At 63.9% G+C, this 56142-nt stretch carries 55 protein-coding genes (2 of these 55 only partly in view); 38 read left to right on the forward strand and 17 right to left on the reverse strand.

Annotated elements, in window-relative coordinates; all coding sequences use genetic code 11:
* The 3 genes in view from trpB to accD are tightly spaced (at most 8 nt apart) and all read left to right on the forward strand, a layout consistent with a single transcriptional unit that may run on beyond the window.
* On the forward strand, positions 1-329 hold the final stretch of the coding sequence (trpB, locus tag EPN31_RS03955; protein WP_291769821.1) for a tryptophan synthase subunit beta. It extends 871 nt beyond the left edge of the window; only the last 329 of its 1200 coding nucleotides appear in the window; its start codon lies beyond the left edge, outside the window; it ends in the stop codon at positions 327-329.
* An 8-nt stretch (positions 330-337) separates the two neighbouring features.
* Positions 338-1171 (forward strand): tryptophan synthase subunit alpha, encoded by an 834-nt coding sequence (gene trpA, locus EPN31_RS03960; RefSeq protein ID WP_291769824.1) that lies wholly within the window; start codon positions 338-340, stop codon positions 1169-1171.
* Positions 1168-2052 carry an acetyl-CoA carboxylase, carboxyltransferase subunit beta gene (gene accD / locus EPN31_RS03965; protein ID WP_291769828.1) on the forward strand — a complete coding sequence of 295 codons (885 nt, stop codon included), beginning with the start codon at positions 1168-1170 and terminating at the stop codon, positions 2050-2052. Before trpA ends, accD begins: the two co-directional genes overlap by 4 nt.
* A gap of 23 nt (positions 2053-2075) precedes the next feature.
* Here accD and EPN31_RS03970 read toward each other — a convergent pair whose 3' ends face one another.
* The 3 genes from EPN31_RS03970 to EPN31_RS03980 form a co-directional block, all read right to left on the reverse strand.
* On the reverse strand, positions 2076-3026 hold the full coding sequence (locus tag EPN31_RS03970) for a VOC family protein (RefSeq protein ID WP_291769831.1): 951 nt from the start codon (positions 3024-3026) through the stop codon (positions 2076-2078).
* An 87-nt stretch (positions 3027-3113) separates the two neighbouring features.
* Positions 3114-3950 (reverse strand): fumarylacetoacetate hydrolase family protein, encoded by an 837-nt coding sequence (locus EPN31_RS03975; protein WP_291769835.1) that lies wholly within the window; start codon positions 3948-3950, stop codon positions 3114-3116.
* A 216-nt stretch (positions 3951-4166) separates the two neighbouring features.
* The gene (locus tag EPN31_RS03980; RefSeq protein ID WP_291769838.1) at positions 4167-7040 is read right to left on the reverse strand and encodes an Rne/Rng family ribonuclease; all 2874 of its coding nucleotides are present in this window, start codon (positions 7038-7040) and stop codon (positions 4167-4169) included.
* Positions 7041-7519: 479 nt separating this feature from the next.
* Between EPN31_RS03980 and EPN31_RS03985 the strand changes: the two genes are divergently transcribed.
* Together EPN31_RS03985 and EPN31_RS03990 are read left to right on the forward strand one after the other, a co-directional pair.
* On the forward strand, positions 7520-8476 hold the full coding sequence (locus tag EPN31_RS03985) for an RluA family pseudouridine synthase (protein WP_291769842.1): 957 nt from the start codon (positions 7520-7522) through the stop codon (positions 8474-8476).
* A gap of 46 nt (positions 8477-8522) precedes the next feature.
* Positions 8523-9215: an HAD family hydrolase gene (locus tag EPN31_RS03990; protein WP_291769844.1), complete on the forward strand. Its 693-nt coding sequence runs from the start codon at positions 8523-8525 to the stop codon at positions 9213-9215.
* An 83-nt stretch (positions 9216-9298) separates the two neighbouring features.
* On the opposite strand, the gene EPN31_RS03995 is transcribed toward EPN31_RS03990, so the two are convergent.
* Both EPN31_RS03995 and EPN31_RS04000 read right to left on the reverse strand, forming a co-directional pair.
* Positions 9299-10006 (reverse strand): SAM-dependent methyltransferase, encoded by a 708-nt coding sequence (locus EPN31_RS03995; RefSeq protein WP_291769846.1) that lies wholly within the window; start codon positions 10004-10006, stop codon positions 9299-9301.
* Positions 10007-10016: 10 nt separating this feature from the next.
* The gene (locus tag EPN31_RS04000) at positions 10017-10604 is read right to left on the reverse strand and encodes a Maf family nucleotide pyrophosphatase (protein WP_291769849.1); all 588 of its coding nucleotides are present in this window, start codon (positions 10602-10604) and stop codon (positions 10017-10019) included.
* Between the two features lie 147 nt (positions 10605-10751).
* Here EPN31_RS04000 and EPN31_RS04005 point away from each other — a divergent pair, with 147 nt between their 5' ends.
* The 17 genes from EPN31_RS04005 to recO all read left to right on the forward strand — a co-directional run bounded on the left by EPN31_RS04005 (position 10752) and on the right by recO (position 25672).
* Positions 10752-11267, forward strand: a complete 516-nt coding sequence (locus tag EPN31_RS04005) for a DUF177 domain-containing protein (protein WP_291769852.1) — start codon at positions 10752-10754, stop codon at positions 11265-11267.
* 66 nt (positions 11268-11333) lie between these two features.
* A complete protein-coding gene (gene rpmF / locus EPN31_RS04010) occupies positions 11334-11516 on the forward strand; it encodes a 50S ribosomal protein L32 (RefSeq protein ID WP_291769855.1) in 183 nt (60 codons plus the stop codon).
* A 21-nt stretch (positions 11517-11537) separates the two neighbouring features.
* Positions 11538-12596 (forward strand): phosphate acyltransferase PlsX, encoded by a 1059-nt coding sequence (gene plsX, locus EPN31_RS04015; protein WP_291769858.1) that lies wholly within the window; start codon positions 11538-11540, stop codon positions 12594-12596.
* 21 nt (positions 12597-12617) lie between these two features.
* On the forward strand, positions 12618-13592 hold the full coding sequence (locus tag EPN31_RS04020; RefSeq protein WP_291769862.1) for a beta-ketoacyl-ACP synthase III: 975 nt from the start codon (positions 12618-12620) through the stop codon (positions 13590-13592).
* Positions 13593-13602: 10 nt separating this feature from the next.
* Positions 13603-14535 (forward strand): ACP S-malonyltransferase, encoded by a 933-nt coding sequence (gene fabD / locus EPN31_RS04025; RefSeq protein WP_291769866.1) that lies wholly within the window; start codon positions 13603-13605, stop codon positions 14533-14535.
* A gap of 1 nt (position 14536) precedes the next feature.
* The gene (gene fabG / locus EPN31_RS04030) at positions 14537-15277 is read left to right on the forward strand and encodes a 3-oxoacyl-ACP reductase FabG (protein ID WP_291769869.1); all 741 of its coding nucleotides are present in this window, start codon (positions 14537-14539) and stop codon (positions 15275-15277) included.
* Between the two features lie 128 nt (positions 15278-15405).
* A complete protein-coding gene (acpP, locus tag EPN31_RS04035; protein WP_291769872.1) occupies positions 15406-15645 on the forward strand; it encodes an acyl carrier protein in 240 nt (79 codons plus the stop codon).
* 139 nt (positions 15646-15784) lie between these two features.
* On the forward strand, positions 15785-17014 hold the full coding sequence (gene fabF, locus EPN31_RS04040; RefSeq protein WP_291769875.1) for a beta-ketoacyl-ACP synthase II: 1230 nt from the start codon (positions 15785-15787) through the stop codon (positions 17012-17014).
* A 34-nt stretch (positions 17015-17048) separates the two neighbouring features.
* Complete coding sequence (gene rpoE / locus EPN31_RS04045) at positions 17049-17648, forward strand: RNA polymerase sigma factor RpoE (RefSeq protein WP_291769878.1); 600 nt, start codon at positions 17049-17051, stop codon at positions 17646-17648.
* A gap of 9 nt (positions 17649-17657) precedes the next feature.
* Positions 17658-18155 (forward strand): sigma-E factor negative regulatory protein, encoded by a 498-nt coding sequence (locus tag EPN31_RS04050; RefSeq protein ID WP_291769881.1) that lies wholly within the window; start codon positions 17658-17660, stop codon positions 18153-18155.
* Positions 18155-19150: a MucB/RseB C-terminal domain-containing protein gene (locus tag EPN31_RS04055; protein ID WP_291769884.1), complete on the forward strand. Its 996-nt coding sequence runs from the start codon at positions 18155-18157 to the stop codon at positions 19148-19150. The genes EPN31_RS04050 and EPN31_RS04055 overlap by 1 nt, the downstream gene beginning before the upstream one ends.
* Positions 19151-19215: 65 nt before the next feature.
* Positions 19216-20670, forward strand: a complete 1455-nt coding sequence (locus EPN31_RS04060; RefSeq protein WP_291770092.1) for a DegQ family serine endoprotease — start codon at positions 19216-19218, stop codon at positions 20668-20670.
* A gap of 89 nt (positions 20671-20759) precedes the next feature.
* Positions 20760-22553, forward strand: a complete 1794-nt coding sequence (lepA, locus tag EPN31_RS04065) for a translation elongation factor 4 (RefSeq protein ID WP_291769887.1) — start codon at positions 20760-20762, stop codon at positions 22551-22553.
* A 12-nt stretch (positions 22554-22565) separates the two neighbouring features.
* On the forward strand, positions 22566-23453 hold the full coding sequence (gene lepB, locus EPN31_RS04070; RefSeq protein WP_291769890.1) for a signal peptidase I: 888 nt from the start codon (positions 22566-22568) through the stop codon (positions 23451-23453).
* Entirely contained in the window at positions 23453-24208 is a 756-nt protein-coding gene (gene rnc, locus EPN31_RS04075) for a ribonuclease III (protein WP_291769893.1), read from the forward strand. Before lepB ends, rnc begins: the two co-directional genes overlap by 1 nt.
* Entirely contained in the window at positions 24205-25089 is an 885-nt protein-coding gene (era, locus tag EPN31_RS04080) for a GTPase Era (RefSeq protein WP_291769896.1), read from the forward strand. Before rnc ends, era begins: the two co-directional genes overlap by 4 nt.
* Positions 25082-25672 carry a DNA repair protein RecO gene (gene recO, locus EPN31_RS04085; RefSeq protein WP_291769899.1) on the forward strand — a complete coding sequence of 197 codons (591 nt, stop codon included), beginning with the start codon at positions 25082-25084 and terminating at the stop codon, positions 25670-25672. Before era ends, recO begins: the two co-directional genes overlap by 8 nt.
* A gap of 86 nt (positions 25673-25758) precedes the next feature.
* Here the strand turns inward: recO and EPN31_RS04090 are convergent, their stop codons facing one another.
* From EPN31_RS04090 to EPN31_RS04100, 3 genes are all read right to left on the reverse strand, one after another.
* Complete coding sequence (locus EPN31_RS04090) at positions 25759-26463, reverse strand: Bax inhibitor-1/YccA family protein (protein WP_291769902.1); 705 nt, start codon at positions 26461-26463, stop codon at positions 25759-25761.
* A 154-nt stretch (positions 26464-26617) separates the two neighbouring features.
* Positions 26618-27040: a DNA polymerase III subunit chi gene (locus EPN31_RS04095; protein WP_291769904.1), complete on the reverse strand. Its 423-nt coding sequence runs from the start codon at positions 27038-27040 to the stop codon at positions 26618-26620.
* Entirely contained in the window at positions 27037-28533 is a 1497-nt protein-coding gene (locus EPN31_RS04100) for a leucyl aminopeptidase (RefSeq protein ID WP_291769906.1), read from the reverse strand. Before EPN31_RS04100 ends, EPN31_RS04095 begins: the two co-directional genes overlap by 4 nt.
* 49 nt (positions 28534-28582) lie before the next feature.
* Here EPN31_RS04100 and lptF point away from each other — a divergent pair, with 49 nt between their 5' ends.
* From lptF to EPN31_RS04115, 3 genes are all read left to right on the forward strand, one after another.
* A complete protein-coding gene (gene lptF, locus EPN31_RS04105) occupies positions 28583-29716 on the forward strand; it encodes an LPS export ABC transporter permease LptF (RefSeq protein WP_291769909.1) in 1134 nt (377 codons plus the stop codon).
* A 34-nt stretch (positions 29717-29750) separates the two neighbouring features.
* Entirely contained in the window at positions 29751-31244 is a 1494-nt protein-coding gene (locus tag EPN31_RS04110; protein WP_291769913.1) for a CoA-acylating methylmalonate-semialdehyde dehydrogenase, read from the forward strand.
* 118 nt (positions 31245-31362) lie between these two features.
* Positions 31363-32325 carry a CysB family HTH-type transcriptional regulator gene (locus EPN31_RS04115; protein WP_291769916.1) on the forward strand — a complete coding sequence of 321 codons (963 nt, stop codon included), beginning with the start codon at positions 31363-31365 and terminating at the stop codon, positions 32323-32325.
* 43 nt (positions 32326-32368) lie between these two features.
* Here the strand turns inward: EPN31_RS04115 and EPN31_RS04120 are convergent, their stop codons facing one another.
* The 5 genes from EPN31_RS04120 to EPN31_RS04140 are packed head-to-tail and all read right to left on the reverse strand — an operon-like array spanning position 32369 to position 36883.
* Positions 32369-33103 (reverse strand): ABC transporter ATP-binding protein, encoded by a 735-nt coding sequence (locus tag EPN31_RS04120; protein WP_291769919.1) that lies wholly within the window; start codon positions 33101-33103, stop codon positions 32369-32371.
* Positions 33100-33834, reverse strand: a complete 735-nt coding sequence (locus tag EPN31_RS04125; RefSeq protein WP_291769922.1) for an ABC transporter ATP-binding protein — start codon at positions 33832-33834, stop codon at positions 33100-33102. The genes EPN31_RS04120 and EPN31_RS04125 overlap by 4 nt, the downstream gene beginning before the upstream one ends.
* Complete coding sequence (locus EPN31_RS04130; RefSeq protein WP_291769925.1) at positions 33831-34778, reverse strand: branched-chain amino acid ABC transporter permease; 948 nt, start codon at positions 34776-34778, stop codon at positions 33831-33833. Before EPN31_RS04130 ends, EPN31_RS04125 begins: the two co-directional genes overlap by 4 nt.
* Complete coding sequence (locus tag EPN31_RS04135) at positions 34775-35638, reverse strand: branched-chain amino acid ABC transporter permease (RefSeq protein ID WP_291769929.1); 864 nt, start codon at positions 35636-35638, stop codon at positions 34775-34777. The genes EPN31_RS04130 and EPN31_RS04135 overlap by 4 nt, the downstream gene beginning before the upstream one ends.
* Positions 35639-35668: 30 nt before the next feature.
* Positions 35669-36883 carry an amino acid ABC transporter substrate-binding protein gene (locus tag EPN31_RS04140; protein WP_291769931.1) on the reverse strand — a complete coding sequence of 405 codons (1215 nt, stop codon included), beginning with the start codon at positions 36881-36883 and terminating at the stop codon, positions 35669-35671.
* 404 nt (positions 36884-37287) lie between these two features.
* On the opposite strand from EPN31_RS04140, the gene EPN31_RS04145 reads away from it, so the two are divergent.
* On the forward strand, positions 37288-37620 hold the full coding sequence (locus tag EPN31_RS04145) for a DUF2325 domain-containing protein (protein WP_291769934.1): 333 nt from the start codon (positions 37288-37290) through the stop codon (positions 37618-37620).
* Between the two features lie 84 nt (positions 37621-37704).
* On the opposite strand, the gene EPN31_RS04150 is transcribed toward EPN31_RS04145, so the two are convergent.
* Positions 37705-38637, reverse strand: coding sequence for a C40 family peptidase (locus tag EPN31_RS04150; protein ID WP_291769937.1), 933 nt, complete (start codon positions 38635-38637; stop codon positions 37705-37707).
* 359 nt (positions 38638-38996) lie between these two features.
* On the opposite strand from EPN31_RS04150, the gene EPN31_RS04155 reads away from it, so the two are divergent.
* The 4 genes from EPN31_RS04155 (at position 38997) to EPN31_RS04170 (ending at position 44665) form a co-directional block, all read left to right on the forward strand.
* On the forward strand, positions 38997-40883 hold the full coding sequence (locus EPN31_RS04155; protein ID WP_291769940.1) for a propionate--CoA ligase: 1887 nt from the start codon (positions 38997-38999) through the stop codon (positions 40881-40883).
* Positions 40884-40891: 8 nt separating this feature from the next.
* The gene (locus EPN31_RS04160) at positions 40892-42178 is read left to right on the forward strand and encodes an MFS transporter (protein ID WP_367188288.1); all 1287 of its coding nucleotides are present in this window, start codon (positions 40892-40894) and stop codon (positions 42176-42178) included.
* 172 nt (positions 42179-42350) lie between these two features.
* A complete protein-coding gene (gene acs / locus EPN31_RS04165) occupies positions 42351-44399 on the forward strand; it encodes an acetate--CoA ligase (RefSeq protein WP_291769943.1) in 2049 nt (682 codons plus the stop codon).
* Positions 44400-44461: 62 nt separating this feature from the next.
* On the forward strand, positions 44462-44665 hold the full coding sequence (locus EPN31_RS04170) for a hypothetical protein (protein ID WP_291769946.1): 204 nt from the start codon (positions 44462-44464) through the stop codon (positions 44663-44665).
* A gap of 45 nt (positions 44666-44710) precedes the next feature.
* Here the strand turns inward: EPN31_RS04170 and EPN31_RS04175 are convergent, their stop codons facing one another.
* Entirely contained in the window at positions 44711-46360 is a 1650-nt protein-coding gene (locus EPN31_RS04175) for an electron transfer flavoprotein-ubiquinone oxidoreductase (RefSeq protein ID WP_291769949.1), read from the reverse strand.
* 144 nt (positions 46361-46504) lie between these two features.
* Between EPN31_RS04175 and EPN31_RS04180 the strand changes: the two genes are divergently transcribed.
* The 8 genes from EPN31_RS04180 (at position 46505) to ftsB (ending at position 54442) form a co-directional block, all read left to right on the forward strand.
* The gene (locus tag EPN31_RS04180) at positions 46505-46942 is read left to right on the forward strand and encodes a thioesterase family protein (RefSeq protein WP_291769951.1); all 438 of its coding nucleotides are present in this window, start codon (positions 46505-46507) and stop codon (positions 46940-46942) included.
* Between the two features lie 84 nt (positions 46943-47026).
* Positions 47027-47725: a CoA transferase subunit A gene (locus EPN31_RS04185; protein ID WP_291769954.1), complete on the forward strand. Its 699-nt coding sequence runs from the start codon at positions 47027-47029 to the stop codon at positions 47723-47725.
* A gap of 11 nt (positions 47726-47736) precedes the next feature.
* Complete coding sequence (locus EPN31_RS04190; protein ID WP_291769956.1) at positions 47737-48390, forward strand: CoA transferase subunit B; 654 nt, start codon at positions 47737-47739, stop codon at positions 48388-48390.
* A gap of 10 nt (positions 48391-48400) precedes the next feature.
* Positions 48401-50200: an aminopeptidase P family protein gene (locus tag EPN31_RS04195; RefSeq protein WP_291769959.1), complete on the forward strand. Its 1800-nt coding sequence runs from the start codon at positions 48401-48403 to the stop codon at positions 50198-50200.
* 45 nt (positions 50201-50245) lie between these two features.
* Complete coding sequence (locus EPN31_RS04200) at positions 50246-51895, forward strand: CTP synthase (RefSeq protein ID WP_291769962.1); 1650 nt, start codon at positions 50246-50248, stop codon at positions 51893-51895.
* Between the two features lie 8 nt (positions 51896-51903).
* Positions 51904-52755 (forward strand): 3-deoxy-8-phosphooctulonate synthase, encoded by an 852-nt coding sequence (gene kdsA / locus EPN31_RS04205; protein ID WP_291769965.1) that lies wholly within the window; start codon positions 51904-51906, stop codon positions 52753-52755.
* A gap of 71 nt (positions 52756-52826) precedes the next feature.
* Positions 52827-54113 carry a phosphopyruvate hydratase gene (gene eno / locus EPN31_RS04210; RefSeq protein ID WP_291769967.1) on the forward strand — a complete coding sequence of 429 codons (1287 nt, stop codon included), beginning with the start codon at positions 52827-52829 and terminating at the stop codon, positions 54111-54113.
* Between the two features lie 17 nt (positions 54114-54130).
* Positions 54131-54442 carry a cell division protein FtsB gene (ftsB, locus tag EPN31_RS04215; RefSeq protein ID WP_291769969.1) on the forward strand — a complete coding sequence of 104 codons (312 nt, stop codon included), beginning with the start codon at positions 54131-54133 and terminating at the stop codon, positions 54440-54442.
* A gap of 95 nt (positions 54443-54537) precedes the next feature.
* On the opposite strand, the gene EPN31_RS04220 is transcribed toward ftsB, so the two are convergent.
* Both EPN31_RS04220 and EPN31_RS04225 read right to left on the reverse strand, forming a co-directional pair.
* Positions 54538-55509, reverse strand: coding sequence for a hypothetical protein (locus tag EPN31_RS04220; protein ID WP_291769972.1), 972 nt, complete (start codon positions 55507-55509; stop codon positions 54538-54540).
* 105 nt (positions 55510-55614) lie between these two features.
* Positions 55615-56142 carry the 3' portion of an Hsp33 family molecular chaperone HslO gene (locus EPN31_RS04225; RefSeq protein WP_291769974.1) on the reverse strand. 414 nt of this gene lie beyond the right edge of the window, so the window shows 528 of its 942 coding nt (coding positions 415-942); the start codon falls outside the window, past its right edge; its stop codon occupies positions 55615-55617.

Raw genomic sequence — 56142 nt, forward strand, 5'->3', positions numbered from 1 at the left:
TGTTGCAGGATGCCAATGGCCAGATTACCGAAACGCATTCCATCTCGGCTGGCCTGGATTACCCAGGGGTGGGGCCGGAGCACGCTTGGCTGAAGGACTCGGGTCGCGCCCAGTATGTGGGCATCACCGACCAAGAGGCCCTGGCGGCGTTCCACGATTGCTGCCACATCGAGGGCATCATGCCGGCGCTGGAATCGGCGCATGCCATTGCCCATGCCGTGAAGCTCGCGCCCACGCTCCCCCGCGACCAGATCATCCTGGTGAACCTGTCAGGGCGCGGCGACAAGGACATGCACACAGTCGCCGAATACAGCGGCATCACGCTCTAGGAGACGCCATGACTACTGAAAATGTTCGTCTGGCGACTTGTTTTGCCGGTTTGTCCGGACGGGCGGCGCTGATTCCGTACATCACGGCGGGAGACCCGCTGGGCGGGCCCACGCCGGTGCTCATGCATGCGCTCGTCGAGGCCGGTGCGGATGTGATCGAACTGGGCGTGCCGTTTTCCGATCCCATGGCCGATGGCCCCGTCATCCAGCAGGCTGGCGAGCGCGCCATTGCTGCAGGCACCAGCCTGTCTGGCGTCCTGGATATCGTCGCGCAATTCCGGCAGCAGGATGCCAGGACACCCGTGGTGCTCATGGGGTATGCCAATCCCATCGAATGCCTGGGGCGGGAGGCCTTCATCGCGCGTGCCGCCGAGGCCGGTGTGGATGGTGTGCTGGTGGTGGATTACACCCCCGAGGAATCCGCAGCCTTCGCTTCGCAGTTGAGCTCGGCGGGCCTGGATCCCATCTATCTGCTCGCGCCCACATCCACCGAGGCGCGCATGCTGGACGTGGCCCGCCTGGCGCGCGGCTACGTCTACTATGTGTCGCTGAAGGGTGTCACCGGGTCCGGGAATCTGGACACGGATGACGTGGCACATCACCTGGATGTGATCCGCCGTCACATCCGAATACCCATCGGGGTGGGCTTCGGCATCCGCGATGCCCAGAGCGCCGCCCGCGTGGCGCGTCATGCCGATGCTGTCGTGATCGGCAGCAAGCTGATCCAGGTCATCCAGGAAGCGTCCGCGGAAGGCGGCCCGCAGGCGGCCGTCCAGGCCGCCGCCCAATGGCTGGGCGGGGTGCGTCAGGCGATCGAACATGTTCGAGAGGGTCAGTCATGAGTTGGTTTGAAAAGATCCTCCCGCCGCGCATCCATCGCAGCGACTCCGGGGCCTCGTCCAAACGGGTCCCCGAAGGGCTGTGGGTGAAATGTCCAGCCTGCGAAGCGGTACTCTACAAGGAAGACCTGCAGGCCACGCTGAATGTGTGCCCAAAGTGCGGGCACCATATGCGTCTGGGCGCGCGTGCCCGCATCGATTCCCTGCTGGATGCCGAAGGCCGCGAGGAGATCGGTGCTCAGATCCGCCCCATGGACCCCCTGAAATTCAAGGATTCGCGCCGATACCCCGAAAGAGTCTCCGCGGCGGTCAAGCAGACGGGTGAGACTGAGGCGCTCATCGTGGTGAGCGGCACAGTGCTGTCGGTTCCGGCCGTCCTGGCCTGCTTCGAGTTTGCCTTCATGGGCGGCTCCATGGGGTCTGTGGTGGGCGAACGCTATGCCCGGGGAGTGCAGCACGCCATCGACAAGCGCATGGCCTTCGTCAGCGTCACTGCCACGGGCGGCGCGCGCATGCAGGAATCGCTGTTTTCGTTGATGCAGATGGCCAAGACCACGGCCATGCTGCACCAGCTCGCCGATGCGGGGCTGCCCTACATCAGCATCCTGACGGACCCGACCATGGGCGGCGTGTCCGCCTCGTTTGCCTTCATGGGCGACGTGGTGATTGCCGAACCCAACGCGCTGATCGGTTTCGCCGGGCCGCGCGTGATCGAGCAGACGGTTCGGGAGAAACTTCCCGAAGGCTTCCAGCGTGCGGAATTGCTGCTGTCCAAGGGCGCGATCGATCGCGTGGTGGACAGGCGCGAACTGCGCGCCGAAGTCGCGCATCTGCTGGCGTTGTTCACGCGCCAGCCCATCGAGGTCGTCGCGCAGGTCGCGTAGGCGCGCCTGGGCCCCGGCTGGGGTTACAGCTCGTAGTTGACGATGAAATCGTCCGGTACCGGCGGTCCCCAGGCGTACAGCGAGTCTTCTGGCGGGTAGTCGCCGGCCGGCCAGTCCACGTCGGCGGGTACATAGTCGATGTCGAAGGAGTATTCCGCATAGCCGCCCCAGGGGTCGCGTACATAGCGGAAATAGTTCGACCCCAATACATGCCGGCCGACTCCCCAACCGCGGGTGTGGCCGGCATAGGCCATTTGCTGAGCGCCCAACCCTACATCGTCGATGGAAGCGACGTCCCAGCTGCTGTGGTGCAGCCCGTAGCCCGCTGACTTCGCGATTGCGATCAGATGGTGGTCGCTGCCATGGGGCGTGTGGATGAAGGCGATGATCGATTCCGAGCGGTCCGACAGCCGCAGTCCCAGCACGTCTTCATAGAACGCCAGCCCGCGATCCACGTCCGGTGAAAACAGGAGGATATGCGACAACCGCCTGGGCTGTACTGTCCTGATCTGGTTGCGGTGCGGGGAACGGCCTCGCGTGTCAGTCTCGGGCGGGAAGGTGCGTGACGCCTTGTGGTTCGGTGAGGTTTTTTCGGCCACCACGATCTGGTGAGCCAGCCCGTCCGGGCCAGCAATCCAGAAATCGCCCTCGGTCCCAGCCAGTGCCGGGCGCGTGATACGCGGCACGTGGAGCGCCTCGATCCGGGCCTCGAAGGCTTCCAGGTCGTCGGCAAAGATGCCCCAGCTGATCCAAAGCAATCGCTTGGCAGCGCCAGGCAGGACGCGGCCCCAGCGATGGGGATTGCCGAAGGTGTAGAGGGCCAGGGCGCCGGCTTCATCGCGGACGTCCAGCCCGAAAGATTCGTAGAACTGTCGCGCTGGGGCGAGCTCAGGCACGCTGAAGGCAAATTCGTGGACCGAATGCGCCGCCAGTACGCCCGGCCGGCGCGACGGGGAGTTGGAGGATGTGGGCATGTCTGTCTCCTGCCGCGAGTGATGGCCCGCAGTCGCGCGGCACCAGGCTGGGGCTCGGGCCGGGACGAATGCAGGCTGGTCTTCGGGCTACACCACTTTTTGCGTCTGTGTTCCCAGCTTGTCCATGACCAGTGTCACGGTGTCGCCTTTTTTCAGGAATTGTTGTGGCTTCATGCCCAGGCCCACGCCGGATGGGGTACCCGTAGTCACCACGTCGCCAGGCAGCAGCGTCATGAAGCGGCTCAGGTACGACACCAGATGGGCCACCGGGAAGATCATGTCGGCCGTGGTGCTGCGCTGGCGGATCTGGCCATTGACCTTCAGTTCCATCTTCAGGGTTTGCGGGTTGGGGATCTCGTCGGTCGTCACCAGCCAGGGTCCGATGGGGCCGAACGTGTCGAAGCTCTTGCCCTTGGTCCACTGACCGCCGCGCTTGATCTGCCACTCGCGTTCCGAAACGTCGTTGCAAAGGCAGTAACCGGCGATCAGGCCCAGGGCGTCTTTCTCGGACACCTTGCGTGCCGTGGCACCCATCACGAAGGCCAGTTCGATTTCCCAGTCGGTTTCCTTGGATCGGGCCGGCAGCACGATGTCGTCGTTCGGGCCGCTCAAGCACGGGATTGCCTTATTGAAAACCACCGGTTCCTTCGGGATGGCCAGCCCGGACTCCTCGGCGTGCTTGCGGTAGTTGAGGCCGATCGCCACGAATTGGCGCGAACCGGCGACCGGAGTTCCCAGGCGCGGCGTACCACCGACCTTGGGCAGTTTGGTGAGATCGATGGCCTTGATGGCCTGCAGCCGTTCGGGCGACAGCCAGTCCGGAGTCCAGTCCGGGACGATTCCGGACAGGTCGCGCAGATGTCCTTGGGCGTCCAGTGCGCCCGGCTTCTCTGCCCCCTTGGGGCCAAAACGCAGGAGTTTCACGATAGGTTCCTCATGGTGGATGGTATCGGGCCAGGAGCGATTTCCGGTAGCCCGCGTGAACTCGTCCACTTTAGGCCTTTGGCGGCGGCGATGAAAGTGCCGTCGTTCGCGGTTGTCGGAAAACAGAATGCCTGGGGGTCTGTGATGACCCCCAGGCATTCTGGCCCGGGTTTCAGCCGCTGGCGAGACGTCTTGTGCCTCGCCAGCAGGGTCCGCCTAGTGGGTTTCCACCTGCTGCATGGGCTCGGTCTTCGCGACTGTGCTCGGCTTGCGGGGGCGGCCCAGCGGTTTGGCGGGTGCCGCGGGCGCTTCTGCTGCACTGTCGATCGGCCGAGTTTCCACCATCTGCATGCCCGTATCTTCCATCACCTGCTCTACAGGCGGCAGGATGATGGGGTGCGCGCTGTGCAGAGGCGCCGCTGCGCTTGCTGCTGCCGCAACGTGCGGGGCTTGCTCGGCCGGCGAGACCCTCACCGGTTCGGGTGCTGGCTCGGCAACCGGTTCGGCGCTTGGCGTTTCGACTGGTTCTGCCGACCGTTCGGCGACAGGTGCTGGCGCCGGCTCTTCAGGTTCGTCGGCCCCCCCGACCGCCACCCAGGCATTGGGTGTGTGAGCGAGCGCTTCGGCTTCGAAGTGCGGCGTCTCATGCGTGGTCAGCGGAACTTCTTCACTGTCGTTGGCGGCGACCGACTCGTCGGCGGTCGACTCGCTGAACGTGTCTCCTGCCTCGCCGGTGCGGCGGCCGCGGCGACCGCGGCGGCGACGACGCTTGCGTTCTGGATCGGGAGTTTCCAGGTTGCTGTCCGTCTCTGTGTCCACGTCGGGGCCGGCCACGGCTGCGGCCGGTTCCGTCTCGACCGCGCGGTCAGCCTCGACTCGTGCCGGCTTGGTGTCTGCCGACGCGGCTACAGTCGATTCCGCATCATCGGTGGCCGAAGCGATCGTAGCGACCGTAGCGGCACCTGTATTCAGGACATTATCGTCGTGCAGCGTGCCTTCGTCCTGACGGTGACGGCCGCGCCCGCGGCGGTTGCGACCGCGCCGGGATTCGCCGGTTTCCGTGCCGGAAGCTTCCGGGCGGGCCTCGGCGGCCGGGGCCTGAGTGGCTTGGTCACCCGTGTCGCGTTCGGCTGCCCGGTCGCGATGGTGACGGTTCTCGGCAGGTCGGTCAGCGCGCTCGGTACGCTCGGTGCGTTCCGTCCGATCGCCGCGCTCGGGGCGTGCGCTACGCTCGCCCCGGGGTTCCGGACGGCGGTCGCTGCGGCGGCCGCGTCCGTTCGTGCTCCGGCGGCGTTCCGGGGTGCTCTCTGTCTTGGCCGGTGCGGCCGGCGCTTCGACGGCCGGTGCCGCCGGTTCGCTGGGACCCGCCAGCCAGCCGAAGAGCCGCTTGATCAAGCCACCCGAAGCGGGCTGCGCCGCAGGCGCGGCCACGGTCGGCGTGGATTCGGTTGGCGCGGGTGCCCGCTCGACGTGATGCGGGGCCGGCTGTGCCGGCTGGATGCCCTTGACCAGTGCTTCGGGGCGCGGCTTGGCCTCTTGTGCACGGTTGGGCTGCCAAATGAGCTTCTCTTCGGGTTCCTCGACGAGTTCGAAGCTGGTCTTCGTTTCGTCAAGCCGAGGATCGTCGTGACGCAGACGCTCGATGTGATGGTGCGGCGTTTCCAGATTCTTGTTGGGAATCAGCACCAGATTGACCTTCAGGCGTGATTCGATCTGGCTGATGTCGCGTCGCTTTTCGTTGAGCAGGAATGTGGCCACGTCCACAGGTACTTGTGCATGCAGTGCCGCCGTGCCTTCCTTCATGGCCTCTTCTTGCAGCAGGCGCAGGACATGCAGGGCGCTGGATTCCGCGTCGCGGATCACCCCTGTGCCGGTGCAGCGCGGACAAGTGACGTGCGAGCCTTCGCTCAGGGCGGGGCGCAGGCGCTGGCGTGACAGTTCCATCAGCCCGAAGCGGGAAATCTTGCCCATCTGCACGCGGGCACGATCGAAGTGCAGGGCGTCCCGCAGGCGCGTTTCGACGGTGCGTTGGTTCTTGGTCTCCTCCATGTCGATGAAGTCGATCACGATCAGGCCGCCCAGGTCGCGCAGGCGCAATTGGCGGGCGACTTCGTCAGCTGCTTCGACGTTGGTGCGCAGCGCTGTTTCCTCGATGTCGGCCCCACGTGTGGAGCGGGCCGAGTTCACGTCCACGGCGACCAGGGCTTCGGTATGGTCGATCACGATGGAGCCGCCCGAGGGTAGCGTGACCGTGCGGGAGTAGGCCGTCTCGATCTGGTGTTCGATCTGGAAACGCGAGAACAGCGGTACGTCGTCCTGATAGCGCTTCACGCGACTGACGTTGTCTGGCATCACCACGCTCATGAAGGCCGTGGCCTGGTCGTGGATGTCGTCGGTGTCGACCAGGATCTCGCCGATTTCAGGCGAGAAGTAATCGCGGATCGCGCGAATGACCAGACTGGATTCCAGGTAGATCAGGATCGGCGCCTTGTTCTCGCGGGCTGCGCCGTCGATGGCGGTCCAGAGCTGCAGCAGGTAGTTCAGGTCCCATTGCAGTTCTTCCACGCCTCGGCCAATACCGGCCGTGCGGGCGATCATGCTCATGCCCGAGGGCACTTCGAGCTGATCCATGGTGTCGCGCAGTTCCTGGCGGTCGTCGCCTTCGACCCGGCGCGAGACTCCGCCGCCACGCGGGTTGTTCGGCATCAGGACCAGATAGCATCCGGCCAGCGAGATGAACGTGGTCAGCGCTGCGCCCTTGTTGCCTCGTTCTTCCTTTTCGACCTGGATGATCAGCTCCTGGCCTTCGGCCAGTGCGTCCTGGATGCGCGCCGAGCGTACGTCCACGCCTTCCTTGAAATAGGTGCGGGCGACTTCCTTGAAGGGCAGGAAGCCGTGGCGTTCTTCGCCGTAGTTGACGAAGCAGGCCTCCAGACCGGGTTCGATGCGGGTGATGACGCCTTTGTAGATGTTGCCCTTGCGCTGCTCGCGCCCGGCGGTTTCGATGTCCAGGTCGATGAGTTTTTGCCCATCGACGATCGCGACGCGTAGTTCTTCTTGGTGCGTCGCATTGAACAGCATGCGTTTCATGAGTGGGTTTCTCCGTTGTCAGGGCGCGTCGGGTTCGACGCGCGACCACGGGTCGCCCGGTGTACAGCGCTGCAGTCTGCGGGAGATGGACGGTGCTGGCCAGTTACGCCGCGCCGACCCTCCGGGTACGAGGCACGGCGCGCCGATTGGCGCGGGGTTCTGGCAGCAGGGAGGTCAAGGGCACGATGGTGATTGACGAAAATTTGCTGGGAACTACGGGCGCGTTCCAGTGGATCGCGCCCGGTGCGGAAGAGCGAGCAGAAATCTGCAACGTCGCACGCGGCGCACTGTCGGTTTCCGTATTGGCAGTAAGGCTCATACGCAAAACCAGGACAGGCCGGCGACCGGGGACCCGAAGGCCTGAAACCTGGGCAGTACAATGTGATCCCTGCTGTCTGACGGAGATGCGCATTGGGCGTCTCTACGTCGGTTGGTTCCAAGCCTCTACAGGCTGTTGCGATTATATGACGCTTTCCCCCATGCGCAAAATAGTTGTTTCTCCGCGAGCTGCGCCGGCCGTCCGCCTGTTGTCGGTGGGTGACGAACAGGCCGGCCAGCGCCTGGACAATTTTTTGCTGCGCGAATGCAAGGGGGTGCCCAAAAGCCATGTGTACAAGGCCATTCGCGATGGCCAGGTCCGGGTGAACAAGGGCCGCTGCCACGCCGAGACCCGACTCCAGGCGGGCGATCGCGTCCGCATTCCGCCGCTTCGCCTGCCGGACCCCGGCGCCCGCCCTCCCGCGCCGCCGGCAACCTTCCCGGTCATTTATGAAGATGCCCACCTGCTGGTGGTGGACAAACCTGCCGGTGTGGCCGTACACGGCGGCAGCGGGGTGTCTTTCGGGGTGATTGAGCAATTGCGCGCCGCGCGGCCCGAAGAACGCCTGCTGGAACTCGCCCATCGCCTGGACCGGGAAACCTCCGGGGTGCTGATGGTGGCCCGTAGCCGCAGGGCGCTGGTGGCGCTGCACGACATGATGCGCGAACACCAGGGGCGCAAGCGCTATCTGGCGCTGGTGGTGGGGGACTGGGTCAATGACCGCCAGCATATCCGGTTGCCGCTGCTCAAGTACCTGACCCCGTCGGGCGAGCGGCGAGTGCGCGTGGATGCGCTGGGCAAGCCGGCGCATACGATCATCACGCTGCAGCACCGGTATGGCGGAGCGTGGTCGCTGGTGGAGGCCGAGCTTCGCACTGGCCGCACTCACCAGATCCGCGTGCATTTGGCGGCGCAGGGCCACCCCATCGCCGGTGACGAGAAGTACGGCCGCGACGAGGTCCGAGCCGCCCTGTTTGCCCAGGGGTTTCGGCGCATGTTCCTGCATGCCGGTCACCTGGAGATTCCGCACCCGGTGACGGGCGAACCGCTGCGGCTGGAGGCGCCGCTTCCGCCGGATTGCGAGGCGCTGCTGCAGCGTCTGGAACGGGACGGCTGAGATGCCGGGACAGCGGATACCGGGACAGCCTTTCTCGGGGTCGTCGATGCGGCTGTCACCCGAATCATCAGCGGCCGGCACCGACTCCAGGTGCTATCGCGCAGTGGTCTTCGACTGGGACGGCACACTGATGGACTCCACCCATCACATCGTGGGTGCGCTGGTCGCAGCGTGCCGTGACCTGGGGCTGCGCGAGCCGACGGCCCAGGAGGCCGGCTGGGTGATCGGCCTGTCGCTGCAGGCTGCGCTGTATCGGCTGGTCCCCGATTTGTCCGCCGGCAATGTCGATGCCTTCATCGATCGCTACAAGGCGCATTTCCAGCAATTGCAGCACGAAATGGTGCTGTTCGGGGGGCAGGCGGAGCTGCTGCGTGACCTGCATGGCCGGGGGATCGTTTTGGGGGTTGCGACCGGCAAGAGCCGCCGGGGTCTGGATGCCGCCATTACCCGACTGGACTTGCAGACGGTCTTCGATGCCACACGCTGCGCGGATGATGCCCGCGGCAAGCCCGATCCTGACATGCTGGACCAGCTTCTGGCCGAGTGGGGACTGGCACCGGACGATGTGCTCATGGTGGGCGATACCTCCCATGACGTCCAGATGGCGCACGCGGCGCGTGTGGACAGCCTGGCGGTAGCCTACGGAGCACATTCGCTGGCGGAACTGGAATCGGCCCGACCTTCGGCACTGGTGCGCACGGTGCCCGCCATGCAGGGGTGGGTGCGTGCGCATGTGTAACGACCTTCGTTCTCCCTATAGGAGAGCGATTCGCAACCGGGGAGCCTGACTGATCGCGTTCGAGGCGCGGTCATTCTTTGAGGCTAGCCGGCCAAGTACAGGAACAGTGTCGGCTTCTTGTCGAAATCGGGCATCTGGGCCTTGCGCCATTGCGCGATCGTGTGGGTGGCGATCCATTCGTCGTCGCAGGTCAGCGAGCAGGCGATGCACAGGCGCGTGGTGTCGCGCAGGGTCTGCAGCAGCGCCTCGAAGAGGGCCGCGTTGCGGTAGGGGGTCTCGATCAGGATCTGCGTCTGCTGCTGCTTGTGCGAGACCGATTCCCAGGCGCGAAGCTGGGTGTCGCGTTCGTGGGCTTTCACGGGGGCGTAGCCATGGAAGGCGAAGCGCTGCCCCTGCAGGCCGCTGGCCATGAGGCCCAGCATGATCGATGATGGACCTACCCATGGCACTACGCGGATACCCATCTGGTGGGCCTGTGCGACGACTTGGGCGCCCGGGTCGGCCACGGCCGGGCAGCCCGCCTCTGATACCAGACCCAGATCCTGGTCTGGTGGCACGGCTTTCAGCCAGTCGCGGATGTCCGTAGCGGGCGTATCGGGCCTGAGCGCTTGAATCGAGATTTCCTGCAGCGGAATGGGCGTCGCCACCTGCTTCAGGAAAAGGCGGGCCGTCTTGGCGTTTTCGGCGATGAAGTAACGCAATACGACGGCGGCTTCGCGCGCTGCGGCCGGGAGCCAGCGTGTGTGGTCTTCCTGGCCCAGTCCTACCGGAATCAGATGCAGTGTGGTCATGGCAGGCGTCTCAGGGTTGGGGGCGGGGCTGCAGCGGATCGATGCCACATTGTCGCAACAGCCGACATAGGGCGATGAGCGGCAGTCCGATGAGTGCGGTGGGGTCGTCGCTGCGCACGGACTCCATCAGCGCCACGCCCATCCGTTCGATCTTCGCGCTGCCCGCCACGTCGTAGGGTTGCTCTGCTTGCAGGTAATGGTGGATCTGCGCATCGGTGAGCGGCAGGAACCGGCACTCGGTAGAGACCTCCTCCACCAGCCGGCGCTCGCCATGCGCGACACACAGCACAGTATGAAACAGGACCGTCTGGCCGCTGAAGCGCCGTAACTGTGCCCGCGCCGCCTCGAATCCGTGCGGCTTGCCGACGGCAGTGCCCTGAAAGTCCGCAACCTGGTCGGAGCCAATCACCAGAGCATCCGGATGCCGCGCCAGGACGTGCTCGGCCTTTTGCTGCGCCAGGCGAAGCGCCAGCGCGGTTGGGGATTCGCCCGGAAGGGGGCTCTCGTCCAGATCCGGGGCAATGGCTTCGAACGGCAGTGCCAGGCGCTGCAACAGTTCGCGTCGGTAGGGTGAGCTGGAAGCCAGGATGAGTCGCATGCTGCGGGCCGGGTTGGAAGGTCGCGCCAGTGTACTGCGGGGTGGATTCCGCCCTGCGCCGGGTCATACGGCTGAAATTGACCTGTATCGCCGGGATCTAGTATCATCTAGAGCTTTCTTGAGTGCCAAAAGTTGCAGCCGTCAATCATGGTCATCGATACGCTTCATTTTGCGCGGTCGGCCCAGGTGATGGATGGGCAGCTGCCAGCGATTTCCTGCACGCGTTTGTGCCAGGATCTGCCGGCAGTGCAGCCGGGCGTTTTCGAGTGGCGGCTTGCCGGGCGCACCGATGCGGAGCGGTCGGATGCGGCGCGCGCCTGGCTGGATGTGCAGGCTCGCGGCTCGGTACGGGTAATCTGTCAGCGGTGCCTTGCGCCATTTGATCTGGAGCTTTGTGTGGACAACACGCTGGCTCTGGTCGATGATACGGCGCAGCTGGAGGCGATGGATGCCCTGGAATCCGAGGGACACGGACCCGAGACGGAGTATCTGGTCGCGGACCCGCGTCTGGATGTGCAGGCGCTCATCGAAGACGAACTGATTCTGGTGTTGCCGTACGCGCCCGTGCACGACGTGTGCCCGGGGGCCGAGGCCGCACAGGACTTGGCCGACACCAATCGGCCATCGCCATTTGCGGCGTTGGCGCAGCTCAGGAAGCGCTGAGTATTTCATTCAACACGTGGGCACTTGCTTACCTTAAAATGGGCCGCCCCGATCACAGGAGTCATCATGGCTGTTCAGCAGAACAAAAAGAGCGCGTCCAAGCGTGGCATGCATCGTTCGCACGATTTTCTGGCCGCGCCGGCCACGGCCATCGAGCCGACGACCGGTGAGCTGCATTTGCGCCATCACATCAGCCCCAACGGCGTGTACCGTGGTCGCAAGGTCCTGAAGACGAAGAACGACGACTGATCGCTGCGCTCAACCGCATCGATGTCCAATCACAACATCACCGTCGCCGTGGATTGCATGGGCGGTGATCATGGCTTGCCGGTCACCGTGCCGGCAACGATCGCGTTCGCCCGTAATCATCCTGATACCCGTTGCCTGCTGGTGGGCGATGAGTCCTTGATTCGTCAGGCGCTGCAGCAGAATGCGGCGCCGGCGGGCCAGTTCGAGATCCTGCATGCTTCCGAAGTCGTCACGATGCACGATTCGGTCGAGGTCGCGCTGCGCCGCAAAAAGGACTCTTCCATGCGGGTGGCGGCCCAGGCCGTGAAGGATGGTCGCGCCGATGCCGCGTTGTCAGCCGGCAACACGGGCGCCTGGATGGCCATTTCCCGCTATGTGCTCAGGACGCTGGAAGGCATTGACCGTCCGGCGATCGCTACCGCTTTGCCCAACCAGCGGGGTGGGTCGACCACCGTGCTGGATCTGGGCGCCAACGTAGACTGTTCGGCAGAACACCTGCTGCAGTTCGGCCTGATGGGCGCGGCACTGGTCTCCACCGTCGATGGCAAGGCGCAGCCGGTAGTGGGCCTGCTCAATATCGGCGAAGAGCACATCAAGGGCAATGACGTCGTCAAGCAGGCCGCCGAACTGCTGCGGGCCAGTGGGCTGAATTTCCACGGCAACGTCGAGGGCGACGATATCTTCAAGGGCACGGTCGATGTGGTGGTCTGCGACGGCTTCGTGGGCAACGTGGTCCTGAAGTCCATCGAGGGCCTGGCGCGAATGATCGGCCTGATGATGCGCCAGGAATTTCACCGCAACCCGCTGACCATGGCCGCCGGCCTGGTGGCCACCCCGGTCCTTCAGCGCTTCCGCTCGCGCGTGGACAATCGTCGCTACAATGGTGCGGCTTTGCTGGGGCTGCGCGGCGTGGTGTTCAAAAGCCACGGTTCGGCGGATGCCTATGCTTTTGGCCAGGCGCTGCGGCGCACCCGTGAAGCCGTCGTCAACGATCTGCTGGCCGGCATCGGGCAGCGGCTGGACGCGCTGCGTGCGCATGTTCCGGCTGCGGGGCCTGGATCGCCGGACCTGTCCGCCTAGTCAATTTTTTCCGGAAACGATATGCCATACGCCAGGATCACAGGAACGGGCGGCTTCTTGCCCCAACGCATCGTCAGCAATGATGACCTGGCTGCGGATCTGGCGACGCGTGGTGTCGAGACGTCGGATGCCTGGATCGTGGAGCGTACCGGCATTCGCCAGCGCCACATCGCCGAACCAGGCACCAAGACCAGTGACCTGGCGACCCGGGCTGCGCGGGCGGCGCTGGAGAGCGCCGGTGTGACGGCCGAGGCCATCGACCTGATCATCGTCGCGACGTCCACTCCGGATTTCATCTTTCCCAGCACGGCCTGCCTGGTCCAGGCGAATCTGGGCGTGGGAGGCGCGGCGGCTTTTGACGTACAGGCCGTGTGCAGTGGTTTCGTCTATGCATTGGCCACGGCCGATGCGTTCATCCGGGCCGGCCGCGCGCACCACGCGCTGGTGATCGGCGCCGAGGTCTTCTCGGGGATCCTGGACTGGAATGATCGCCGTACCTGTGTCCTGTTCGGCGATGGTGCCGGTGCGGTGGTGCTCAGCGCTTCCGATGAACCCGGCATTCTGGCCGTTCGCCTGAATGCGGACGGCACCCAGCATCACATTCTGTGTGCGGCCGGCAACGTGGTCGGCGGCCAGGTGACTGGCGATCCGTTTCTGCGCATGGACGGCCAGGCGGTGTTCAAGCTGGCTGTCAATTCCCTGACCCGGTCGGCGCGGGAAGTCTGCGCCGACGCCGGCATACCGGTCTCGTCCATCGACTGGATGGTGCCGCATCAGGCCAATATCCGCATTCTGAATTTCATCAGCCGCAAGCTTGCCCTACCCGAGGAAAAGCTGATCGTCACGCTGGATCGCCATGCCAACACTTCGGCTGCCAGCGTGCCGCTGGCGCTGGACGTTGCCTGGCGCGACGGCCGTATCCGTCCCGGCCAGACGGTGCTGCTGCAGGGTGTGGGGGGCGGCTTCACCTGGGGTTCCATCCTCGTGAAGATCTAGGATACACAAGATGAAGATTGCATTCGTATTCCCCGGTCAGGGATCCCAGACGGTCGGCATGATGAATGCCTGGTCGGACGACGCGGTGGTGCAGGAGGCGCTGAAGGCTGGCAATGACGCGCTGGGCGAAGACATTTGCGGGCTCATCGCCCGCGGGCCGGCCGACATGCTGAATCTGACGACCCATACCCAGCCGGCCATGCTGCTGTGTTCCGTGGCGATGTACCGCGCCTGGCGAGAAGCGGGTGGTGCCGAGCCTGCCTTGGTGGCCGGCCATAGCCTGGGGGAGTATTCTGCTCTGGTGGCGGCCGGTTCACTGGACTTGGCCGACGCGATACGCACGGTCCGCGTGCGTGCTCAGGCCATGCAGTCTGCGGTGCCGGTAGGCGAGGGTGGGATGGCGGCCATCATCGGCCTGGATGACGAAGCTGTCCGCCAGGCCTGTGCCCAGGCTGAACAAGGACAGGCCGTGGAGGCCGTCAACTTCAATGCTCCGGGGCAGATCGTGATCGCTGGCCATACCGCGGCAGTGGAGCGGGCCTGCGAGCTTGCCAAGGCGGCGGGCGCGAAACGGGCGCTGGTCCTGCCGGTGTCGGCGCCGTTTCATTCACGGCTGCTGGAACCGGCAGCCCGCGTGCTGGCCGAGACTTTGGCCAAGATCGCCGTGGCTGCGCCGCACATCCCGCTCATCAATAACGTAGACGTCGCGCAGCCCCGGGATCCTGCTGCCATTCGCGATGCGCTGGTGCGGCAGGCGTGGCACCCGGTACGCTGGGTAGAGACTATCATTGCCATGAAGGGCGCGGGCGTGACTCATGTCGTGGAGTGCGGCCCGGGCAAGGTCCTGTCCGGCCTGGTCCGGCGCATCGATCGGGAAATTCAATCCTTCAACATCACTGATCCGGCATCGTTGCGGCAGACGCTGGAATCCCTGGGAGGCTGACATGTCCGAATCCGTACTCTCCGGCAAGACGGCACTGGTCACAGGCGCGTCGCGCGGCATCGGGCGCGCCATCGCGCTGGAGCTGGCTGCGGCCGGTGCCACGGTCGTCGGCACGGCAACCTCAGAGGCCGGGGCACAGTCCGTGACGGAAGCCCTGGCCCCCCATGGCGGACGCGGCGCCGTGCTCAATGTGAACGATGTCGCAGCCTGTGACGCGCTTCTGGCGCAACTGGCGGGCAACGGCGAACCTCATATCCTGGTGAACAACGCCGGCATCACGCGCGACGGACTCATCCTGCGCATGAAGGACGAGGACTGGGGGGCCGTGCTCGATACCAATCTGTCCTCAGTTTTCCGCATGTCGCGCGGCGTCGCCAAGATCATGATGAAGGCCCGTTGGGGGCGCATCATCAACATCACCTCGGTGGTCGGCTACAGCGGTAACGCCGGCCAGGCCAACTATGCTGCGGCAAAGGCCGGCGTGGCCGGCATGTCGCGCGCCCTGGCCATCGAACTGGGCAGCCGCGGCATCACGGTCAACTGCGTAGCACCGGGCTTCATCGACACTGACATGACCCGGGCCCTGTCCGAGGCTCAGACGGCTGCCATCCTGAACCAGATCCCGTTGGGGCGCCTGGGGTCCGCGGCTGAAATCGCTCATGCCGTCGCCTACCTGGCCAGTCCGCAGGCGGGCTACATCACTGGCACGACCCTGCATGTGAATGGCGGCATGTACATGTAGAGCAATGGGAACGGGGCTCGCCCATCTAAGGTAAAATCCGTTCAAATATTTTTCTGACCTAGACCCCGCTGCCCGGTCTGTCTCATTTGGCTATAATTCGCGGGATTTTTCCTAACTGGAGAACATGCATGGAAAGCATCGAACAGCGCGTCAAGAAGATCGTCGCTGAGCAACTCGGCGTCAACGAAGCCGAGATCAAAAACGAATCTTCCTTCCTTGACGACCTCGGTGCCGATTCGCTCGATATGGTCGAGCTTGTGATGGCCCTAGAGGACGAATTCGAAACCGAGATCCCTGATGAGGAAGCCGAAAAGATCACGACGGTGCAGCAGGCGGTCGACTACATCGGCTCGCACAGCAAGCAGTAATCCTTTTGGTGTCCCGGCTGCGGTACACCGCTGTCGGTGCCCTCGGGCGGTTCATGGTGCGACACTTTCGGCTTCCGTGCTGGATTCCGATAGCGATGGCCTGCCATGAATCCGCCCATTTCATTTTCAGGAGCCGTATGTGAAGCGACGTGTCGTCATAACCGGACTGGGCATCGTGTCGCCCGTGGGCAATGATGTCAAAACCGCCTGGGACAACATCATCCATGGCCGCTCAGGTATTGGGCGGGTCACGCGCTTTGACGCATCGGTTCTAAGTGCTCAGATTGCCGGCGAGGTCAAGGGCTTCCAGGTCACCGACTACATGGGGGCCAAGGAAGCCAAGCAGATGGATACCTTCATCCATTATGGCGTGGCTGCCGGCATCCAGGCTTGGCGCGACTCCGGGCTGGAACTGACCGAGGCCAACGCGGACCGGTGCGGCACCATCATCGGTTCTGGAATCGGCGGCCTGCCGCGCATCGAAGAAACTCAGATCGAATACCTGCAGCGCGGGGCGCGGCGGATTTCTCCGTTTTTCGTGCCGGCATCGCTCATCAATCTGATTTCCGGTCAACTTTCCATCATGCTCGGCCTGAAGGGCCCCAGCTATGCGGTGGTGTCGGCGTGCACCACCGGCCTGCACTCCATCGGTGATGCGGCGCGGCTGATTGAATATGGCGATGCCGATGTCATGGTGGCCGGCGGGGCCGAAAGCTCCGTCTCGCCGCTGGGCATGGGGGGCTTTGCGGCCATGCGGGCGTTGTCTACCCGCAACGATGACCCCACCACGGCTTCCCGTCCCTGGGAGCGAGACCGTGATGGTTTTGTACTGGGCGAAGGCGCCGGGGTTCTGGTGCTTGAAGAATACGAACACGCGCGTCGGCGTGGGGCGCGCATTTATGCGGAATTTCGCGGCTTCGGCATGAGTTCTGATGCCCACCACATCACCAGTCCCGATCAGGATGGTCCGCGGCGCGGCATGCTTCACGCCATGCGCAACAGCGGGGTGAATGCCGAGGACATCAGCTATGTGAATGCGCACGGGACGTCCACGCCGCTGGGTGACAAGAACGAAACCGAGGCGCTCAAGCTGGCCTTCGGCGATCATGCCCGCAAGCTGGTCGTGAATTCGACCAAGTCCATGACTGGCCACCTGCTGGGTGCCGCCGGCGGGATCGAGGCCGTCTTCACCACGCTGGCGGTTTGCCACCAGATCTCGCCGCCCACCATCAACTTGTTCCATCAGGATCCTGAGTGTGATCTGGATTACTGTGCCAACGAGGCCCGCGACTTGAAGATCGACGTGGCACTGTCGAACTCGTTCGGGTTTGGCGGGACCAACGGTTCGATGATCGTCAGCCGGATCTGAGCCGTGCGGGCACAGGCCATCCTACGGAGCCGACATGTCCGAGCGCGAGGTTGATCTTGCGCTCGTCGAGCGGGTGCGTACCGGAGACCGCCACGCGTTCGACTTGCTGGTCATCAAATACCAGCGCAAGATCATGCGACTGCTCTCGCGCATGATCCATGACCCCGCCGAGATCGAGGACGTTGCCCAGGAGGCCTTCATCAAGGCCTATCGGGCGTTGCCTCAGTTTCGTGGCGACAGCGCCTTCTATACCTGGTTGTACCGGATTGCGATCAATACCGCGCGTAACTGGCAAAGCGCCAGCTTCCGCCGTCCGATCGCTGTTACACCTCTGGAGACCGAAGATGGTGAAACTTTTGACCAGATCGATGGCCTAAGCGACCAGAGCACACCTGAGTCGGTGCTGGCCAGTCGTCAGATCGCGCAAACGGTCAACGAGGCCATCGAGGCGTTGCCAGAGGACTTGCGCACGGCGATCGTGCTGCGGGAAATCGAAGGGATGAGCTATGAGGACATCGCCAGCACCATGCGGTGTCCGATTGGGACGGTGCGTTCGCGCATCTTTCGGGCCCGCGAGGCGATCGCGGCCCGGCTGCGGCCTGTCATGGGCCAGAATTCGGAGCACCGTTGGTAAGGAGCCGTCATGAATACTCGTCGTGAACCGCAAGCGATGGATCAGACCTGGGAGGCCTCGGTGTCGGCCTGGGTGGATGGCCAGGAAGACCTCCGTGTCGACGAGCTCAACACTCCCCATGCCCGTCAGGTATGGGACACCTACCACCTGATTGGCGACGTCATGCGCAGCGAGGACCTGGCGATACAGCCCACCAGCCGTTTTTACGCTCGCGTGTCCGCTGCGCTGGATGCCGAGCCTGCCATCGTCGCGCCAGCGCCGCTTGCGCGGCGCCACCTGCTGCGGTTGAGCCTGTCGGGGGTGGCGGTGGCCGCTGCCGTGGCTTCCGTGGTCTGGATGGCGCGGCCGGCGCTGTTTGGTGGCGGCGACATTGCGACCATGGCACCCGTGGTCGCCGAGGTCGAGCCCGCCGATCCGGGCCTGACGCCGTATATGGATGCGCACCAGGACATGGCGGGCGCCGGTCCTGTGCGGCAGGTTTCCTACGACGGGATGGGATCGCGCTGATGACCGGAGCCGGACCTGTCCGACGGTGGGCGCGAGCCCTGGGCCTCGCGCTATTGTTGTCGGCGGGCAGCGTCCCGGTCCTGGCGGCTTCGCCGGATATTGACGATTTCCTGCAACAGGTTCAGACCGCCGCCCGGACGTTGGATTTTGCGGGGGTCTATGTGTATCAGCAGGGTGCGGTGATCCAGTCCACGCGCCTGGCGCACGTGGTCGATGGCACGGGGGAACGCGAACGTCTGGAGGCGCTGGACGGTGAGCCGCGCGAGTGCCTGCGGCAGAATGACATCCAGCGTTGCCTGTATCCGGATCGCAAACTGGTCGTCGCACAGCCGGCGCGCAGTGATCATTTCCCGGGTCTGTTGCTGGGCGATGGCCGGTCCCTGGGGAAGCGCTATGAATGGAAGCCGTCGTCGCGCGCCTATCGCGTGGCGGGCCGGCGCTGCACCGTGTCCGAGCTGCTCGCGCGCGATCGTCTGCGCTACAGCTACCGCGTCTGCACCGACCAGAAGACACATTTGCTGCTCAAGTCGCAGACCCTGGACCCCAGGGGTCACATCGTGGATCAGGTGGCCTTCGGCAGCATCCGGCTAGGGACCGACGTGCCGACCAATGCGTTGGATGCCAAATGGGACACGCACGGCTGGAAGCAGGAAACCGAATCGGGCACGCCCACGGATCTGCAGGCCAAGGGCTGGCGGTTTTCCCCACCAGCCGGGTTTGCGCCCGTAGTACAGCTATCGCGCAAGATCGGCCCGAATCATGGCGTGGATCAACTGGTGCTGTCCGACGGGCTGGCGGCCATTTCGATTTTCGTTGAAACCTTTGATCCGAAACGTGATCAAAACGTCAAACAGGGCGGCATGCGCCAGGGTGCATTGAACATTTATCGGTTGCGCCTGGCGTCTTATTGGCTCACTGCTGTTGGCGAGGTCCCCGCACAGACCGTGCGGGATGTGGCACACGCCGTGCAGTATGTGCCGAAGGCTGCTCACTGAACTTCGCTGACAAGGAGAATTCCATGGTTTTCAATTTGCCCGGTACGCCTGCCGTGAGGCGGGTGATGGCAGGCGCGGCTGCCGGCCTGATGCTGGCAGCAACCCTGCCTGTGGCGACTGCGCAGGCCCAGCCTGCCGTCCCGACGGTCGCGCTGCCCGATTTCACTCAAGTCGTGGCGGAGACCGAGGGTTCGGTCGTCAACATCCGCACCACCGAGGCTGTCCCGGTGCGCCGCTCGCCGCTGGGACCAGGAAGCGAGGGCGATCCGTCGGATCTGTTCCGCTGGTTCTTCGGCCCGGATTTCGTACCCCCAGGGTTTGGGTCGCAGCATCAACAGCAGCAGAAGAAGCCGCAGTCGCAGCCCAGGCAGTCCCGTTCTCCACAGGAGCGGACCGTGCCGCGCGGCATTGGCTCGGGCTTCATCATTTCCAGTGATGGCTATGTCCTGACCAACAACCATGTGGTCGACAGTTCCAACGGCATCTTCGTCACCATGACCAACGGCAAGGAATACAAGGCCAAGGTCATCGGGACGGATGCGCGCACCGATATCGCACTGCTGAAAATCGACGCCAAAGACCTCAAGCCGCTGCCCATCGGAGACTCCGACAAGCTGAAGAAAGGGCAGTGGGTGCTGGCCATCGGCTCGCCTTTCGGGTTGGACTCGACGGTGACGGCAGGCATCATCAGCGCCATCAATCGGGATACCGGTGATTATCTGCCCTTCATCCAGACCGATGTGGCGGTGAATCCGGGCAATTCGGGTGGTCCGCTGATCAATTTGGCGGGCCAGGTCGTGGGTATCAACTCGCAGATCATTTCCCGCAGCGGCGGCTTCATGGGTATTTCGCTGGCCATCCCGATCGACGAAGTCATGCGGGTCGTGAATCAGTTGAAAGCCCATGGCAAGGTCACGCGCGGCAAGATCGGCGTGCAGATCACCGAAGTCCAGGATGACGTGGCCAAGGCGCTCGGGTTGCCCAGGGCGGAAGGTGCGCTGGTGAGCAGCGTCGAACCCAAGGGCCCGGCGGCCAAGGCCGGGGTGCATCCCGGTGATGTGATCACTGCGTTCAATGGTCACAAGATCCAGCACATGACGGACCTGCCGCGCCTGGTGGGTGCCACGCAGCCCGGGACTGAAGCCTCGCTCCAGGTCTGGCGCAAGGGCAAGACCGTCGATCTGAAGGCCAAGGTTGCCGAACTGGGAGAGAAGGATATTGCGGCGCAAAAATCCGAACAGGCACCCGCACCGACCAAGGCTGACCGGCTTGGGCTGATTGTGAAGGCACTGCCGGAAGGTTCGGGCGATACCCAGGGCGTGGTGGTCGACAAGGCTGAAGGCACAGCCGCCGATGTCGGCATCCAGCCGGGCGACATCATCCTGCGTGTGAACGATACCGACATCACCAGCCCACAGCAGTATGCCGAGGTCGTAAAGGGACTTGACAAATCCCGTCCGGCGGTACTGCTGGTCAGCCGGGATCAGCAGTCGCAGTGGGTGATCATCAAGCCTCAATAATGCGGATGGCCGGAAACCGTTAAAATACCGGTCGAACGAAAGGGGGCGCCCTGCGGCGTCCCCTTCCTTTTTACGACGATCCCCTGTATATGGACCTCATCCGCAACTTCTCCATCATCGCACACATCGACCATGGCAAGTCCACGCTGGCCGATCGCCTGATCCAGCGTTGCGGCGGGTTGCAGGATCGGGAGATGTCCTCCCAGGTCCTGGACTCGATGGATATCGAGCGCGAGCGCGGCATCACCATCAAGGCGCAGACTGCTGCGCTGCACTACCTGGCCGCCGATGGCCGGGTCTATCAGCTCAATCTCATCGATACCCCGGGTCACGTGGATTTCTCCTACGAGGTCAGCCGCTCGCTGTCGGCCTGCGAGGGTGCGCTGCTGGTGGTGGACGCCTCCCAGGGCGTGGAAGCCCAGACGGTTGCCAACTGCTATACCGCCATTGAGCTTGGCGTGGAAGTACTACCGGTCCTGAACAAGATGGATCTGCCGTCGGCGGATCCCGATTCGGCCGCGGCTGAAATCGAAGACGTGATCGGCATCGATGCCTCGGGCGCGATCCTGGCTAGCGCCAAGACCGGGCAGGGTATCGACGAGATCCTCGAAGCCATCGTGGCGCATGTGCCGCCTCCGAAGGGCGATCCGCAGGCGCCGCTGCAGGCGCTGATCATCGATTCCTGGTTCGACAATTACGTCGGTGTGGTGATGCTGGTGCGCGTCGTCAACGGCACGTTGCGCCCCCGAGACAAGATTCTTCTCATGGTCACGGGGGCCACACATCTGTGTGAGCAGCTCGGCGCATTCACGCCGAAATCCGAACCCCGGGAAATCCTGTCCGCGGGCGAGGTCGGTTTCGTCATTGCCGGCATCAAGGAACTGCAGCACGCCAAGGTTGGCGACACCGTGACGCTGGCCTCGCGGCCGGCGTCTGGGCCGCTGCCCGGTTTCAAGGAAGTCAAGCCGCAGGTTTTCGCCGGCGTTTATCCGGTGGAGTCCACCCAGTATGACCAGTTGCGCGACTCGCTGGAAAAGCTGCGCCTGAACGATTCGTCGCTGAAGTTCGAGCCCGAAGTCTCGCAGGCGCTGGGGTTTGGCTTCCGCTGTGGTTTTCTGGGGCTGCTGCACATGGATATTGTGCAGGAACGGCTGGAACGCGAGTTTGACATGGACATCATTACCACTGCGCCATCGGTGGTCTATGAAGTCGTGGACGGCAGCGGTACGGTGCTGAAGGTCGACAGCCCGGCACGCATGCCGGAAGTCGGCCTGATCCGCGAGATTCGCGAACCGGTCATGACGGTCACGTTGTTCATGCCCCAGGAATACGTCGGGCCGGTGATGGCGCTGTGCACCAGCAAGCGCGGCGTTCAGCTCAACATGAGCTATCACGGCCGCCAGGTCCACCTGAGCTACGAGATTCCGCTGGCCGAGATCGTGCTGGACTTCTTCGATCGCCTGAAGTCGGTTTCGCGGGGCTATGCCTCCATGGACTACGAGTTCAAGGAATACCGCGTGGCGGACGTGGTGCGCGTCGACCTGCTCATCAATGGTGACCGGGTGGATGCACTGTCCATGATTGTGCACCGCAGCAACGCCCGCGCTCGTGGGCGGGACGTGGTCACCCGCATGCGCGGCCTGATCCCGCGCCAGATGTTCGACATCGCCATCCAGGCGGCCATCGGCGCGGAGGTCGTGGCCCGCGAGAACGTCAAGGCGCTACGCAAGAATGTCCTGGCCAAATGCTATGGTGGCGACATTTCGCGGAAGAAAAAATTGCTGGAAAAGCAGAAGGCGGGCAAGAAACGCATGAAGCAGGTCGGCAATGTCGAGATCCCGCAGGAGGCTTTCCTGGCGGTGCTGCAAGTCGAGGACAAATAGGCGGGAATCAACATGAGTTGGGATTTTGCACTGCTGCTGTTCGTGGCCCTGATCGTCACGGGGCTGGTCTGGCTGCTGGACCGCTTCCGCCTGCGCAAGCTGCGCCGGGCGCGTGCCGAAGAGGCAGTACGAGCCTGCCGCAACAATGCGGCAGGTCTGGATGTGGCTGCGCTGGATGCCGAATGTTCCCAGGTCTACGAAAAGACGCTGCGAGCGCCTTGGTGGGTGGAATACTGCGTCAGCTTCTTTCCGGTCATCCTGTTCGTGTTCGTGCTGCGCTCCTTCGTGGTGGAGCCCTTTCGCATCCCGTCTGGCTCCATGCTGCCGACGCTGGAGAACGGCGACATGATACTGGTGAACAAGTTCGAGTACGGCATTCGGCTGCCGGTGATCGATCGCAAGATCATCTCGCTGGGGAAGCCGCATCGCGGCGACGTGATGGTGTTTCGCTACCCGGTGGATCCGTCCGTGGACTACATCAAGCGCGTCATCGGGGTTCCGGGCGATGTGATCGAATATCGAAACAAGGTGCTGACCATCAATGGCCAGTTGATCCCGCATGAGCGGGCCGGTGATTATTTCGAGCCCGATCGGGCCGCCTATGTAGGCCAGTATCACGAACAGCTCGGCCCGGTTTCGCACCAGATCCTGCTGAACGCCAATGCGCCGCAGGATTTCATGCCCATCACCCATTTTCCGGATTTCCAGGCCTGCACCTACCTGTCCGATGGCATCCGCTGTACGGTGCCGGCCGGGCATTACTTCATGATGGGCGACAACCGCGACAACAGCCTGGATAGCCGGTACTGGGGGTTCGTGCCGGATGCCAACATCGTGGGTCGCGCGTTCTTCATCTGGATGAACTTCGGCTCCCCCAGCCGTATCGGCAGGTTCAAGTAATGACGGAACTGGACACCCTGCAGGAAGCACTGGGCTATCGTTTCCGCGACTCTGGCTTGCTGGAACAGGCCCTGACCCATCGCAGCCACGGAATGCCGCACAACGAGCGGCTGGAGTTCCTGGGCGATTCGGTGTTGAATTTCGTGGTGTCCATGCTGTTGTTTCGCGAGCACGATGAAATGGACGAGGGTGACCTCTCCCGGGTGCGATCCAACCTGGTCAAACAGGCTGCGCTTGCCGACATCGCCCGCACGCTGTCTCTGTCGGGTCTGTTGCGCCTCGGAGAGGGCGAGCTCAAGAGCGGGGGATTCCGGCGGCCATCCATCCTCGCGGATGCGGTCGAGGCAATTCTGGGCGCGCTGCTTCTGGATGGCGGTTTCCCGGAAGTCAGCGCGGCCATCGAACGCCTGTATCGTCCCATTCTGGCGCACATCGATTTGCGCACGTTCGGCAAGGATGCCAAGACGCTGTTACAGGAAATGGTCCAGGGGCGCGGCCTGGCTTTGCCCCAATACACGGTTGCGGGAACGCGCGGTGCCGCTCACAATCAGACCTTCGATGTGGTCTGTGAGATCCCTTCACTGGACCTGCGTCAGCAGGCGTCGGGCAGCAGCCGCCGTGCGGCGGAGCAGGCGGCCGCGGCACAGTTGATCACGGCGATCGAGGCTCTGGGTCCGGCTCGGCGGTCGGGACGGCGCCATCATCGCCAGTCCCAGCTCAGCCTGCCGGTCGCAGTCATGCAGGAGAAGAAATGAGCGACTCGCGCTGCGGTTTCGTTGCCCTGGTGGGCCGCCCGAACGTGGGCAAGTCAACCTTGAGCAATGCGCTGGTTGGCGCGAAGCTTTCTATCGTCTCACGCAAGGCGCAGACCACGCGTCATCGGATCCATGGGGTGCTGACACGCGGGTCCGATCAGTTCGTGTTCGTCGATACGCCGGGTTTCCAGACGCGGCATGGCGGCGCCATGAACCGCATGATGAACCGTGTGGTGACGCAGGCGCTGGCTGAGGTCGATGTGGTCGTCCACGTCGTGGAAGCGGGGAAATGGTCGGCGGCCGACGCTTCCGTGGTGGCGCTGCTGCCGCGTCACCGGCCGGTCGTGCTGGCCGTCAACAAGGTCGACGAGTTCCAGCAGAAGAACGAGCTGTTTCCCTACGTCTCGCGTCTGATGGAGCAGTTCCCGTACGCGGCCGTGGTGCCGGTGAGCGCCTTGCGCAATATCCAGCTCGATGCGCTGGTCGACGAGCTGGCGCAGCGCCTGCCGGCGGGTGAGCATCTGTTCGAAGACGATACGCTCACGGATCGGCCGGTGCGGTTCCTGGCGGCCGAGCTGCTGCGGGAAAAGATTTTCCGCCTGGTGGGAGACGAACTGCCCTATGCCTGTACGGTCGTCATCGAGCAGTGGGAAGAAGATGACGCGGGGGTGCGGATCGCCGCCTGTGTGGTGGTGGAGCGTGAAAGCCACCGTCCCATCCTGCTCGGCGTGGGCGGCCAGCACATGAAGCGCATTGCCACCGAGGCCCGCCAGGACATGGTGAAGCTGCTCGGAAAGCCCGTGCATCTGGATGTCTACATCAAGGTGCGCAAGGGCTGGTCGGATCGGGAATCGGCGCTGCGCGACCTGGGCTATGAGTAAACGCAGTCAGCGGGTGCAGGATGCGCGCGCCTATGTGCTGCATGCGAGCCCCTGGCGCGAGACCTCGCTTATCGTGCAGGCCTTCGCGCGCGACCATGGTCGCGTGGCCCTGGTGGCCAAGGGCGCCAAGCGCCCTTATTCCGCTCTGCGTCCAGTCCTGGTCGGGTTTCAGCCTCTGTGGCTGTCCTGGAGCGGTGAGGCTGAGGTTCACACGCTGACCCGGGCGGAGACCGGCCCCGTGCGCCTGTTGCGCGGGCGTGCTCTGATGTCGGCCTGGTACATGAGCGAGCTGTTGTTGCGTTTGCTGGCGCGCGAGGATCCCTATCCGGGGGTGTTCGATGCGTATGAAGCGGCGCTGGACGTGCTGGCTGACCCGGCGGGAGCTTCCCAGGCTGCGGTATTGCGTCGGTTCGAGTGGCTGTTGCTGGAGCAGTCGGGCTATGGTGTGGAGACCACCATGCCGGATTTCGATGATCCCGCCGTCGAGCCCGGCACGCGCCAGGCGCTGCGGGAACGCCTGGATCAATTGCTGGAAGCGCCGCTGCGCACACGTCAGGTGCTGATGGATTTACAGCGCTATTGAAATTTCGCCCGGCGGTGGGCCGCCGGGCGATGACCGGGAATACGGGCAATGCGGTGCGGATCATGCCGCACCGCACCGGACGTTGGTCAGTCGCGGTTGCCGCCGAAGATGCCCAGCAGCATCAGCAGGTTGGCGAAGATGTTGTACAGGTCCAGATAGACCGCCAGCGTGGCCGTGATGTAGTTGGTTTCCCCACCCTGCACGACCCGCTGCAGATCCACCAGCAGGAAGGCCGAGAAAATCCCGATCGCCAGCACGGACAGCGTGAGCATCAGCGCCGGAATCTGCAGGAACATGTTGGCCAGCATGGCCACCAGCAGCAGCACCACCCCGATGAACAGGAATTTCTGCAGGTGGGTAAAGTCGCGCTTGGTCGTGGTGGCGATCGTCGCCATGGTCCCGAAGACTGCGGCTGTTCCCCCGAAGGCCAGCATGATGAGCTGCGAGCCGTTCGAAAGGCCCATGACCATGCCCAGCAGGCGCGATAGCATCAGGCCCATGAAGAACGTAAAGCCCAGCAGCAGCGCAACCCCCAGCGAGTTATTCTTGTTGCGCTCGACAAGGAACATCAGCCCGATCGCTCCCACCAGGAACAGCAGGGTGCTGGTACCAGGGTTGGCGGCCATGGCCTGTCCGGCACCGAAGTGCAGACCGACAGCAGCGCCCAGCACCGTCGGGATCATGGACAGCGCCAGCAGCCAATAGGTGTTGCGCAGCACGCGGTTGCGCGCCACGATGGGCGTCGCCGTAAAGGCGCCGTCCTGGGGTAGGGTGTGACGAAGATCGGACATAGTGATTTCCTGTCTCTGTGTGTCTTGGCAACGAGCCAATCCTAACACGTCTTTATCTTACAACAAGCTGAATGATATCGTCCATGACTGTTGCATTCATGCGCTTGGACTCCGCCATGCGGGATGGGTTCCGTGCGAGCAGCCCGGACAGCCCTCAGAGCTTGTGGCTGTGCAGTTCGTGGCCGGCCTGTTGATAGTGGGTCCAGCGGAGTCGGGCGGCCTGGATGTCGGCTTCGTGGTGCGAGACGATTTCCAGTACCCGCTGGAATCGCTCCACCCCCGGCGGGCAATCCAGATCCAGGTTCAACAGCCAATCGGCCGGTGCGAGGCCCGCCAGCGTTTCGGGGTTCTGGGCCAGCAGAACATCGGCCAGGCTCGCGAGTGGATCAGAGGCCAGGGTGTGGGGGATGAAGCTCGCCGGCTCGAATTCCCAGAGCAGGGCATCGAACCGGCGCAGGCGCCGTGCGTCCGTACAAAAGACGATCAGCCGATGCCCCGCCTGTACATGGCGGGCCGCCGTGCTGCACGCCATGCGCAGCCGGTGCGTGGCGCCGTGCGCGAAATCGATGCGGCTCATGCGGGGCATTGTGCCAGCAGATACTGCATGAGCAGTGGCACCGGGCGGCCCGTGGCGCCCTTTTCCTTGCCCTGGAGCCAGGCGGTGCCGGCGATGTCCAGGTGCGCCCAGCGATATTTGCCGGTGAATCGCGACAGGAAGCAGGCCGCCGTCGTGGCGCCGGCTGGCCGGCCGCCGATGTTAGCGGTATCGGCGAAGTTGGACTTCAGCATGTCCTGGTAGGCGTCTTCCAGCGGCAGGCGCCAAGCGGGGTCCAGGGCTTCCCGCCCGGCGGCGAGCAGCCGGGCCGCCAGGTCTTCGTCGCGTGTGAACAGGCCGCTGTTGACGTGGCCTAGCGCTACCACGCAGGCGCCGGTGAGCGTTGCCATGTCGATCACGGCCTCGGGCTTGAAGCGTTCCGCGTACGTCAGTGCGTCACACAGGATCAGACGGCCCTCGGCGTCCGTGTTCAGGATTTCGATGGTTTGTCCCGACAGGCTGGTGACGATGTCGCCCGGCTTGTTGGCGGTGCCACTGGGCAGGTTCTCGCAGCTGGGGATGATGCCGATGATCTCGCGCGACAGGTCCAGTTCGGCCGCCGCGCGTAGTGCGCCCAGCACGCTGGCCGCGCCGCACATGTCGTATTTCATTTCGTCCATGGCGGCGGCGGGCTTGATCGAAATGCCCCCTGCGTCGAAGGTGATGCCCTTGCCCACTAGCACGATAGGTGGCGCCTTGCGTGCCGATGCGGCGCTGGGGGTGTGCCGCAGGGTGATGAAGACCGGAGGCTCGGCTGAACCCCTGGCCACCGACAGGAACGAGCCCATCTTCAGGGCCTCGATCTTCTTCTGGTCCAGGACCTCGGCCTTCAGTGTCTTGAATTCCCGGGCGAGATCCTTCGCCGTGCGACCCAGGTAGCGTGGTGTACAGACATTGGCCGGCAAGTCTCCCAGCTGTCGCGCCAGGTTGACGCCCGCGCCGATTGCGGCACCCTGGACCAGCCCGGCGCGCGCCTGGGCCGCCTGGGTTCGGGTGAGGTGCAGGGCCAGATTGCGCCATTTTGCCGCCGGAGGCCGAGTGCTGAATGTGGTGTCGTAGCGGTAGGTGGCCGCCGTGACCACGCGCGCCACCAGCCGCGCGCGCTGGGTCAGGTCGGCGTCTGGACATTCCAGCGCGCACAGCGTCGTGACCGCGCCGGATACCCCTGCCTTCAGGCAGGTGCTGGCGAGCGCCTGGTGGGCACGCGCCAGCGCTTCGGCGCGGTAGTCTGGCTGCCGCCCCAGCCCGAGTAGAATGACCCTGTCTGCCGTGATCCCCTCCAGCGCGTGCAGGGTCAGGCTGCTGCCGGGGGAGGCGTCGAATTCCGCGCGCGCGATGGCGCGCAGCTTCCCGCCGCAAGCCCGATCCAGCGCATCGGCCGCCGGGCTCAGGATGCCATCCTGGAAGACCCCCACTGCCAAGGCGGGGGTCTTGATCAGTGGCAGAGAGCCGGCAGTCGTTGTGCTAAATTCCATGAGTTTTCCTTTCGTCTTCGGGTAGTCGGTCCATTATTCCGCATTTTCCATGTCACTGTTCAAGCGCGCCGTCTTCTCCGAGATCACCAGCCACGCGGGCATCGTGTTTTCGACCCTGCTGGTGGTGTGGCTGAGCGTACTGATTGTGCGCCTGCTCGGTGAGGCTGCTTCGGGAGACATCGGTGCCAACGTGGTGCTGGGGCTGGCTGCGTTTTCCAGCATCACGGCCCTGCCGGTGATTCTGTCGGTATCGCTGTTCGTGGCGGTACTCACGACGGTGACCCGCAGTTACCGGGAATCCGAGATGTCGGTCTGGTTCGCCAGCGGCCTGTCGCTGGCGCAATGGTTGCGGCCTGTCCTGCAGTTTGCCCTTCCGGTGGCGGCCGTCGTCGCTGTGCTGACGCTGTTCGCCTCGCCATGGTCCTACGGCCAGATCGCCGAATACCGCCAGCGCTTCGAGCACCGCTCGGACTTGTCGCGCATCACCGCCGGTCAGTTCATCGAGACCGACGACGGTAACCGGGTCTTTTTTGCTGAATCGCCCAAGCATTCGGGCGACGAGCTGGGCAAGGTGGTGGCGCGCATCATCGAACCGGACTGGCTCAGCGTAGTCACGGCCGACAGCGCCGCGATCCGCATGGAACCCAATGGCGACCGGTTCCTGGTGCTGGGACCGGGCCATCGCTACGACCTGAAGCCTGGCACCCCAGAGGTCCGCCTGCTGGATTTCGATCGCTATGGGGTGCGCATCGAGAGCCGCACCGACCCAGGCTCTCTGGAGACTGCCCGCCTGGCGGCACTGCAGGAAATCAAGGCACGGCCTACGCTGGAGCTGCTGCATGGCCACGATCCTGAATCCCTGTCGCAGTTGATGTGGCGCTTGGCGCTGCCGCTGGCGGTACTCAATCTGGCCCTGATTGCGTTGCCGCTAGGAGCTGTCAATCCGCGTCTGGGGCGATCGGGTGACCTGCTGATTGCGGGTCTGGTCGCGTTGCTCTACATGAATCTCATCAACCTGTCGCGCGGCTGGATCCTCAATGGTGCGTTGTCCTTTGGCGTCGGCGTGTGGCTGGTCCATGCCGTGTTCCTCGCCCTGGGGCTGGTCATGATGTGGCGGCGCACGCGGGTAGCACGTCCCAGGCGCAGCCGCAGGCCGGCCCACCCGAGGGCCAGCCCTTTATGAATAAGTGCATTCACCCAATGAACAGGAGACTCAAATGAATGAAATTCCGCGCATTCCGCTATTGATCGGCGGGAAACTGGTCCAGTCCACAACCAAGGAATGGCGTGACATCATCAATCCGGCGACCCAGGAGGTCATCGCCCGGGTGCCGTTCGCGACGCCCGAGGAACTCAACCACGCCGTATCCGATGCCGCCGAAGCCTTCAAGACCTGGCGCAACGTCAGCCAGGCCAAGCGCCAGCAGGTCATGATCAACCTGGCGCGTCTGCTGCGCGAGAACACGACCCGGATCGCCGAGGCGCTATCTCATGAACATGGCAAGACGTTGCCTGATGCCGAGGGCGAAGTCGGCCGAGGCATCGAGGCCGTGGAGCACGCGATCTCCGTGAACACGCTGCAGCTCGGGGAGTTCGCCGAGAACGCTGCGACGGGCATCGATGTGTACTCCATCATCCAGCCGCTGGGCGTCTGCGCCGGCATTACGGCGTTCAATTTCCCCGTGATGCTGCCCTGCTGGATGTTCCCGGTGGCCGTCACGGTCGGCAATACCTTTGTGCTCAAGCCCTCCGAGCAGGACCCCACCGCTTCCCTGATGGTCGCGCAACTGGCCCTCGAAGCCGGCTTGCCTCCGGGCGTGCTCAACGTCGTGCATGGTGGACCTGAAACCGCCAACGCGCTTTGCGACCACCCTGACATCAAGGCCATTTCCTTCATCGGCTCCACGCGAGTGGGCACGCACATCTACGAACGCGCCTCGGCGGCCGGCAAGCGCTGTCAGGCCATGATGGGCGCGAAGAACCACAGCGTCATCATGCCCGACGCCGACCGCGAGGCAGCCCTGAACTCTATGCTGGGGGCGGCCTTCGGCGCTGCCGGAGAGCGTTGCATGGCCATCTCGGTGCTGGTGCTGGTGGGCGAAGCCCAGAAGTGGCTGCCGGATTTCGTCGAGCGCGCCCGCAAGCTGAGGGTCAACGTGGGGATGGACCGCAAGGCCGACCTCGGGCCGCTGGTTTCGCCGCGTGCCAAAGAGCGGGTCCTGGGCCTGATCCAGAAAGGCGTGGACGAAGGCGCGGAACTCGTGCTCGACGGCCGCAACATCAAGGTCGCCGGCTACGAGAAGGGCAACTTCGTCGGCCCCACGATCTTCAGCAAGGTCAAGGGCGACATGACCATCTACAACGAAGAAATCTTCGGGCCGGTTCTGTCGGTGGTGCTGGTCGATACGCTGGAAGAGGCCGTGGATTTCATCAACGGCAACCCCAATGGCAACGGTACCTCGATCTTCACGCAGGATGGCGGCGCGGCGCGCTACTTCCAGAACAACGTCGGCGTGGGTCAGATCGGGATCAACATCCCCATCCCGGTCCCCGTTGCGTGGTTCAGCTTCACCGGTTCGCGCGCGTCCAAACTCGGCGACCTGGGGCCCAATGGCAAGCAGGCCGTGTATTTCTGGACCCAGACCAAGACCGTGACAGCCCGCTGGACCGCACATCACACTGAGGTCAATACCACGATCGCCATGCGTTAGAGGCGCTGGCCGGCACCGTGCCGGGAGCCGGCCATTCCGTGTTTAAACAAATCACTATAAGTTATAACAAGGACCGTCTATATTCCATATAATGGCCATTCCTATAGGGTGTGGACCCATGAATCTTCAGCAATTTCGATTTGTACGCGAGACGATACGGCACAGTTTCAACCTGACGGAAGCCGCCCGATCGCTCTATACCTCGCAGCCGGGTGTCTCCAAAGCCATTATCGAATTCGAGGATGAACTGGGTGTCAAGATCTTCGAGCGCCACGGCAAGCGCCTGAAGGGATTGACCAAGCCCGGACAGGCCGTATCGGGGGTGATAGACCGGATCATGCGCGAGGTCGACAACCTGAAGAAGGTCAGCGACGAATTCGCGCAGCGCGACGAGGGGGCGCTGGTGATCGCCTGCACCCACACCCAGGCCCGCTATCTGCTCCCGCGCGTGATTCCCGCCTTCCGCGCGCGGTTCCCCAAGGTCCACGTATCCCTGGCCGAGGGAAATCCCGAACACCTGGCCCGACTGGTGCTGCACGAGCAGGCTGACCTGGCGATCGCCACCGAGACGCTGGCGGAGACCTCCGGCCTGGTGGCGCTTCCAGTCTACACGTGGGAACACACGCTGGTGGTGCCACCCGAGCATCCGCTCACCAGCCTGACGTCCAGCGCCGCGCGCAGCCTGTCGCTGGAGCATCTGGCGCAGTATCCCATCGTGACGTACGATCGTGCGTTTTCGGGGCGGCGCGCCATCGACGCTGCTTTCGAACGGGCGGGCATCACGCCCGATATCGTGCTGGAGGCCATCGATGCCGATGTGGTCAAGACCTACGCCGACATCGGCCTGGGTATCGGCATCATCGCAGGGGTGGCTTTCGATCCCCGCCGTGACAAGACCCTGGTCGGGCTGCCCGCCGGCCACCTGTTTGGCAAGCACGTGACCAGCGTCGCCATCAAGCGCGGCGTGTTCCTGCGGGACTACGTTTATACGCTGCTGGAAATGTTGGCACCTGAACTGTCGCGCGACGTGGTTGCGCGGGCCATCGCACAGCCCGCGCCCGCCATGCGGGACGTGGCTTGATTCCTGGCGTGTTCGCCAGCGGCCGGGCTCGCCGCCCGGCGCGTCAAACGCCCAGGTAGGCGCGCTTGAGTTCGGGGTCTTCGATCAGGTCGCGGGCGATTCCTTCGCGCACGATATTCCCCGTTTCCATGACGTAGGCTCGATCGGCCGCCGCAAGCGCCAGGTGGATGTCCTGTTCCACCAGCAGGATGGTCACACCCTGGTTGCGGATCGCCGTCAGGTTTTCCATCAGCTGGTCCACAATGATGGGCGCCAGGCCCAGGCTCATTTCGTCGACCAGCAGCAGCCGAGGCCGCGCCATCATGGCGCGCGCCATGGCGCACATCTGCTGTTCGCCGCCCGACATGCTGCCGGCGAGCTGCCGGCGCCGTTCCGCCATGCGGGGGAACTGCTCGTAGACCTTTTCCAGGTCCGCGCGGACTTCGGCTCTGTCGTCGCGCCGGTAGGCGCCCATCAGGAGGTTGTCCTGGACCGACATGCGCGGAAAGAGCTGCCGGCCCTCGGGTAGTTGCACCACGCCGCGGCGGAAGATGGTGTCTGGAGTGCAGCCGACCAGCGACTCCCCCGCCAGCGTGATGGCGCCCGACAGGGGCGCCAGCAGACCCGAGAGCGTGCGCAGCAGCGTGGTCTTGCCGGCACCGTTGCTGCCCACCAGGGCGAGGAATTCGGCCTCGTGGACGTCCAGCGAGATGTCGTGCAGAACCTTCACCAGCCCGTAGCCTGCCGACAGGTCACGGATCTTCAGCAGGGGTTCGCGAGTGTTTTCGGGGGCGTTCATGAGCGCTTCTTTCCAAGATAGGCTTCGACCACGCGGGTATCGGACAGCACGCTGTCGGGGGCGCCGTCGGCGATCTTCTCGCCGTGGTGCAGCACCATGATGCGGTCGGACAGGTTGCGGATCGCCTTGATGACGTGTTCGATCACGATGATGCTGATGCCGGTGTCACGCACCTTGCGGATGATGTCGATGACTTCGTCGATCTCGACCAGGTTCAGCCCGGCCATGACCTCGTCGCATAGCAGAACCCGCGGTTGCATGGCCAGCGCCTTGGCGAGTTCCAGACGCTTGCGGTCCGGCCCGCCCAGATCTTCAGCGCGCTGGTCCACGTGCTTGCCCAGCCCTACGAACTGCAGGCATTCGCGTGCGCTTTCGCGCGCCAGGGCAAGCTTCGACTGCCCCTGGCCGCGCCCGAACAGGGCCCCGACGGCGACGTTGTCCAGTACTGACAGGCCCGGAAACGGCTGCATGATCTGGAACGTGCGGCCGATGCCCAGGCGGGCGCGCCGGAAGGCGGCCATGCGGTCGATGCGCCGCCCATCGAACCAGACTTCGCCTTCTGTGGGCGACAGCGTGCCGCTGAGCAGGCTGATCAGCGTGGTCTTGCCGGCACCGTTGGGGCCGATGAAGCCCAGGATCTCGCCCTGTGACAGTGAAAAACTGACATCGTGCACCGCGAGCAGACCGGCAAAGCGGCGCGTCAGTTGGCGGGCTTCCAGAATGGGACTCATATGCGGTGCATCCGGATGTTTTCGATGAAGTAGTGCCAGCCCGTCCGGCGGAACCGCCGCATGACATCGGCCAGCCCGCGCGGCATCAGCACCACGGCCACCACGATGACCACGCCGAAGAACAGCCCGGCGATGCTGGTGACCTCGCTGGAGAGCAGCTCGGAGATGGCCGACAGGATGAAGGAACCCACGATCGGGCCCAGAAGGGTGCCGGGGCCGCCGAACACCGCCATGATGATCATCTTGACGTTGAGCGTGATGTCAAAGGCGCTTTCGGGATCCAGGAATGTGATCCAGTAGGCGTGGATGCCGCCCGCCAGCGCACTGAAGATGCCCGCCAGCGCGAAGGCTAGGACCTTGTAGCGCGTGGTGTCCACACCCATGACCACGGCGCCTTCTTCGTTTTCGCGGATGGCGATCAGTCCAAAGCCGAAGCGGCTGCGCGTGAGCCACCAGATGGTCAGCGTCGCGAGCACCAGCAGGATCAGCGACATCTCGTAGAAGAAGGGGTCGTTGTTCAGCGGTGGCAGCACCAGGCCGATGTTCTCGCCCGCGAGCGGTACGTTGGACACGATGGCCGCCATGATCTGCGCCAGTGCAAGGGTGGCAATGGCGAAATAGTGGCCCTTCAGCCGCAGCACGGGAATGCCCAGCAGGAAGGCGAAGGCCACCGCCAGCACCACCCCGAAGGTCATGCCGACCGCAAAAGGAAGCTGCCACTGCACCATGGCGATGCCCACGCCGTAGGCACCCAGGCCGTAGAACACGGAGTTGCCGAAGGATGGGTATCCGGTGTAGCCGCCGATGATGTTCCAGCCCTGAGCCAGGACGGCGAGCAGCAGAGTGCTGATGCCAAACTGGATCATGGTGTCCGTGCCGTAGAGCGGCAGCAGGGCCAGCGCCACCAGCACGACCAGGATCAGGGGAAGGCGCAGGCGCTTCATGCCGTTCTCCCCAGGATGCCGGTGGGCCGCACGATGAGCACCAGGATCAGCACGCCGAAACTGGCGACGTCAGCGTAGGTGGGGCCGATGTACAGGGCTGTCAGAGACTCGATCAGCCCCAGGATCAGGCCGCCCACGATCACACCCAGCGGGGTGTCCAGGCCGCCGATGATGGCGATGGCAAAGGATTTGGCGGTCAAGGTCGCACCGATGTAGGGGTTGATCTGAGACACCGTGCCGTACAGTCCGCCAGCAGCGCCGGCCAGAGCCAGTCCCAGCCCGAATGTGACGGCGTACAGGTGGCGCGGCTCCACGCCGTAGAGGCGGGCGGCCGAAAGGTTCTGCGCCGTAGCGCGGATGGCTCGACCCAGGCGCGTATGCAGCAGGAAATACCACATCACCAGTGTCAGCAGGATGGCCATCACGCAGGCGGCCAGCCGCACCAGCGGGATGGTGACGCCGAGCACTGTGGTGTTATGCCCCGAATAGCTGGGATTGATGGTGCGGAAGTCGGCCGAGAAGACGAGCTGCGCCATATAGGTGAGCACGACCTCCAGGCCGAAGGTGATCAGCAGCGTATTGAACATGGGTGCGCGCACGATCAGGTTCAGGATGCCGCGCTGGACGGCATAGCCCAGCACGAACATCACGACGGCCGTGAGCGGCAGCCCGAGAAAAGGGTCCAGGCCCCACCAGTGGAAGGTGTACCACGAGATGTAGGCGCCCAGCATGATGAAGGCGCCGTGGGCCAGGTTGACGATATTGAGCACCCCCCAGACCAGAGCCAGGCCGAGCGCCACGATGGCGTACAGCCCGCCCTGCAGGATGCCGTTGACGAGTACTTGCAGCAGAAGGTCCAAGGGGGGTTCTCCAGGGCTCGTTGCGAGCGATCAGCGTTTCGACCAGTCCGGCATCGGGTACTTGGGTTCCTGCAGGAACTTGCTGCCGTCAAAGACGGCGGCCGGCTTGTCGTTCTGCACCTGAATCACCGTCTGGTCCAGATGGATCTGGCCGTTGTCGGCGAACTTGATGTGGCCATATAGGCTGTTGAAGTCGCTGGCTGCCAGCGCGTTGCGCACGGCCTTGGGTTCCAGCGTGCCAGCCTTTTCAATGGCCTTCACGATGGCTTCCACATCAGCCACACCTGAAGCGGCGTGATAGTCGGGCTCGTAGCGATACTGCGCGCCCCACGCCTTGGCGAATTGGGCGGCGTCACCGAACCAGTCGTCCTTCAGCGCCGCGTTGGGTAGCCAGGCGGTCATGCCGAAGGCATATTCCGCGTCCTTGCCCAGGGCCTTGCGGAAGTCTTCGCTGGGCACGCCAACCGTGAACGAGTAGAGCTTCGGCGAGACATTCAGGCTTTTGGCCTGGCGGATGAAGTTCAGGATCTCGGTTTCGTGGCCGGCCACCAGCACGGCGTCCGCCTGCTTGGACTTGATTTGCGACAGCAGCGTGTTGAAGTCGCTGGTGTTGGAACTGTAGCGTTCGTCGAGCACGGTATTCAGGTTCGCGCCCTTCAGCATGGGGCGAGTGCCCTTGGCGACCGACACGTCAAACGAGTCGTCGGCATAGAGCAGGGCGACTTTTGCGGGCTCGGGCTTGAGCTGCTTGAACATCTTGATCGTGCTGCCGAAGTAGTCGCTGGCCGGTGCCAGGGTTCCGAAGACGTACTTGAAGCCGCGCGAGAAGATCTGATCCGAGGCGCCGCCGCCCTGGACCATCGGGGTCTGGTATTTTTCGGAGACGGCCGAATCGGCCAGTGCGAAGTTGCTGGCGAACGGTCCGAGCAGGAAGTTCACCTTGTCCTGGGATACGAGCTGCGTATATTGGCGCACGCTCAGATTCACGTCGGACTGGTTGTCGTAAATCTTGAGCGCCAGCGTGTACTTCTTTCCGCCGACCGTCACGCCGCCCTTGCGGTTGATCTGATTGATCGCGAGTTCGTAGGCGTCGCGGTAGTAACGCCCCGTGTTGGCGATTGGGCCGGTCAGCTGGACGGATGCTCCCAGTACGATCTGGTTGTCGGCAGCCTGCGCGGTGCCGCCCAGGCTGAGCGCCAGGGCCAGGGCAGCGAGCGGTAGCCCGTGCCGGAGTGCGGTATGCATGGAGGTGTCTCCTATGGGTGATTTTGGGACGCTCCAATACGATGTCCCGGGTATGGCGCCCGTCAAAAAATGGGCACAACAGGGCAACGCGACCCTTCCGGAGCGTCTCTTGGCGCGTATTGTGCTCTTTGTGACATGACAGATCACTGAATGAAGGGTGACCATTCACTGAATCAGGCGTTGATCTTCAACGAATCAGCGGTGTTCATGGGCCTGCCTGACGCCTTCCTGAAGCGCACGTACCCAACTTGCCCTGGCGCCGGACATGAGTCTGATACATCTCAGAGCTACGTCGCTCGAGTTGCTAGTTAAAATGAGAACTATTATTATTAACTGGCATAATCTTGGAAGGCCTGATGTAGGACACCGGGCCACCAATCGTCGAATTTTCAGGAGGGCGCATCATGGCGCAAGGACCTGTCAGTGCATTGGTCGTCGGTGCAGACCGACTGGGCAACATTCCCGAATTGCTGCGCGGACGCAATATTGCCATCTGCCACCACATCAGCGGGCGCGAGCCGGGGCACCAGAAGAGGGTGCTGGCATTGCCGTCGGGAACAGAGCTGGTGATTCTTCTGACCGATTTTCTCGGTCACAACGTGATGAAGGCGTTCAGGGCCGCCGCGCAGCGTGCCGGCATACGCGTGTTGGCTTGCCGCCGTTCGGTGTGCAGCGTGCAGCGGGCACTGGATCAGTGTGGTTATTGCGAGATCTGTCCGTTGCGCGGCGCCTCATGAAGAGCGGCCTCGTATCTGGTGCGCTGTCCAGTTGATGGATGGCGCGCCAGATACGAGGCCGTCGGCTGTTTCCCCGGAGGCGGCTCAGCGGTGTGCGGTGCGGACCGGTTGCTTGGCCTTGTGTGTGGAACGTTTGGATTCGTGCGCCGACTTGGCAGAGTGGGTGGGTTTGGCAGCGTGGGCCGGCCTGGATGAGTGCGTGGATTTGGCGGAACGGTTGGGCTTGGCGGAATGCGCGGATTTTGCCGAGTGGCTGGATTTGGATGTGCGCGTTCGTCGCGATTCGTGAGCCGGTCGGGATGTATGAGTGCGTCCGGACGGTTCGGTCTGTTCCTGGGCGACGGCGCGGCTTGCGACCTTTTCGCCCCCAGCCACATCCAGCCGGCGCGCGCCGTTATACCGTGATCGCCAGTAGGCCATGTCCATGTCGTCCACCCGGATCGACGCACCGCTGCGCGGTGCATGGACGAACTTGTGGTCACCCAGGTAGATGCCCACATGCGAGTAGCGTCGGCCCAGTGTGTTGAAGAACACCAGATCGCCCCGGCGCAGGTCGCCCCGGCCCACCGAGGTCCCGGTCTGAGCCTGATCCCGTGCCGAGCGTGGCAGCTTCAATCCCAGGGACTTTTCGGCTGCGTAAGCGACCAGGCCGCTGCAGTCGAAGCCTTCTTTGGGGGTATCGCCACCAAACCGATATTTGACGCCGAGGAATCGCATGGCCGTGGAGACCATGGTCTTGGGTACTGGTGAAGATGCGCTTGTCTGGGAATCGTCTTCGGGGTAATCGATCGTGAGGCTGTCGTCATTCTTCAGCCAGGCACCCAGGGGGTCGGACTGGGTTCGGGCAAGGTAGCTGTCACGAAGAAGATGGTCGTATGGATCGCTGGTGTCTGCCGTCTGTCGGGGCTGCGTCGCGCAACCCGCCAGCACCATCATGCCCGTGCATAGAACCAGCTTGAAGAAGCGGGAGGGGCAGAACAGTGCCGACAGAACGGCGGAAGAATGTGGCGGTGGCATGGGCTGTAAGTTTTTCTCATCAGCGCTCCTGTCCGAACCGGTCTCATGATGCCGAGACTGACACAATGGCCTCTTGCTGACCCGAGATTGCTTGGGATCACGGGAGGGACAAACAGAAACACCAGGTTGATGGTTGCATACCCGCCCTGCGGGCAACCGGCAAAGTGTATTCAATCGTTCTGTTGCTGGCAAGCCAATCGGCGGCCTGTTACGTAACAGAATGGGGGGCACGTCAGGCTGGCGTCAGGGAAGATCCTTAGCTTCCGCAGTGGGTGTAGCATGAGGCGCACCCAGACCTGCAACGACAAAAGATGTCCGCGGCCGCAGTCCATCCGCGTGACGATACCGGAGACAAGCGCATGCAGAAGATCCATGAATTTCATCGCCAATCGATTCAGGACAAGGAAGCTTTCTGGGCACGCGAGGCGCAGCGCATCCATTGGCAGACACCGTTTGAGCGCACGCTGGATTATTCGCGCCCACCTTTTGCCCGCTGGTTCGTGGGTGGGCGCACCAACCTGTGTTACAACGCGGTCGATCGCTGGCTGGACACCCAGGCCGATCAGCCAGCCCTGATCTGGGTGTCGACGGAGGTCGAGCAGGAAATCGTCTACACGCGCGCCGATCTGGCCCGTGAGGTCAACGCGGCGGCTGCCATCCTGCAGGAGCAGGGCGTAGTCAAGGGTGACCGGGTTCTGGTCTATCTGCCGATGATTCCCCAAGCGGCCTTTTTCATGCTGGCCTGCGCGCGCATCGGAGCGATCCATTCCGTGGTGTTTGGCGGCTTTGCCGCTCACAATCTGGCACAGCGCATCGACGATGCGCGCCCCCGACTCATTGTGTCCACCGACGCCGGTTCACGCGGTGGGCGCCCCATTGCCTACAAGCCGTTGCTGGACCAGGCGATCCAGCAGTCCAGCCATGCGCCCGAACGGGTCGTGCTGGTGGATCGCGGCCTGGTGCCCATGACGCTGACGGCGGGGCGGGACCTGGACTATGCCACCCTGCGCGCCCGCCACCTGGATGCTCAGGTGCCGGTCGTCTGGCTGGAATCCAGCGAGCCCAGCTATGTGTTGTACACGTCGGGCACCACCGGCAACCCCAAGGGGGTGCAGCGGGACACGGGTGGCTATGCGGTCGCGCTGTGCGCGTCCATGGAATACATTTTTGGCGGCAAGCCTGGCGATGTGTACTTTTCCAGCAGCGACGTGGGGTGGGTGGTCGGGCACTCCTATGTGGTGTACGGGCCGCTTCTCAATGGCCAGGCCACCGTCATGTACGAGGGCACGCCTGTGCGTCCCGATGCGGCCATCCTCTGGAAGATCGTCGAGGATCACCACGTCAACGCGCTGTTCTCCGCCCCCACGGCCATCCGCGTGCTGAAAAAGCATGATCCGGCCCTGTTGCACCGGCATGACCTGTCCAGCCTGGATCGCATCTATCTGGCGGGCGAGCCGCTGGACGAACTGACGGGAAAATGGCTCTCGGAGGTCCTGAACAAGCCAGTGGTGGACAATTACTGGCAGACCGAAACCGGCTGGCCGATCCTTTCAGCGCAGCCTGGGGTCCAAGAAGTCCCCACGCGGTTCGGCAGCCCGACCTTCCCGGTCTACGGGTTCGATGTGCGGGTGGTGGATGAGACCACCGGGCGCGACTGTGGGCCGAACCAGAAGGGCGTGGTGGCGATCGAACCGCCCCTGCCGCCGGGGGCGCTGAGCACCATCTGGGGCGATGATGCGCGTTTCGTGAAGACCTATTTCGGATCGTTCCCGGGGCGCATGACGTATTCCACCTCCGACTGGGGGTTGGTGGACGACGATGGCTATTGGTACATCCTGGGCCGCACGGACGACGTGATCAACGTGGCGGGCCACCGTCTGGGTACGCGCGAGATCGAGGAGTCCGTCAATACGCATCCCGCAGTGGCCGAATCGGCCGTAGTGGGTGTGGCTGACGAGATCAAGGGGCAGGTGGCGGTCGCCTTTGCGGTGTTGCGCAGCCAGGATCTGCTGTCGGAGGATGGGGCGCAGGATCGCCTGGCTGCCGAGATCCAGCGGGTCATCGAGCAGCGCAACGGCGCGGTGGCACGGCCGGCCCGCATCCTGTTCGTCACGGCCTTGCCCAAGACGCGCTCGGGCAAGGTGCTGCGGCGCGCCATCGTGGCGCTCTGCGAGCGGCGGGATCCTGGTGATCTCACCACGATCGAGGATCCCTCCGCTCTGGATCAGATCCGTCAGGCGCTGTGACGAATGTCGTGACGCGTCCGGTCGCGGCGCTGCTGCCCGGCGTCGGTCGCCGCGAGGTCTGGTCCTGGGCCATGTACGACTTCGCGAATTCGGGCTACACCACGGTCGTCCTCACGACCGTGTTCAACGCCTATTTCGTGGGGGTGGTCGCAGCGGGCCGAACCTGGGGCACGCTCGCGCTGACTGCGGCGCTGTCGCTGTCCTACCTGATGGTCATGGTCATCATGCCGACACTGGGTGCGCGTGCGGATGCCGGGGGTGGCCACCGGCGGCTGCTCTATGCCAGCACCGTCGGCTGTGTGGCGGGTACGGCCGTGCTGGCCAGCGTGGCGCCGGGCGACATTGTCTGGGGGCTGCTGTGGCTGGTGTTGTCCAACGTCTGCTACTGCATCGGCGAGTCCACCGTGGCGTCCTTTCTGCCCAGTCTGGCCCGTCCGGAGGCTATGGGAAGGGTGTCGGGCTGGGGGTGGAGCTTCGGCTATTGCGGCGGGATGCTTGCCCTGGGGCTGTCGTTGTGGGTGGCGTCTTCAGCCGGGGCTCATGGCCTGACGGCGCAGCATTATGTTCCCTGGATCATGTTGTTGACGGCCGGCCTGTTTGCGCTGGCGGCGGTCCCGTCATTCCTCTGGTTGCGCGAGCCAGGAGCCGGCGATGTGCAGGCAGCGGCTTCCATGCTGTCCCAGTTGCGCCGGGCCTGGTACGAGACGCGCAGCGACTTTCCCGACTTTCGCCGCCTGCTCATGTGCATTGCCAGCTATCAGGCCGGGATCACGGTGGTGATCACCCTGGCGTCGGTGTATGCGACCGAGGTCATGGGGTTCACCATGAAGCAGACCATGCTGCTGGTTTTCCTGGTCAATATCGGCGCAGCTGTGGGCGCGTTCAGCTTTGGCTACGTGCAGGACAGGATCGGCCATCGCCGAGCGCTGGCGCTTACCCTTTCGGGCTGGATCGTCATGGTGCTGCTCGCGGCGCTGGGGCATTCGCTGGCGCTGTTCTGGACGGCGGCCGGGCTCGCCGGGCTGTGCATGGGAACCAGCCAGAGCGCGGCGCGTGCCATGGTGGGGGTGCTGGCGCCGCAGCGCCGCCCTGCGGAATTCTTCGCACTCTGGACGTTTGCGGTCCAGTTGTCCGCCGTGGTTGGTCCCTTGTGCTACGGGCTGCTGGTCTGGGTCACCGGCGGCAATCACCGTGTGGCTCTGCTGGCCACGGGGATTTTCTTTCTTGCAGGCCTGCTGCAGCTTGCCCGCCTGGATTTCGACCGCGGGGTCCGGGCGCGCGACACATCGGCGTAAGTGTCGTGTCAGTTTGTGCCGGCAGGATTAGGCGAACGAGGCGCTCGGGCGGATTCACGGATGGCCGGGGGGCTGCGGAAGTCACTATGATTGATGTATTCAGGCAGAAGAGGGGGGCTGGCCACGGGCCCGATCCCCGCATTTGGCCAACTTTGGAGAAAGGGAAAGAGACATGACAGACAAAACCGTGAACCGTGACGACGCGGCTGCGAACGAGGCCCAGATCGCAGTCCTTTGGCAGGAAGAAAGCTATTTCAAGCCGTCGCAGTCCTTCATCGACCAGGCCAACATGAAGGACCCTGACATCCGCAAGCGCTTTGGCGAGGAGAACTTCCCCGAGTGCTATCGCGAGTACGCCGACATGCTCACCTGGTTCAAGCCTTACGATCAGGTGCTGGACACCAGCAACCCGCCTTTCTGGAAGTGGTTCACCGGCGGCAAGATCAACGCCTGCTACAACTGCGTGGACCGTCACCTGGACAAATACCGCAACAAGGCGGCCTTCATCTTCGTCAGCGAAGTCGAGGATGAGCCGCCGGTGGCCATGACCTACCAGGAACTCTATGTGCGGGTCAACGAGATGGCAGCGCTGTTGCGCGACTATTGCGGCCTGAAGGCAGGTGATCGGGTGACCCTGCACCTGCCCATGACGCTGGACCTGCCGATCACGATGCTGGCCTGCGCGCGCCTGGGGATCATCCACTCACAGGTGTTCGGTGGTTTTTCAGGCAAGTCCGCCGGCCAGCGCATCCAGGATTCCGGCAGTCGCTACCTGATCACCTGCGATGCCTACTGGCGTTCGGGGCACCTGATCGACCACAAGGAAAAGGCCGACGTGGCCGTGCAAGAAGCCCATGATCTGGGCCAGGAAGTCGACAAGGTCCTGGTCTGGCAGCGATATCCGGGCAAGTACAGTGCGGCCACGCCCATGGTCGAAGGCCGTGATGTGTTCGTCAACGATCTGCTCAAGCAGTATCGCGGCCAGCGCGTCGCGCCCGAGCAGATGGATGCCGAAGCGCCGCTGTTCCTCATGTATTCCAGCGGCACCACTGGCAAGCCCAAGGGTTGCCAGCACCGTACGGGCGGCTACCTGGCCTATGTGACGGGCACGTCCAAATGGGTCCAGGACATCCACCCCGAAGACACCTACTGGTGCATGGCTGACATCGGGTGGATCACGGGCCACTCCTACATTGTCTACGGCCCGTTGGCGCTGGCGGCCACCAGCGTGGTCTACGAAGGCGTACCCACCTATCCAGACATGAACCGGCCGTGGCGCATTGCCGATCAATTGGGTGTGAACATCTTCCACACCTCGCCGACGGCCGTGCGGGCGCTGCGCCGGGTGGGTCCTGAAGAACCCATCAAGGGTCCGCAACACTTCAAGCACATGACGACGGTGGGCGAGCCTATCGAGCCCAGCGCCTGGCGCTGGTACTACGAGCAGATCGGCAAGGGTCAGGCGGTAATCTGCGATACCTGGTGGCAGACGGAAAACGGCGGCTTCCTGTGCAGCACGCTGCCGGCACTGGACAAGATGAAGCCCGGCAGTGCGGGTCCTGCATTGCCCGGCGTCTACCCGGTGATCTATGACGAGGACGGCAACGAGCTGCCGGCCGGCTCGAACAAGGCTGGCAACATGTGCATCCGCAACCCGTGGCCGGGCATCATTCAGACCATTTGGGGCGACGACAAGCGGTTCGTGAAGACCTACTTCGAGCGCTACTGCAAGAACCCGGACAGCAAGGACTGGCGCGACTGGCCCTACATGTCGGGAGACGGCGCGATGGAGGCCAAAGACGGGTACTTCCGCATCCTCGGTCGTATCGACGACGTGATCAACGTCTCGGGGCACCGGCTGGGGACCAAGGAGATCGAGTCGGCTTGCCTGACGGTGCCGGATGTTGCCGAAGCCGCGGTAGTGGCGGTCAACGACGAGATCAAGGGCAAGGTCCCGGAGGTCTACGTGTCGCTGGCGGCGGGATCCAAGGCCTCATCCGATGCCATCGTGAAGGCGGTCAATCAGGCGTGCGAGGACATGATCGGCAAGATCGCCAAGCCGAGCCGCGTGCATGTGGTCCCGGACATGCCCAAGACCCGGTCGGGCAAGATCATGCGCCGGGTGCTGGCGGCGATCTCCAATGGACGCGATGTGGGTGACGTGACCACGCTGGCCAACGCCTCGGTGGTGGAAGACATTCGCAAGCAGGTCCAGGGCTGATCTGAGCCGGATGGCGCCCGGTCCGGTTGCGGATCGGGCGCCAGGCGTTCAGGGGGACTGAAATGATGACGCAGTCTGTCAAAGAAGAGGCACGGCAAGTGTTGGCTCGGGCCGTGCGCGACGCGTGTGTACAGGCCGCGCTGGATGGCTATGAGCAGGCCGGCATGAGCGGCCTGTGTGCCGAGGGGCGTTGGGAGATGGCGGTCGATTCCATGCGTTCGCTGGATCTGACGGCGGTGTTGTCCGGGGTGGCGCCGAAAGGCTGAGCCCGTGCGGGTGCAAACGGCGTGCAGCGATGCCCGCCTTTTGCATCACATGCCGTTGTACACCGGTCCCTCGCCGCCCTGGGGTGTCACCCAGACGATATTCTGGGTGGGGTCCTTGATATCGCAGGTCTTGCAGTGGATGCAGTTCTGCGCGTTGATCTGCAGGCGATCCTCACCCGATTCGGTTTTCACGTACTCGTAGACCCCGGCAGGACAGTAACGCGCCTCGGGTCCGGCGAATTTCGCCAGGTTGACGGTCACGGGGACCGCGTCGTCCTTCAATTTGAGGTGAGCCGGCTCGTTCTCGTCGTGGTGGGTATTCGAGATGAAGACCGAGCTGAGCCGGTCGAAGGTGAGCTTGCCGTCGGGCTTGGGGTACGGGATGCGGGGGCATTCCGACGCGGGCTGCAGACAGGCGTGGTCGGCTTTGTGGTGGTGGATGGTCCAGGGAATGTTGCCCTTCAACAGCCACTGTTCCACCCCGGTCATCAGTGTGCCGACCGTGCGTCCCTTTTTGAACCACTGCTTGAAATTGCGGGATTTGTTCAGTTCGGCATGTAGCCAGGAACGTTCAAATGCGGCCGGGTAGGCCGTGAGTTCGTCGTGGCGGCGGCCCGCCGCCAGCGCGTCGAAGGCCGCTTCGGCCGCCAGGGCGCCGGTCTTGATGGCCGAGTGGCTGCCCTTGATGCGGGACGCGTTCAGCACGCCCGCCTCGCACCCCACCAGGACCCCGCCCGGGAAGCACATCTTGGGCAGCGAAAGCAGGCCGCCCGCCGTCAGCGAGCGTGCGCCGTAGGCGATGCGCTTGCCGCCCTCGAATGTGGTCCGGATGGCCGGGTGGGTCTTGTAGCGCTGGAATTCCTCGAAGGGCGACAGCCATGGGTTGGCGTAGTCCAGCCCCACGACCAAGCCCACGGCCACCAGGTTGCCGCTGAGGTGGTACAGGAACGAGCCGCCGTAGGTGTCGGCGTCCAGCGGCCAGCCCGCCGTGTGGGTGACCAGCCCCGGATGCGCTTGCGCGGGGTCCACTTCCCAGAGTTCCTTGATACCGATCGCGTAGCTTTGCGGGTCGCGGCCCGCGTCCAGCCGGAACTTCTCGATCAGCTCGCGTCCCAGATGCCCGCGTGAACCTTCCGCAAAGATGGTGTAGCGGCCCAGCAGTTCCATTCCGGGCTGATAGGCGTCCGTGTGGCTGCCGTCGCGCGCCACGCCCATGTCGCCGGTGATGACGCCGCGAACTGACTTTCCGGTCTCATCGTACAGGACGTGTGCGGCGGCGAAGCCGGGGAACACGTCCACGCCCATTGCTTCTGCCTGTTCTCCGAGCCAGCGGGTCACGTGTCCAAGGCGGACGATGTGGTTTCCGTGATTGCGGAAACAATCGGGCAGCAGCCATGCGGGGGTGCTGCGGGAAGCGGTCGGCGTGAGGAACAGGAAACGGTCCTCCGTCACCGGGGTGTCGAGTGGTGCGCCCCGTTCCTTCCAGTCCGGGATCAGTTCGGTCAGTGCGCGAGGATCCATGACACACCCCGAGAGGATATGGGTGCCGATCTCCGCTGCCTTCTCCAGCACACAGACGCTGACGTCCCGGCCCCGTTCCGTGGCGAGCTGCTTCAGCCGGATGGCCGCCGACAGGCCGGCTGGCCCCCCGCCGACGACGACCACGTCATATTCCATCGATTCGCGTTCAGTCATGGGTGGGTGGCTCCCGGAGTGGATTGGCACGGAGTGGGTCGGACGGGCAGCCGACCCACTGGCTGGTTGCCGGCCATTGTATTGCAGATCGTTATACTGGCGCTTGTCGCGGCTGTCGTGGCGATCATCATGAGGACCTGTGCGATGCCTTCGGAATCCGCTGAAATTCAACTGCCTTCCGGGACTTTCGAATCGCGGCTCGAACTGCGCTGGGGCGACATGGACGCGCTGCGCCACGTCAATAACACGATCTACTTCCGTTTTTTCGAAGAAGCGCGCGTCCGCCTGTTTGACCGTGTATATCCGGACGGCTTCTCGCAGCGCGCCATGTTGTTGGCCCACGCTTCGTGTGATTTTCTAAGGCCTCTGTTGTATCCTGCCTCTATCGTCGTGGGTCTGAAACTGACGCGCGTGGGCCGCACCAGCCTCGAGCTCGAGGGCCGGATCGCGGACGCGGGAGCGTCTGGGCTCGTCTATGCCCGGGGTGTTAGCGTCGTCGTCTGCGCGGATGCACAGACGCAGCGACCGGTCCCTTGGTCGGCCGAAGAACTTCAGGCCCTGCAGCGCTGTTTTTCAGAATGACAGGCGGCCGGCATGCGGGTATGTGACAGCCCGGTACCGGCTGCTTCCTGATTCTTGGTTGATTGGTCTTGAAGGAAACGTCGTATGGATAAAGTCTATAAAACTGCCGCCGACGCACTGCGCGGCGTGGTGGCCGACGGTCAGATGATCGCCGTGGGCGGGTTTGGCCTGTGTGGCATTCCCGAAGCCTTGATCGCCGCATTGCGGGATTCGGGCGTGCATGACCTGACTTGCGTCAGCAACAATGCCGGGGTGGATGATTTTGGGCTCGGCAAGCTGCTGGGCACTCGCCAGATCAGAAAGATGATCGCTTCGTACGTGGGCGAGAACAAGGAATTCGAACGCCAGTTTCTGGCGGGCGAACTGGAACTGGAATTCACGCCCCAGGGTACGCTGGCTGAAAAGCTGCGGGCGGGCGGTGCCGGCATTCCGGCGTTCTTCACGGCCACCGGGGTGGGCACCGTGGTGGCCGAGGGCAAGGAAACCCGCGAATTCGGCGGCCGCACATATCTGATGGAGCGCTCGATCGTGCCCGACGTGTCGCTGGTCAAGGCCTGGAAGGCCGATCGCAGCGGCAACCTGCAATTCCGCCGGACGGCGCGCAACTTCAACCCCAACGTCGCGATGGCTGGCAAGATCACCATCGTCGAAGTCGAGGAAATCGTCCCTACGGGCACGTTCGATCCCGACGAAGTGCATCTGCCGGGCATTTTCGTGCACCGCATCGTGCTGAATGCGCATCCCGAGAAGCGCATCGAACAACGTACTATCCGCAACGCATAAGGAGCACCACGATGGCATGGGATCGTGAACAGATGGCTGCGCGTGCAGCCAAGGAACTGAAAGACGGTTTTTATGTGAATCTGGGGATCGGGCTGCCGACCATGGTGGCCAATTACGTCCCCAAGGGCATCGAGGTCTGGTTGCAGTCCGAAAACGGCCTGCTGGGCATCGGCCCGTTCCCGAAGGAAGACGAGGTCGACGCCGACCTGATCAATGCGGGCAAACAGACGGTCACGACGTTGCCGGGTTCGTCGATCTTTGCATCGGCGGATTCGTTTGCCATGATTCGCGGTGGCAAGATCAACATCGCCATCCTGGGGGCCATGCAGGTCTCCGAGAAGGGTGATCTGGCCAACTGGATGATTCCGGGTAAAAAGGTCAAGGGCATGGGCGGCGCCATGGATCTGGTCGCAGGCGTGGGCAAGGTCGTAGTGCTCATGGAGCATGTGGCGCGCGCCAAGGACGGTACCGAAAGCCTGAAGCTGCTGCCGGAATGCACCTTGCCGCTGACGGGCGTGGGCGTCGTGGGCCTGGTCATCACCGACCTGGGTGTGATGGAAGTCACCCCGAATGGCCTGCGCCTGACCGAACTGGCGCCTGGCGTCACGGTAGACGAGATCAAGTCCAAGACCAGCGCCAAGTTGGACGTGTCGGCTGTCGCCTGAAGGAACGCGCATGAAACCCCTGGCAACGGCCGCAGCCCGCGTCGAAGCATTGCGCGGCCATCTGGCGCAGGCGGGCCTTCAGGCCTGCTGGGTGCCAACGGCGGATCCGCACCTGTCGGAATACCTGCCTGAGCACTGGATGGCGCGCGCCTGGCTGTCCGGGTTCGATGGCTCGGCGGGCGGCCTGCTGGTAGCGGCAGATTTTGCTGGTCTGTGGACCGACAGCCGCTATTGGGTCCAGGCCGAGCGCCAGCTCCAGGGCTCGGGGATCGTGCTCATGCGGGCCGGGGCGCCTGACGTACCGGATGTGCTGGACTGGATGTGCGCTCATCTGCGGGCCGGAGACCGGGTTGCGGTGGACGGCCGGGTGCTGGACTGTTCAACCGAACAGCGCTGGCGAGCGGCGTTACCGGATGCCGGGCTGGCCCTGGTGCTGGATCAGGACCCTGTCGGGGCGATCTGGGCCGGGCGTCCAGCCCTGCCGCAGGCCCCCATCCGCGAGCACCTCGCGCCTTACGCCTGCCGTACCCGTGCGGGCAATCTGGCGGCAGTGCGACAGGCGATGCAGGCCCAGGGGGCGACGCTGCATCTGATTTCGTCGCTGGACGATATCGCCTGGCTGCTCAATCTCCGGGGTGCGGATGTCGACCACAACCCGGTGTTTCTGGCGCATGCGCTGGTGGGGATGGACGGGGTCCGCCTCTATGTGGCGCCTGGCAAGATTCCAGCCGATCTGGCCGCCGTGCTGGCCACGGACGGGGTGGCCTTGCGTGACTATGATGCGCTGGCCGCCGACCTCGCGGCCTTGCTCGACAGCACGGTATTGCTTGTGGATCCCGCGCGTGTGACAGCCGGCACGCTGTCACACGCGGCCCGAGTTCACGTGGTCCGGGCCATCAACCCGTCGCAACTCCTGAAGTCCGTCAAGACCACCGCCGAGGCGGAACACATTCGCGAGACCATGGCGCAGGATGGTGCGGCGCTGTGCGAATTCTTTGCCTGGTTCGAGTCGGCCATGGCGGCCGGGGAATCCGTCAGCGAACTGGATGTGGACACCCATATCACTGCTGCGCGGGCGCGGCGGCCGGGATTCGTCTCCACGAGCTTCGCCACCATTGCGGCCTTCAATGCCAATGGCGCCATGCCGCACTATCAGGCCACCCCGGATTCGTTTGCCCAGATCCGGGGCGATGGGCTGTTGCTGATTGATTCCGGCGGACAGTATCTAGGCGGCACCACGGACATCACCCGGGTGGTGCCGGTGGGTTCGCCGTCGCAGGCCCAAAAAGAGGACTTCACGACGGTGCTGCGCGGCCACATCGATCTGGCCATGGCGCGCTTCCCCATGGGCACGCCATCTTCGGTGCTGGACACCCTGGCGCGCATGCCCCTGTGGCAACAGGGACTGGATTATGGGCACGGCACCGGGCATGGTGTGGGTTATTTCCTGAACGTCCACGAAGGCCCTCAATCCATTTCGGTGCGGGCTCATGCGCGGCCGCATCAGGACATGCTCGCTGGGATGCTGACCTCCAACGAGCCAGGCCTCTACCGGCCGGGCCATTGGGGGATCCGGATCGAGAGCCTGGTGCTGGCGGTGCCGGCGGAACAGACGGATTTCGGCGATTTCCTGCAGTTCGAAACCGTCACGCTGTGCCCCATCGACACCCGCTGCGTGGTGCGTGAGCGCCTCTCTGAAAACGAACGGGCCTGGCTGAATCAGTACCACCGCCAGGTGCGCGAGCGTCTGTTGCCGTTGGTGACGGGTACGGTGCGGGATTGGCTGATGGTTCGGACCGAACCGTTATAATCCAAATTTCCTGCTTCGTCCGGCGGTCCCGGGCGCCTATCCGACATGACCAAGTACGTATTCGTCACAGGGGGGGTTGTTTCCTCTCTGGGCAAGGGCATTGCTGCGGCGTCGCTCGCCGCTATTCTGGAATCCCGCGGGCTGCGGGTCACGATGCTGAAACTGGATCCCTACATCAATGTGGATCCTGGCACGATGAGCCCGTTTCAGCATGGCGAGGTCTTCGTCACCGAAGACGGCGCCGAAACCGATCTGGATCTGGGTCATTACGAGCGCTTCGTGTCGACCAAGATGCACAAGGTCAACAACTTCACCACTGGCCAGATTTACGAATCCGTACTGCGCAAGGAGCGCCGGGGCGACTATCTGGGCAAGACAGTCCAGGTGATCCCGCACATCACCAACGAAATTCAAGACTTCATTGCGCGTGGGGCCAAGGCTGCCTGGAATGGCCAGGCCGATGTGGCTATCGTGGAAATCGGCGGGACCGTGGGCGATATCGAATCGCTGCCTTTCCTCGAAGCCGTGCGCCAGATGAGCCTGCGGCTGGGCCGCAATCAATGCGCTTTCGTGCACCTGACGCTGGTGCCGTTCATCGCGTCGGCAGGTGAGCTCAAGACCAAGCCCACGCAACACTCGGTCCAGAAGCTGCGTGAAATCGGCATCTATCCGAACGCCTTGCTGTGCCGCGCCGATCGACCGGTTCCGGACGAAGAGCGCGCCAAGATTTCGCTGTTTTCCAACGTACCCCAGGACGCCGTCATTTCGGTCGCCGATGCGGATTCCATCTACAAGATTCCGGCCATGCTGCATGCGCAGGGACTGGACAGTCTGGTCTGCGACGCGCTGGCGCTGACGCCGCCGCCGGCGGATCTGACGGTCTGGGATCGGCTGGTGCGCGATTTGGAAAACCCGCGCGACTCGGTGACGATCGGGATGGTCGGGAAGTACGTGGATCTGACCGAATCCTACAAGTCCCTGTCCGAGGCGCTGATCCACGCGGGGATCCATACGCATTCGCGGGTGCATATCGAATATCTGGATTCCGAGGAAATCGAACGCGATGGCGTCGCCTGCCTGGCCGGCCTGGACGCGATCCTGGTGCCGGGCGGCTTCGGCAAGCGCGGTACGGAAGGCAAGATCAAGGCCATCCAGTATGCGCGCGAGAACGGCATTCCCTATCTGGGGATCTGCCTGGGGATGCAGCTTGCAGTCGTGGAATTCGCGCGTCACGTTGCTGGCCTGGGCGGGGCCAACAGCACGGAATTCGATCCTTCGGCGCCTCATCCCGTGGTCGCACTGATCACCGAATGGCAGGATCGTGAAGGCCGCGTCGAGCACCGCGACGGCGATTCCGATCTGGGCGGCACCATGCGCAAGGGCGCGCAGCGCTGCCCGGTCAAGCCGGGCACTCGGGCCCACGAGATCTACGGCGACACGGTCAACGAACGGCACCGCCATCGCTACGAGGTCAACAACGTGTATGTGAACCGGCTGGAACAGGCCGGCATGGTCATCAGCGCCCGCACACCGACCGAGAACCTGCCCGAGATCATGGAGATCCCCAGCCATCCTTGGTTCATGGGGGTGCAGTTCCACCCTGAATTCACTTCCACGCCGCGCGACGGGCATCCGTTGTTCACCAGCTTTGTTCAGGCTGCACTGGCCTATCAGCAGCGTCAGGCAAAGCACTAGGAGCCACCATGCAACTGTGCCATTTCCAGGCGGGCCTCGATCAACCGCTGTTCGTGATTGCCGGTCCATGCGTCATCGAATCACGCGAACTTGCATTCGAGACGGCGGGCATCCTGAAGGAAATGACGCAGTCGCTGGGGATCCCCTTCATCTACAAGAGCTCATTCGACAAGGCCAACCGCAGTTCGGAGACATCGTTTCGCGGCCCGGGCATGGACCGCGGTCTGGCGATTCTGGAAGATGTGCGCAAGTCGCTCAATGTGCCGGTGCTGACGGACGTCCACGAGGCCGGGCAGGCGCGCGAGGTCGCCGCGGTAGTCGATGTGCTGCAGACGCCGGCCTTCTTGTGCCGCCAGACGGATTTCATCCACGCGTGCGCGGCGACGCTCAAGCCTGTCAATATCAAGAAGGGGCAGTTCCTGGCACCCGAGGACATGGTCCAGGTCGTGGTCAAGGCCCGCGCAGCCGCCGTTGCGGCCGGGGGTGACGGGCAGAACATCCTGGTATGCGAGCGTGGTGCTTCGTTCGGCTATCACAATCTGGTATCCGACATGCGTTCGCTGGCCATCATGCGGGATACGGGCTGCCCGGTGGTGTTCGACGCCACTCACTCGGTGCAGTTGCCCGGCGGGCAGGGGACGCGCTCCGGCGGGCAGCGGGAATTCGTGCCGGTGCTGGCGCGCGCGGCGGTTGCGGCGGGCGTGGCGGGGGTCTTCATGGAGACTCACCCCGATCCCGACAAGGCGCTGTCCGACGGACCCAATGCGGTGCCGCTGGATCAGATGCGCGGGCTGCTGGAGACGCTGGCCGCGCTGGATCGTTGTGTCAAGCGGGGTGGAGCGCTGCAGCGCTCCCTGTGAATGTCGCGAACCCCGGTACAATATTCGGGTCTTTAGAATCGTATCCACCCTCAAGGCAGGACTGTCAGACCATGAGCGCAATCGTAGACATCATCGGACGTGAAATCCTAGACTCGCGCGGCAACCCCACCGTGGAATGCGATGTATTGCTGGAATCCGGCGCGATGGGCCGTGCGGCCGTGCCGTCGGGCGCCTCCACCGGCTCGCGCGAGGCCATCGAGCTGCGGGATGGCGACGAGACCCGGTACTCGGGCAAGGGCGTGCTGCATGCCGTGGAGCACGTCAACACCGAGATCTCCGAGGCGCTGATGGGGCTGGATGCCCAGGAGCAGACCTTCATCGACCGTACGCTGATCGATCTGGATGGCACCGAAGACAAGAGCCGGCTGGGTGCCAATGCGATCCTGGCCGCCAGCATGGCGGTGGCGCGGGCCGCGGCCGACGATGCCGGCCTGTCTCTGTACCGGTATTTCGGCGGCAGCGGCCCCATGCAGATGCCGGTGCCCATGATGAATGTCATCAATGGCGGGGTGCATGCCAACAACACGCTGGATCTGCAGGAGTTCATGATTCTGCCGGTGGGGGCATCCAGCTTCCGCGAAGCGCTGCGCATGGGTGCGGAAATCTTTCATGCACTGAAAAGGATCATCGGCAAAGCCGGTATGTCCACGGCGGTGGGCGACGAGGGCGGCTTTGCCCCCAACGTGGCCAACCACGAGGCAGCGATCGGACTGATCTTGAAGGCAATCGGCGAAGCCGGCTACGAGGCCGGCTCCCAGGTCCTGCTGGGCCTGGATTGCGCAAGCTCTGAATTCTATCGGGATGGCAAATATCATCTGGCAGGAGAAGGCGGCATTTCGCTGAATTCGCGCGACTTTGCCAATTTGCTCGCGTCCTGGTGCGACAAATACCCCATCGTTTCCATCGAGGACGGCATGGCCGAAGACGACTGGGACGGCTGGCAACTGCTGACCGAGCAGCTTGGCCGGAAGGTCCAGCTCGTGGGCGACGACCTGTTCGTGACGAACACCCGGATCCTGAAACAGGGTATAGAGCGCGGCATTGCCAATTCGATCCTGATCAAGATCAACCAGATCGGCACGCTGACGGAAACCTTTGCCGCCATCGAGATGGCGAAACGGGCCGGCTACACCGCCATCATTTCGCACCGCTCGGGTGAAACTGAGGATTCCACGATCGCCGACATTGCCGTGGCGACCAACGCGATGCAGATCAAGACGGGCTCCTTGTCGCGATCCGACCGGATGGCCAAATACAACCAGTTGCTGCGCATCGAGGAAGAGCTGGCCGAAGTCGCCGCCTACCCCGGCACGTCGGCTTTCTACAATCTGCGCTGACCGCGGCGGACACGGCCATGCGCCTGCTCTGCCTGGTTCTTCTGGCTCTGGCACTCGCCACCCAGTATCCGCTGTGGTGGGGCAAGGGCGGGTGGCTGAGCCTGCGCAGTCTGCAGACGCAGGTCAATGTCGAGGCCGACAACAATCAGGCGCTGACAGCCCGCAACAACGCCCTGGCCGCTGAAGTCCAGGACCTGAAGACTGGGACCTCAGCGGTCGAAGAGCGGGCGCGCAGCGAGCTGAACATGATTCGCGAAGGCGAATATTTCGTGCAGATCCTGCCGCCTGAGACCGCTACTCCCCCCAACGCCGGCTCCGTCACCCGATAGCGTGGGGTCGATCGGCGGCCGATCGGCGGCCGGTGTTCGCGCCAGTATCCTGTCCGGTTGATCCGTATAAGGACGAGCATCGGTCGAACGTGATGCTACAGTCCACAGAGGTCTTCGTTGATCGGCGTCCCGGTTTCCGGGTCGGCCCCGGGGGCCGATCCTCCACCGTCTGAACCAGATCTGCCTTGCTCGTCGAAGACGTTCGGTGGGGGATTCGCGCCCCCGTGTCCGTTGCCTGCCGTGCTGCTCCCAGGGGAGGGCGAGTCTGCCGAGGTTTGTGGCGGGATGTCTGCGCCGGCAGGATACGACGGTGCCGGGTTCCGCAGCGGCTGTGCTTCGTGGGTGATGCGGCCGTCGGGCAGGTCCGGCCAGTCGGCCGGATCCGATTGCATGGCAACGGTCACCGTCCGCCGGAAGGGCAGGTACCCGGCGGCCATCCATTGGCGGTTGCGGGGATCGCGGGCCAGCGGCGCCAGTGTTTTCATCAGGATGGCCGCGCCCGGAAACAGCGGTTTGTGGGGCCACCGCAGGGCAATTCTGAGCGTATTGGCCTCGTGGATGGTGAGCCCCGACAGCGGGCCCCGTCCTTGCGGCCATCCCTGGGCCTGGCGCCTGGCGTGTTGTGCGGCCTGGTGGTCGTTGCGGATCAGGGGCTGCCGGTCTCCCTTTGCCGGTCCCTGCAGCGTTGGATCGGCGTGATCCACAAACGCTTTGCGGTCGGGAAGCTGGACGACGATGTGCCAGGGCAATCCCAAGTCCTGGTGACGCCTTGCCAGGACCCGGCTGACCTCGCCAGGCGCGGGGTGGAGACGGTGCAGTCCCTGTTCGAATGCGCGCGCCATGGCTGCGGGCTCGGCCTGGCGCGTCGTCCCGACGCGGGCGGTGTCCAGCAGGATCAGGCTGAGCGCCTGCCGAAGCTGCATCCAGTACGCGAGCTCGACGCCCCCCAGCCCCAGCCAGATCACGGGGATGGCGGTCGCCAGGAACCCCATCATGCTCATCCCCTGCTGGGCGCGGGCCGGCACAAGGGGACAGGCAAGTGGTGGATGTGTGCGTGCGGTCGTCATGCTGGCCATTCTGGCGTGCATGACGACTTCGCGGATACTGTGGAAACTGCGGCTGGATAAATGGGTCCTGCGGCAGTGGCAGTGGGAAGAGCCCGGGCGACGCCGCTAATGCAGCAGGCCGGAGCCTGGCGCCTGCACTGGCTGGGTGCCTTCGGCGAACAGCGCGGCACAGTCCACGGCGTCGAATTCGTAGGGCTTGCCGCAAAAATCGCAGCCGATGTGGACATGGCCCTGTTCGGCCAGGATACTGTCGATTTCGGTCTGGCCCAGGGTGCGCAGCATGTTGGCCACCCGTTCGCGCGAGCAGGCGCAATGCCAATGGACGGCCTGTGGCGCGAAGGAGACCAGGTCGTCCTGCCAGAACAGCCGGTGCATGAGCGCATCGGTCGTCAGATCCAGCAGTTCCGGGCTGGCAACCGTATCAGCCAGCGTCGTGCAGTGTTCCCAGGTCCGGTCTTCGTCGTCGGTGTGCTGCTCGGCTGACTGTCCTCCGCCGTGCTGGCTGCTGGGCATGCGCTGCAGCAGCAACCCCGTGCAGAATCGGTCGTTGGCGGCCAGCCAGAGACGCGTGTCCAGCTGTTCGGAGTGCTTCATGTAGTATTCCAGCGCGTGCGCCACGCTATCGCCTTCCAG

The sequence above is a fragment of the Castellaniella sp. genome, assembly GCF_004321985.1.
Lineage (GTDB): Bacteria > Pseudomonadota > Gammaproteobacteria > Burkholderiales > Burkholderiaceae_B > Castellaniella.

Bases quoted from the DNA above. Each gene is read 5' to 3' on its own strand.
- trpA (WP_291769824.1), top strand. From the start codon at position 338: ATGACTACTGAAAATGTTCGTCTGGCGACTTGTTTTGCCGGTTTGTCC.
- accD (WP_291769828.1), top strand. From the start codon at position 1,168: ATGAGTTGGTTTGAAAAGATCCTCCCGCCGCGCATCCATCGCAGCGAC.
- EPN31_RS03970 (WP_291769831.1), bottom strand. From the start codon at position 3,026: ATGCCCACATCCTCCAACTCCCCGTCGCGCCGGCCGGGCGTACTGGCG.
- EPN31_RS03980 (WP_291769838.1), bottom strand. From the start codon at position 7,040: ATGAAACGCATGCTGTTCAATGCGACGCACCAAGAAGAACTACGCGTC.
- EPN31_RS03985 (WP_291769842.1), top strand. From the start codon at position 7,520: ATGCGCAAAATAGTTGTTTCTCCGCGAGCTGCGCCGGCCGTCCGCCTG.
- EPN31_RS03990 (WP_291769844.1), top strand. From the start codon at position 8,523: ATGCGGCTGTCACCCGAATCATCAGCGGCCGGCACCGACTCCAGGTGC.
- EPN31_RS03995 (WP_291769846.1), bottom strand. From the start codon at position 10,006: ATGACCACACTGCATCTGATTCCGGTAGGACTGGGCCAGGAAGACCAC.
- EPN31_RS04000 (WP_291769849.1), bottom strand. From the start codon at position 10,604: ATGCGACTCATCCTGGCTTCCAGCTCACCCTACCGACGCGAACTGTTG.
- EPN31_RS04005 (WP_291769852.1), top strand. From the start codon at position 10,752: ATGGTCATCGATACGCTTCATTTTGCGCGGTCGGCCCAGGTGATGGAT.
- rpmF (WP_291769855.1), top strand. From the start codon at position 11,334: ATGGCTGTTCAGCAGAACAAAAAGAGCGCGTCCAAGCGTGGCATGCAT.
- plsX (WP_291769858.1), top strand. From the start codon at position 11,538: ATGTCCAATCACAACATCACCGTCGCCGTGGATTGCATGGGCGGTGAT.
- EPN31_RS04020 (WP_291769862.1), top strand. From the start codon at position 12,618: ATGCCATACGCCAGGATCACAGGAACGGGCGGCTTCTTGCCCCAACGC.
- fabD (WP_291769866.1), top strand. From the start codon at position 13,603: ATGAAGATTGCATTCGTATTCCCCGGTCAGGGATCCCAGACGGTCGGC.
- fabG (WP_291769869.1), top strand. From the start codon at position 14,537: ATGTCCGAATCCGTACTCTCCGGCAAGACGGCACTGGTCACAGGCGCG.
- acpP (WP_291769872.1), top strand. From the start codon at position 15,406: ATGGAAAGCATCGAACAGCGCGTCAAGAAGATCGTCGCTGAGCAACTC.
- rpoE (WP_291769878.1), top strand. From the start codon at position 17,049: ATGTCCGAGCGCGAGGTTGATCTTGCGCTCGTCGAGCGGGTGCGTACC.
- EPN31_RS04050 (WP_291769881.1), top strand. From the start codon at position 17,658: ATGAATACTCGTCGTGAACCGCAAGCGATGGATCAGACCTGGGAGGCC.
- EPN31_RS04055 (WP_291769884.1), top strand. From the start codon at position 18,155: ATGACCGGAGCCGGACCTGTCCGACGGTGGGCGCGAGCCCTGGGCCTC.
- EPN31_RS04060 (WP_291770092.1), top strand. From the start codon at position 19,216: ATGGCAGGCGCGGCTGCCGGCCTGATGCTGGCAGCAACCCTGCCTGTG.
- lepA (WP_291769887.1), top strand. From the start codon at position 20,760: ATGGACCTCATCCGCAACTTCTCCATCATCGCACACATCGACCATGGC.
- lepB (WP_291769890.1), top strand. From the start codon at position 22,566: ATGAGTTGGGATTTTGCACTGCTGCTGTTCGTGGCCCTGATCGTCACG.
- rnc (WP_291769893.1), top strand. From the start codon at position 23,453: ATGACGGAACTGGACACCCTGCAGGAAGCACTGGGCTATCGTTTCCGC.
- era (WP_291769896.1), top strand. From the start codon at position 24,205: ATGAGCGACTCGCGCTGCGGTTTCGTTGCCCTGGTGGGCCGCCCGAAC.
- recO (WP_291769899.1), top strand. From the start codon at position 25,082: ATGAGTAAACGCAGTCAGCGGGTGCAGGATGCGCGCGCCTATGTGCTG.
- EPN31_RS04090 (WP_291769902.1), bottom strand. From the start codon at position 26,463: ATGTCCGATCTTCGTCACACCCTACCCCAGGACGGCGCCTTTACGGCG.
- EPN31_RS04095 (WP_291769904.1), bottom strand. From the start codon at position 27,040: ATGAGCCGCATCGATTTCGCGCACGGCGCCACGCACCGGCTGCGCATG.
- EPN31_RS04100 (WP_291769906.1), bottom strand. From the start codon at position 28,533: ATGGAATTTAGCACAACGACTGCCGGCTCTCTGCCACTGATCAAGACC.
- lptF (WP_291769909.1), top strand. From the start codon at position 28,583: ATGTCACTGTTCAAGCGCGCCGTCTTCTCCGAGATCACCAGCCACGCG.
- EPN31_RS04110 (WP_291769913.1), top strand. From the start codon at position 29,751: ATGAATGAAATTCCGCGCATTCCGCTATTGATCGGCGGGAAACTGGTC.
- EPN31_RS04115 (WP_291769916.1), top strand. From the start codon at position 31,363: ATGAATCTTCAGCAATTTCGATTTGTACGCGAGACGATACGGCACAGT.
- EPN31_RS04120 (WP_291769919.1), bottom strand. From the start codon at position 33,103: ATGAACGCCCCCGAAAACACTCGCGAACCCCTGCTGAAGATCCGTGAC.
- EPN31_RS04125 (WP_291769922.1), bottom strand. From the start codon at position 33,834: ATGAGTCCCATTCTGGAAGCCCGCCAACTGACGCGCCGCTTTGCCGGT.
- EPN31_RS04130 (WP_291769925.1), bottom strand. From the start codon at position 34,778: ATGAAGCGCCTGCGCCTTCCCCTGATCCTGGTCGTGCTGGTGGCGCTG.
- EPN31_RS04140 (WP_291769931.1), bottom strand. From the start codon at position 36,883: ATGCATACCGCACTCCGGCACGGGCTACCGCTCGCTGCCCTGGCCCTG.
- EPN31_RS04145 (WP_291769934.1), top strand. From the start codon at position 37,288: ATGGCGCAAGGACCTGTCAGTGCATTGGTCGTCGGTGCAGACCGACTG.
- EPN31_RS04150 (WP_291769937.1), bottom strand. From the start codon at position 38,637: ATGCCACCGCCACATTCTTCCGCCGTTCTGTCGGCACTGTTCTGCCCC.
- EPN31_RS04155 (WP_291769940.1), top strand. From the start codon at position 38,997: ATGCAGAAGATCCATGAATTTCATCGCCAATCGATTCAGGACAAGGAA.
- acs (WP_291769943.1), top strand. From the start codon at position 42,351: ATGACAGACAAAACCGTGAACCGTGACGACGCGGCTGCGAACGAGGCC.
- EPN31_RS04170 (WP_291769946.1), top strand. From the start codon at position 44,462: ATGATGACGCAGTCTGTCAAAGAAGAGGCACGGCAAGTGTTGGCTCGG.
- EPN31_RS04175 (WP_291769949.1), bottom strand. From the start codon at position 46,360: ATGACTGAACGCGAATCGATGGAATATGACGTGGTCGTCGTCGGCGGG.
- EPN31_RS04180 (WP_291769951.1), top strand. From the start codon at position 46,505: ATGCCTTCGGAATCCGCTGAAATTCAACTGCCTTCCGGGACTTTCGAA.
- EPN31_RS04185 (WP_291769954.1), top strand. From the start codon at position 47,027: ATGGATAAAGTCTATAAAACTGCCGCCGACGCACTGCGCGGCGTGGTG.
- EPN31_RS04190 (WP_291769956.1), top strand. From the start codon at position 47,737: ATGGCATGGGATCGTGAACAGATGGCTGCGCGTGCAGCCAAGGAACTG.
- EPN31_RS04195 (WP_291769959.1), top strand. From the start codon at position 48,401: ATGAAACCCCTGGCAACGGCCGCAGCCCGCGTCGAAGCATTGCGCGGC.
- EPN31_RS04200 (WP_291769962.1), top strand. From the start codon at position 50,246: ATGACCAAGTACGTATTCGTCACAGGGGGGGTTGTTTCCTCTCTGGGC.
- kdsA (WP_291769965.1), top strand. From the start codon at position 51,904: ATGCAACTGTGCCATTTCCAGGCGGGCCTCGATCAACCGCTGTTCGTG.
- eno (WP_291769967.1), top strand. From the start codon at position 52,827: ATGAGCGCAATCGTAGACATCATCGGACGTGAAATCCTAGACTCGCGC.
- ftsB (WP_291769969.1), top strand. From the start codon at position 54,131: ATGCGCCTGCTCTGCCTGGTTCTTCTGGCTCTGGCACTCGCCACCCAG.
- EPN31_RS04220 (WP_291769972.1), bottom strand. From the start codon at position 55,509: ATGACGACCGCACGCACACATCCACCACTTGCCTGTCCCCTTGTGCCG.